This window comes from Amycolatopsis sp. NBC_01488, assembly GCF_036227105.1.
Taxonomy (GTDB): Bacteria; Actinomycetota; Actinomycetes; order Mycobacteriales; family Pseudonocardiaceae; genus Amycolatopsis.
Map to the genome: position 1 here is coordinate 6,934,626 of NZ_CP109434.1, position 57,671 is coordinate 6,992,296.

At 73.6% G+C, this 57,671-nt stretch carries 50 protein-coding genes (2 of these 50 cut by a window edge); 29 read left to right on the top strand and 21 right to left on the bottom strand.

Annotation, left to right across the window (positions count from 1 at the left end; all coding sequences use genetic code 11):
- From OG738_RS32975 to OG738_RS33025, 11 genes are all read left to right on the top strand, one after another.
- Positions 1-885, top strand: the 3' portion of a protein-coding gene (locus OG738_RS32975) for a Gfo/Idh/MocA family protein (protein WP_329046902.1). It extends 297 nt beyond the left edge of the window; 885 of the gene's 1,182 nt are visible here — the last part of the coding sequence; its start codon lies beyond the left edge, outside the window; its stop codon occupies positions 883-885.
- A gap of 208 nt (positions 886-1,093) precedes the next feature.
- Positions 1,094-2,374 carry an ABC transporter substrate-binding protein gene (locus OG738_RS32980; RefSeq protein WP_329046904.1) on the top strand — a complete coding sequence of 427 codons (1,281 nt, stop codon included), beginning with the start codon at positions 1,094-1,096 and terminating at the stop codon, positions 2,372-2,374.
- A gap of 3 nt (positions 2,375-2,377) precedes the next feature.
- Positions 2,378-3,352 carry a carbohydrate ABC transporter permease gene (locus OG738_RS32985; RefSeq protein WP_329046906.1) on the top strand — a complete coding sequence of 325 codons (975 nt, stop codon included), beginning with the start codon at positions 2,378-2,380 and terminating at the stop codon, positions 3,350-3,352.
- Positions 3,349-4,194, top strand: coding sequence for a carbohydrate ABC transporter permease (locus tag OG738_RS32990; protein WP_329046908.1), 846 nt, complete (start codon positions 3,349-3,351; stop codon positions 4,192-4,194). The genes OG738_RS32985 and OG738_RS32990 overlap by 4 nt, the downstream gene beginning before the upstream one ends.
- 41 nt (positions 4,195-4,235) lie before the next feature.
- The gene (locus OG738_RS32995) at positions 4,236-4,787 is read left to right on the top strand and encodes a DUF624 domain-containing protein (RefSeq protein WP_329046910.1); all 552 of its coding nucleotides are present in this window, start codon (positions 4,236-4,238) and stop codon (positions 4,785-4,787) included.
- Positions 4,784-5,902, top strand: a complete 1,119-nt coding sequence (locus tag OG738_RS33000; RefSeq protein WP_329046913.1) for a Gfo/Idh/MocA family protein — start codon at positions 4,784-4,786, stop codon at positions 5,900-5,902. Before OG738_RS32995 ends, OG738_RS33000 begins: the two co-directional genes overlap by 4 nt.
- A gap of 11 nt (positions 5,903-5,913) precedes the next feature.
- Entirely contained in the window at positions 5,914-7,137 is a 1,224-nt protein-coding gene (locus OG738_RS33005; protein WP_329046916.1) for a Gfo/Idh/MocA family protein, read from the top strand.
- The gene (locus OG738_RS33010) at positions 7,134-8,057 is read left to right on the top strand and encodes a PmoA family protein (protein WP_329046918.1); all 924 of its coding nucleotides are present in this window, start codon (positions 7,134-7,136) and stop codon (positions 8,055-8,057) included. Before OG738_RS33005 ends, OG738_RS33010 begins: the two co-directional genes overlap by 4 nt.
- A gap of 11 nt (positions 8,058-8,068) precedes the next feature.
- Positions 8,069-9,352, top strand: coding sequence for a pectate lyase family protein (locus OG738_RS33015; RefSeq protein WP_329046920.1), 1,284 nt, complete (start codon positions 8,069-8,071; stop codon positions 9,350-9,352).
- Positions 9,353-9,504: 152 nt separating this feature from the next.
- Entirely contained in the window at positions 9,505-10,296 is a 792-nt protein-coding gene (locus OG738_RS33020; protein ID WP_329046923.1) for a pectate lyase, read from the top strand.
- A gap of 54 nt (positions 10,297-10,350) precedes the next feature.
- Complete coding sequence (locus OG738_RS33025) at positions 10,351-11,358, top strand: pectinesterase family protein (protein ID WP_329046924.1); 1,008 nt, start codon at positions 10,351-10,353, stop codon at positions 11,356-11,358.
- A 40-nt stretch (positions 11,359-11,398) separates the two neighbouring features.
- Here the strand turns inward: OG738_RS33025 and OG738_RS33030 are convergent, their stop codons facing one another.
- Complete coding sequence (locus tag OG738_RS33030) at positions 11,399-12,265, bottom strand: manganese catalase family protein (protein ID WP_329056914.1); 867 nt, start codon at positions 12,263-12,265, stop codon at positions 11,399-11,401.
- Between the two features lie 119 nt (positions 12,266-12,384).
- Positions 12,385-14,499 carry an AfsR/SARP family transcriptional regulator gene (locus tag OG738_RS33035; RefSeq protein ID WP_329046926.1) on the bottom strand — a complete coding sequence of 705 codons (2,115 nt, stop codon included), beginning with the start codon at positions 14,497-14,499 and terminating at the stop codon, positions 12,385-12,387.
- A gap of 186 nt (positions 14,500-14,685) precedes the next feature.
- Here OG738_RS33035 and OG738_RS33040 point away from each other — a divergent pair, with 186 nt between their 5' ends.
- Positions 14,686-15,108 carry a DUF6294 family protein gene (locus tag OG738_RS33040; protein ID WP_329046929.1) on the top strand — a complete coding sequence of 141 codons (423 nt, stop codon included), beginning with the start codon at positions 14,686-14,688 and terminating at the stop codon, positions 15,106-15,108.
- Between the two features lie 41 nt (positions 15,109-15,149).
- Here the strand turns inward: OG738_RS33040 and OG738_RS33045 are convergent, their stop codons facing one another.
- Together OG738_RS33045 and OG738_RS33050 are read right to left on the bottom strand one after the other, a co-directional pair.
- Entirely contained in the window at positions 15,150-15,557 is a 408-nt protein-coding gene (locus tag OG738_RS33045; RefSeq protein ID WP_329046931.1) for a hypothetical protein, read from the bottom strand.
- A gap of 59 nt (positions 15,558-15,616) precedes the next feature.
- Positions 15,617-16,477: a universal stress protein gene (locus OG738_RS33050; RefSeq protein ID WP_329046933.1), complete on the bottom strand. Its 861-nt coding sequence runs from the start codon at positions 16,475-16,477 to the stop codon at positions 15,617-15,619.
- A 144-nt stretch (positions 16,478-16,621) separates the two neighbouring features.
- Between OG738_RS33050 and OG738_RS33055 the strand changes: the two genes are divergently transcribed.
- Positions 16,622-17,581 (top strand): TIGR01777 family oxidoreductase, encoded by a 960-nt coding sequence (locus OG738_RS33055; RefSeq protein WP_329046936.1) that lies wholly within the window; start codon positions 16,622-16,624, stop codon positions 17,579-17,581.
- On the opposite strand, the gene OG738_RS33060 is transcribed toward OG738_RS33055, so the two are convergent.
- Positions 17,574-18,596, bottom strand: a complete 1,023-nt coding sequence (locus tag OG738_RS33060) for a helix-turn-helix domain-containing protein (protein WP_329046939.1) — start codon at positions 18,594-18,596, stop codon at positions 17,574-17,576. The two genes, OG738_RS33055 and OG738_RS33060, sit on opposite strands and share 8 nt — an antisense overlap.
- 104 nt (positions 18,597-18,700) lie before the next feature.
- On the opposite strand from OG738_RS33060, the gene OG738_RS33065 reads away from it, so the two are divergent.
- Together OG738_RS33065 and OG738_RS33070 are read left to right on the top strand one after the other, a co-directional pair.
- A complete protein-coding gene (locus tag OG738_RS33065) occupies positions 18,701-19,660 on the top strand; it encodes an alpha/beta hydrolase (protein ID WP_329046941.1) in 960 nt (319 codons plus the stop codon).
- A gap of 103 nt (positions 19,661-19,763) precedes the next feature.
- Entirely contained in the window at positions 19,764-20,594 is an 831-nt protein-coding gene (locus tag OG738_RS33070; protein ID WP_329046943.1) for an NAD(P)-dependent oxidoreductase, read from the top strand.
- Here OG738_RS33070 and OG738_RS33075 read toward each other — a convergent pair.
- A complete protein-coding gene (locus tag OG738_RS33075; RefSeq protein WP_329046945.1) occupies positions 20,578-21,615 on the bottom strand; it encodes an NADPH:quinone reductase in 1,038 nt (345 codons plus the stop codon). The two genes, OG738_RS33070 and OG738_RS33075, sit on opposite strands and share 17 nt — an antisense overlap.
- 386 nt (positions 21,616-22,001) lie before the next feature.
- On the opposite strand from OG738_RS33075, the gene OG738_RS33080 reads away from it, so the two are divergent.
- Positions 22,002-22,172: a hypothetical protein gene (locus tag OG738_RS33080; protein WP_329046947.1), complete on the top strand. Its 171-nt coding sequence runs from the start codon at positions 22,002-22,004 to the stop codon at positions 22,170-22,172.
- Between the two features lie 79 nt (positions 22,173-22,251).
- Positions 22,252-22,383, top strand: coding sequence for a hypothetical protein (locus tag OG738_RS33085; protein ID WP_329046949.1), 132 nt, complete (start codon positions 22,252-22,254; stop codon positions 22,381-22,383).
- Positions 22,384-22,395: 12 nt separating this feature from the next.
- On the opposite strand, the gene glgC is transcribed toward OG738_RS33085, so the two are convergent.
- The 5 genes from glgC to OG738_RS33110 form a co-directional block, all read right to left on the bottom strand.
- Positions 22,396-23,613 (bottom strand): glucose-1-phosphate adenylyltransferase, encoded by a 1,218-nt coding sequence (gene glgC / locus OG738_RS33090; RefSeq protein WP_329046951.1) that lies wholly within the window; start codon positions 23,611-23,613, stop codon positions 22,396-22,398.
- A complete protein-coding gene (gene glgA / locus OG738_RS33095) occupies positions 23,610-24,764 on the bottom strand; it encodes a glycogen synthase (RefSeq protein WP_329046952.1) in 1,155 nt (384 codons plus the stop codon). Before glgA ends, glgC begins: the two co-directional genes overlap by 4 nt.
- A gap of 93 nt (positions 24,765-24,857) precedes the next feature.
- Positions 24,858-26,696 carry a glycosyltransferase gene (locus OG738_RS33100; RefSeq protein WP_329046955.1) on the bottom strand — a complete coding sequence of 613 codons (1,839 nt, stop codon included), beginning with the start codon at positions 26,694-26,696 and terminating at the stop codon, positions 24,858-24,860.
- Positions 26,697-26,699: 3 nt separating this feature from the next.
- Complete coding sequence (locus OG738_RS33105) at positions 26,700-28,208, bottom strand: hypothetical protein (protein WP_329046957.1); 1,509 nt, start codon at positions 28,206-28,208, stop codon at positions 26,700-26,702.
- Positions 28,205-29,725, bottom strand: a complete 1,521-nt coding sequence (locus OG738_RS33110) for a hypothetical protein (RefSeq protein WP_329046959.1) — start codon at positions 29,723-29,725, stop codon at positions 28,205-28,207. The genes OG738_RS33105 and OG738_RS33110 overlap by 4 nt, the downstream gene beginning before the upstream one ends.
- 335 nt (positions 29,726-30,060) lie before the next feature.
- Here OG738_RS33110 and OG738_RS33115 point away from each other — a divergent pair, with 335 nt between their 5' ends.
- On the top strand, positions 30,061-30,333 hold the full coding sequence (locus OG738_RS33115) for a hypothetical protein (RefSeq protein ID WP_329046961.1): 273 nt from the start codon (positions 30,061-30,063) through the stop codon (positions 30,331-30,333).
- A gap of 26 nt (positions 30,334-30,359) precedes the next feature.
- On the opposite strand, the gene OG738_RS33120 is transcribed toward OG738_RS33115, so the two are convergent.
- Complete coding sequence (locus OG738_RS33120) at positions 30,360-30,740, bottom strand: STAS domain-containing protein (RefSeq protein ID WP_329046964.1); 381 nt, start codon at positions 30,738-30,740, stop codon at positions 30,360-30,362.
- A 380-nt stretch (positions 30,741-31,120) separates the two neighbouring features.
- Between OG738_RS33120 and OG738_RS33125 the strand changes: the two genes are divergently transcribed.
- The gene (locus tag OG738_RS33125) at positions 31,121-31,990 is read left to right on the top strand and encodes a MerR family transcriptional regulator (RefSeq protein ID WP_329046966.1); all 870 of its coding nucleotides are present in this window, start codon (positions 31,121-31,123) and stop codon (positions 31,988-31,990) included.
- A gap of 106 nt (positions 31,991-32,096) precedes the next feature.
- Here OG738_RS33125 and OG738_RS33130 read toward each other — a convergent pair whose 3' ends face one another.
- A complete protein-coding gene (locus OG738_RS33130; protein ID WP_329046968.1) occupies positions 32,097-32,339 on the bottom strand; it encodes a hypothetical protein in 243 nt (80 codons plus the stop codon).
- Between the two features lie 194 nt (positions 32,340-32,533).
- Between OG738_RS33130 and OG738_RS33135 the strand changes: the two genes are divergently transcribed.
- Positions 32,534-36,142, top strand: coding sequence for a discoidin domain-containing protein (locus OG738_RS33135; protein ID WP_329046970.1), 3,609 nt, complete (start codon positions 32,534-32,536; stop codon positions 36,140-36,142).
- Between the two features lie 88 nt (positions 36,143-36,230).
- The gene (locus OG738_RS33140; protein ID WP_329046972.1) at positions 36,231-37,871 is read left to right on the top strand and encodes a PucR family transcriptional regulator; all 1,641 of its coding nucleotides are present in this window, start codon (positions 36,231-36,233) and stop codon (positions 37,869-37,871) included.
- 232 nt (positions 37,872-38,103) lie between these two features.
- On the opposite strand, the gene OG738_RS33145 is transcribed toward OG738_RS33140, so the two are convergent.
- Together OG738_RS33145 and OG738_RS33150 are read right to left on the bottom strand one after the other, a co-directional pair.
- Positions 38,104-39,303 (bottom strand): cysteine desulfurase-like protein, encoded by a 1,200-nt coding sequence (locus tag OG738_RS33145; RefSeq protein ID WP_329046974.1) that lies wholly within the window; start codon positions 39,301-39,303, stop codon positions 38,104-38,106.
- Between the two features lie 19 nt (positions 39,304-39,322).
- Positions 39,323-40,450, bottom strand: coding sequence for an acyltransferase family protein (locus tag OG738_RS33150; protein ID WP_329046976.1), 1,128 nt, complete (start codon positions 40,448-40,450; stop codon positions 39,323-39,325).
- A 139-nt stretch (positions 40,451-40,589) separates the two neighbouring features.
- On the opposite strand from OG738_RS33150, the gene OG738_RS33155 reads away from it, so the two are divergent.
- Positions 40,590-41,834 carry a glycosyltransferase 87 family protein gene (locus OG738_RS33155; RefSeq protein WP_329046978.1) on the top strand — a complete coding sequence of 415 codons (1,245 nt, stop codon included), beginning with the start codon at positions 40,590-40,592 and terminating at the stop codon, positions 41,832-41,834.
- Here the strand turns inward: OG738_RS33155 and OG738_RS33160 are convergent.
- Entirely contained in the window at positions 41,785-42,222 is a 438-nt protein-coding gene (locus tag OG738_RS33160; RefSeq protein WP_329046980.1) for a DUF4383 domain-containing protein, read from the bottom strand. The two genes, OG738_RS33155 and OG738_RS33160, sit on opposite strands and share 50 nt — an antisense overlap.
- A 107-nt stretch (positions 42,223-42,329) precedes the next feature.
- Here OG738_RS33160 and OG738_RS33165 point away from each other — a divergent pair, with 107 nt between their 5' ends.
- Positions 42,330-42,791, top strand: a complete 462-nt coding sequence (locus OG738_RS33165; RefSeq protein ID WP_329046982.1) for an SRPBCC family protein — start codon at positions 42,330-42,332, stop codon at positions 42,789-42,791.
- A 189-nt stretch (positions 42,792-42,980) separates the two neighbouring features.
- Complete coding sequence (locus OG738_RS33170; protein ID WP_329046984.1) at positions 42,981-44,120, top strand: DICT sensory domain-containing protein; 1,140 nt, start codon at positions 42,981-42,983, stop codon at positions 44,118-44,120.
- Positions 44,121-44,282: 162 nt separating this feature from the next.
- Here the strand turns inward: OG738_RS33170 and OG738_RS33175 are convergent, their stop codons facing one another.
- Genes OG738_RS33175 through OG738_RS33190 form a run of 4 tightly spaced genes read right to left on the bottom strand, consistent with a single transcriptional unit; the run spans position 44,283 to position 52,498 of the window.
- Positions 44,283-45,734 carry an MFS transporter gene (locus OG738_RS33175; protein ID WP_329046986.1) on the bottom strand — a complete coding sequence of 484 codons (1,452 nt, stop codon included), beginning with the start codon at positions 45,732-45,734 and terminating at the stop codon, positions 44,283-44,285.
- Positions 45,731-50,149, bottom strand: coding sequence for a type I polyketide synthase (locus tag OG738_RS33180; protein WP_329046988.1), 4,419 nt, complete (start codon positions 50,147-50,149; stop codon positions 45,731-45,733). The genes OG738_RS33175 and OG738_RS33180 overlap by 4 nt, the downstream gene beginning before the upstream one ends.
- Positions 50,146-51,849, bottom strand: coding sequence for a fatty acyl-AMP ligase (locus tag OG738_RS33185; RefSeq protein ID WP_329046990.1), 1,704 nt, complete (start codon positions 51,847-51,849; stop codon positions 50,146-50,148). The genes OG738_RS33180 and OG738_RS33185 overlap by 4 nt, the downstream gene beginning before the upstream one ends.
- A 34-nt stretch (positions 51,850-51,883) precedes the next feature.
- Positions 51,884-52,498 (bottom strand): hypothetical protein, encoded by a 615-nt coding sequence (locus OG738_RS33190; RefSeq protein ID WP_329046992.1) that lies wholly within the window; start codon positions 52,496-52,498, stop codon positions 51,884-51,886.
- 402 nt (positions 52,499-52,900) lie between these two features.
- Here OG738_RS33190 and OG738_RS33195 point away from each other — a divergent pair, with 402 nt between their 5' ends.
- Genes OG738_RS33195 through OG738_RS33210 form a run of 4 tightly spaced genes read left to right on the top strand, consistent with a single transcriptional unit; the run spans position 52,901 to position 56,402 of the window.
- The gene (locus OG738_RS33195) at positions 52,901-53,914 is read left to right on the top strand and encodes an alpha/beta hydrolase (RefSeq protein ID WP_329046994.1); all 1,014 of its coding nucleotides are present in this window, start codon (positions 52,901-52,903) and stop codon (positions 53,912-53,914) included.
- Positions 53,881-54,741 carry an SDR family NAD(P)-dependent oxidoreductase gene (locus OG738_RS33200; RefSeq protein ID WP_329046996.1) on the top strand — a complete coding sequence of 287 codons (861 nt, stop codon included), beginning with the start codon at positions 53,881-53,883 and terminating at the stop codon, positions 54,739-54,741. The genes OG738_RS33195 and OG738_RS33200 overlap by 34 nt, the downstream gene beginning before the upstream one ends.
- A gap of 55 nt (positions 54,742-54,796) precedes the next feature.
- Positions 54,797-55,978 carry a glycosyltransferase gene (locus tag OG738_RS33205; RefSeq protein ID WP_329046998.1) on the top strand — a complete coding sequence of 394 codons (1,182 nt, stop codon included), beginning with the start codon at positions 54,797-54,799 and terminating at the stop codon, positions 55,976-55,978.
- Between the two features lie 31 nt (positions 55,979-56,009).
- Complete coding sequence (locus OG738_RS33210) at positions 56,010-56,402, top strand: RidA family protein (protein WP_329047000.1); 393 nt, start codon at positions 56,010-56,012, stop codon at positions 56,400-56,402.
- Here OG738_RS33210 and OG738_RS33215 read toward each other — a convergent pair.
- Entirely contained in the window at positions 56,399-57,394 is a 996-nt protein-coding gene (locus OG738_RS33215; protein WP_329047002.1) for a YdcF family protein, read from the bottom strand. The two genes, OG738_RS33210 and OG738_RS33215, sit on opposite strands and share 4 nt — an antisense overlap.
- 196 nt (positions 57,395-57,590) lie before the next feature.
- Between OG738_RS33215 and OG738_RS33220 the strand changes: the two genes are divergently transcribed.
- Positions 57,591-57,671: the 5' end (the start) of a DNA polymerase ligase N-terminal domain-containing protein gene (locus tag OG738_RS33220; protein ID WP_329047004.1), read on the top strand. 264 nt of this gene lie beyond the right edge of the window; 81 of the gene's 345 nt are visible here — the first part of the coding sequence; it begins with the start codon at positions 57,591-57,593; the stop codon falls past the right edge of the window.

Sequence of the window (57,671 nt, forward strand, 5' to 3'; positions counted from 1 at the left end):
GCGGGCGGCGACCTCCTGCTGGAAACCCCGCCGGTGCTCGACCTGGCCGGGTTCCGGACGCTGTCCCGGCTGGCCGCGGAGAACGGTTCGGCGTGCCAGACCGGCTTCCAGAGCTTCGGCTCCCCGGCGCTGCCGGTGCTGCGGGCGGCGATCGCGGCCGGGAAGCTCGGCGAGGTGGTGGGGGTCGGCGCGGCCGGTGCGTGGATCCGCACCGACGCCTACTACCGCCGCAACCCGTGGGCGGGCCGCCGGTGGCTGGACGGCGAAGCCGTGGTCGACGGCGCGCTGACCAACCCGTTCTCCCACGCGGTGGCCACGGCCCTGCTGGTGGGCGGGGTCGGCGGGCGCGATCCGGCCGAGATCGCCCTGGAGCTGTACGGCACGCGCGACATCGAGGCCGACGACACGGCGTGCCTGCGCATCCGCTTCGACCGCGGCCCCGAGATCGTCGTCGCGGCGTCGCTGTGCGCCGAGCAGGACCACGAGCCGTACGTGGTGGTGCACGGCGCCAAGGGGCGCGCGAAGTTCTGGTACAAGAGCCACCGGCTGGAGCTCGACGACGAGCGCGTGCACCTCGGCGAACCGGTGGACCTGCTGCGGAACCTGGTCGCCCACCACCGCGACCCGGCGGGGGTGCCGCTGCTCGCGCCGCTGCCGGCCACCCGCGCGTTCGCCTCGGTGGTCGAGGCGGTGCGGGACGCGCCGTCGCCGGCCCGGATCCCGGCGGGCTGGATCCGCACGGCCGGCGAAGGGGGCAGCAGGCATCCCGTGGTCCGGGGGATCGGCGAGGAGGTCGCCGTCGCCGCCGACCGGCTGGCGCTGTTCTCCGAGATCGGCGTCCCGTGGGCGAGCGCGGTCCGCCCGGGCGCGGAACGCACCGGGTAGGGCCGCCCCGGTGCCCTTGCGCTGACAGCCCCGCGCCCACCCGGTTGCTGTAAGCGCTTTCTCGCGCTGCCCAAGTGGCGGAAAAGCCGTTGCTGCACAAGGGTTATTGCCCCGATTCGCCCGTTGACACGAGCCACGCGCACTGCCTACCGTGAGCGCGCTGACAGCGTTTTCAGAAAGTGCTGACCGGCTGAGAACGGAGAGCTCGATGCGTCGGACAACTGAACGGCGGACCTTCGTCGCGCTGGCCGCGGTGGTGCCGCTGCTGCTGACCGGGGTGGCCGCGTGCGGCTCGGACTCGGGCGGCGGCGGGGACGTGACGATCACGTTCGTGTGGTGGGGCAGCGACGGCCGGGCGAGCCTGACGAAGAAGGCCGTCGACCTGTTCCAGCAGAAGAACCCGAAGATCAAGGTGCAGACGTCGTTCTCGGCGTACGCGGCCTACTGGGAGAAGCTGGCGACGCAGACGGCGGGCGGCAAGCCGCCGGACGTGCTCAACGTCGACACGCGCTACCTCGCCGAGTACGGCGGCCGGGGCGTCCTGGCCGACCTGAACCAGGGCGCGGGCAAGGCGATCTCGCTGGCCGACGTCAACCCCGAGCTGGCGGCGACCGGCGTCTACCAGGGCAAGCGGTACGCCGTGCCGTGGGCGCAGAACACGCCGGCGATGCTCTACGACCCGGCCGCGTTCACCGCGGCGGGCGCGGACCCGGCGAAGGGCCTGACCTGGGACCAGTTCGCCGACGCGACCCAGAAGGTGAGCGCCGCCGGCGGTCCCCGCGGCACGACCGACTTCGGGATCCTCGACACGACCCTGGAGATCTGGCTGCGCCAGCAGGGCAAGCAGTTCTACTCGCCGGAGGGCAAGCTCGGCTTCACCGCCGACGACCTGCGCCGGTACTGGCAGCTCGCGGGCCGGTTCCGCGACGCCAAGGGCGCGTCCCCGGCCGACGTCACGGCGTCGTACAACACCTCGCCCGAGCAGTCGCCGCTGGGCAAGAAGCTGACCAGCTCCGAGTTCGCCTACGACAACCTCCTGCCCGCGTACCAGAAGGCGAACGGCAAGCCGCTGAACGTGGCGCCGTACCCGACCGGCGCGAGCGGGACCAACGGGCAGTACCGGCGCCCGTCGATGTTCCTGTCGGTGTCGGCCCGCAGCCGGCAGCAGGAGGCGTCCGCGAAGCTGGTCGACTTCCTGGTCAACGACCCCGAGGTGGGCAAGATCGTCGGCACCGACCGCGGGCTCGCGCCGAACCTCAAGGTCCGCGCCCAGCTCGCGACGTCGGCGAAGGGCGCCGACAAGACGCTCTACGACTACGAAGCCGCCCTCGAACCGAAGCTCGGCGCGGCCCCGCCGGTGCCGCCCAAGGGGGCGGGCGCGATCCAGAAGCTCCTCCAGCGCACCTACGAGGAAGTCGCGTTCGGCCGGATGAGCGTCGACGACGCGGTCGGCCGGTTCATGTCCGAAGCCGAGAAGGACCTGGCCTAGCCGATGACGACCGTACGCACCCCGGACCCGCCGGTCGCCCCGGAGGCGACCGCGCGCGTCCGGCGCCGGGACCGGCCGGCCGGTCGCCGCCGCAAGAGCCAGCCGGTGGCCTTCGCGTTCCTGACGCCGTGGCTGCTCGGCGCGGTGACGCTGACCGTCGGCCCGATGGTCGTCTCGCTCTACCTGTCCTTCACCGACTACGACCTGTTCACCGCGCCGAAGTGGGTCGGCTTCGGCAACTTCGCGCACATGTTCACCGACGACGACCGCTACCTGCAGTCGGTGAAGGTGACCCTGATCTACGTCCTGGTCTCGGTGCCGCTGAAGCTCACGGTGTCGCTGCTGGTCGCCATGCTGCTCAACACCCGCCGCGGCGCGGGTGGCTTCTACCGGGCCGCGTTCTACGCGCCGTCGCTGCTCGGTGCGAGCGTCGCGGCGGCGCTGGTCTGGCGGGCGCTGTTCATGGGCGGCGGTCCAGTCAACGACGTCCTGGCCTCCCTCGGCTGGCACACGCCCAGCTGGGTCGACGACCCGCGGTTCAGCCTCGCTTCGATCGTGCTGCTCGGGGTCTGGCAGTTCGGCGCGCCGATGGTGATCTTCCTGGCCGGGCTCAAGCAGATCCCGGCCGAGCTGCACGAGGCGGCCGCCATCGACGGGGCAGGCGCGGTCCGCCGGTTCCGGCACATCACGCTGCCGATGCTCTCGCCGGTGATCTTCTTCAACCTGGTGATGGAGGCCATCCACGCCTTCCAGGCGTTCACCCCGGCGTTCGTGATCGGCGGCGGCCACGGCGGGCCGGCCGACGCGGACCTGTTCTACACGCTCTACCTGTTCGAGGTCGGCTTCCAGGACTTCCACATGGGCTACGCGTCCGCGATGGCGTGGGTGCTGCTGGCGGTGATCGCGATCGTCACGGCGATCGTGTTCCGGACGGCGAAGCTGTGGGTGTTCTACGACGATGCCCAGGAGCGCTCATGACTGTGCTGCCCCGCACGGCCCGCTCGGTCGGCTGGCACGTCCTGTGCCTGGCGGGGGTCGCCGTGGTGCTCTACCCGCTGGTGTGGCTGGCCTTCGCGTCGGTCAAGCCGCCGGACGAGATTCTCTCGCGGCTCTCGCTGCTGCCCACCCGGTTCGTCTTCGACGGCTACACGAAGGGCTGGGAAGGCGCGGCGGACGTCGGGTTCGGCCGCTTCTTCCTCAACTCCGTCCTCGTCGCCGGATTGTCGGTGGTCGCGAACGTGCTCTCGTGTTCCTTGGCCGCGTTCGCCTTCGCGCGGCTGAAGTTCCGGTTCCGCGGCGCGCTGTTCGCGTTCATGATCACCACGCTGATGCTGCCCTACCACGTCACGCTCATCCCGCAGTACGTGATCTTCCAGCAGGCCGGCCTGGTCAACACGTTCGTTCCGCTGATCCTGCCGAAGCTGCTGGGCACCGAGGCGTTCTTCGTGTTCCTGATCGTCCAGTTCATGCGCGGCATCCCGCGCGAGCTGGACGAAGCCGCGACCATCGACGGCTGCTCGGTCTACCGGACGTTCTGGCACGTCGTGCTGCCGCTGTCGAAACCGGCACTGGTGACGACGTCGATCTTCACGTTCATCTGGACGTGGAACGACTTCTTCACGCAGATGGTCTACCTCAACGACACGGAGAAGTTCACCGTGCCGCTCGGCCTGCGGCTGTTCGTGGACACCAGCAGCGAGTCGAACTTCGGCGCGATGTTCGCCATGTCGGCCCTCGCGCTCGTCCCGATCGTGCTCTTCTTCCTCGCCTTCCAGCGCCTGCTGGTCGAAGGCGTCAGCACCAGCGGCCTGAAGGGGTGACGGGCGTGCGGACCCAGAGGCGTTCGACCCAGAGGCGTTCAGTGGAGTGGCGAACCGGGCTGGCGGACTTTTCCGACTGCCTGCTCGCGGGCCTGCTCGTCGCGCTCGCGTCGGTGCCGGTGGTGACCGCGGCGCCGGCGTTCGCGGCGGGCTGCCGGGTGCTCGACCGGGCGCGCCGCGGCGTCGCGCGTCCACTGTGGACGACGTTCTGGGCCGACTTCCGGCAGGCGGCCCGCGGCGGGCTGCCCTTCGCACTGGGGTGCCTCGCCGCGGCGGTGCTGTTCGCGGTCGATCTCCAGGTCGTCGGCTCGATGGCGGGCGCCGGGCTGCTCCGGCCCGCGGTGTGGGTGCCGGCGGTGACGGTCGCGGTCGTCGCGGTGCGGACGTGCGAGGTGGTCGCGACCGGGGAGCCGTCCTGGCGCCGGGCCACCGCGGCCGCCGCGCGGGAGACCGCGGCGGCGCCGAGGAACGCGCTGCTGCTGGCCGGGGCGATCGGGCTCGCGGTGGTGCTCGCGTGGATGCTGCCGATCCTGGCGCTCGTGGTCGCCGGGCCGCTGGCCCTGGCCGCGGTGGCGACCGGCGGCCGCCGATGATCCCGAGGATCGTCGTGTTCGGGACGGCCGGGCACGCGCTCACCCACCTCCGCCGCGCCCGCGCGCTGCACGACCGCGGCGAGATCGTGCTGGCCGGGGCGTGCGACGTCCGGGAGCCGCCGGACGAGGCCCGGGCACTGTTGCCGGACGACGCGCTCGTCGGCCGAGACCCGGCCGAAGTCGTGGCCGGGGCCGACATCGCCGTGGTGGCGACCCCGCCGCACACCCACCTGCCCCTGGCCAGGCTCGCGCTGGCCGCGGGCTGCCACCTGCTCGTCGAGAAGCCGCCGGTGCTCGACCTGACGGCGTTCGACGAGCTGGCGCGGCTGGCGCGGGACCGCGCGTGCCAGGTCGGCTTCCAGAGCTTCGGGTCCGCGGCGGTGCCCGTGGTCCGCGCGGCCCTCGCGCGGATCGGGACGGTCACCGGGATCGCCGCAGCGGGCGCGTGGATCCGCCGCGATCGCTACTTCCAGCGCGCCGAGTGGGCGGGCCGCCGCCGCGTCGGCGGCCAGCCGGTGGTCGACGGGGCCTTGACGAACCCCTTCGCGCACGCCGTCGCCACCGCGTTGCTGCTGAACGGGACGGCCGAGGCCGTGCCCGACCGGATCACCGTCGAGCTGTACCGCGCCCGGGACATCGAATCGGACGACACGGCGTGCGCCCGGCTGCGGTTCTCCGGCGCGCCCGACGTCGTCGTCGCGGCGACGCTCGACGCCGAAGCCGATCACGAGCCGTACGTCCTGGTCCACGGCACCGAAGGCCGGATCCGCTGGCACTACAAGACCGACGTCGTCGTGGCCGGCGGCGAGCCGGTGCCGGTCGGGCCGCCGCGGGACCTGCTGGAAAACCTCGTCGGGCACGTCCGCGACGGCGTGCCGCTGCTCGCGCCGCTGTCCGCGACCCGCGCGTTCACCGCGCTCGTCGAGGCGGTGCGCGACGCACCCGAGCCGCGGTCGCTGCCGCCCGGCTGGGTCCGGACCGTCGGGACCGGACCCGAGCGCCGGTTCGTCGTGCCGGGCATCGACCGGGCCGTCGACGCCGCGGCCGAGCGGCTCGCGCTGTACTCCGAACTCGCCCTGCCCTGGACCGGCGCCGGTTTCCGCGCCTGCGGCTGAGAAGAGAGGTGATGGCGGTGCGCCGCTACGCGATCGTCGGCCTGGGCTCCCGGGCCCAGCTGTTCGCCCGCGCCCTGGCCGGCTCGGCGCGGGCCGAGCTCGCGGCCTTCTGCGACCACAACGAAACCCGCATGCGCGTCCACAACGGCTGGCTGGGGGCTTCGGTGCCCGCCTACCGGCCGGAGGACTTCGCCGCGATGCTGGCCAAGGAACGCGTCGACGTCGTCGTGGTGTGCACGCCCGACCACACGCACGCGGACTACGTGGTCGCCGCGCTGCGTGCGGGCTGCGACGTCGTCACCGAGAAGCCCATGACCACCGACGTCGACGGCGCGCGGCGCATCCTCGCGGCCCGCCGCGAGACCGGGCGCTCGGTGCGCGTCGCCTTCAACTACCGGTACAACCCGGTGCACCGGCGCGTGCGGGAGCTGCTCGCCGCGGGCGCGATCGGGGAGGTCGGCTCGGTCGAGTTCAGCTGGCTGCTCGACACCGCGCACGGCGCCGACTACTTCCGCCGCTGGCACCGCGAGAAGGCCAACTCGGGCGGCCTGCTCGTGCACAAGTCCGGCCACCACTTCGACCTGGTCAACTGGTGGCTCGGCCGCGGTCCCGAGTCGGTGTTCGCGCTCGGGAAGCTGTTCTTCTACGGCGACGAGAACGGCCGCCGGCACACCGCGGCCGACGACCGGTTCGCGCTGGACCTCGAGGCCTCGCCCAAGCTGCGCGCGCTCTACCGGGACGCGGAGCGGGAAGACGGCTACGTCAGGAACCAGGACGTGTTCGCGCCGGGCGTCACGATCGAGGACGACGTGTCGGTGCTCGTCCGGCACCGCGGCGGGGTGGTCCTGAACTACCACCTGCACGCGTATTCGCCGCGCGAAGGCTACCGCGTCGCGTTTTCGGGCAGCTCGGGGCGTCTCGAGCTGGACGTCCGGGAAAACGAGTACGCCACGGACTCCGGTGAACCCGGCCGGGCGCGGATGACCTGGCAACGGCATTGGGAACCGCCGGAAGTCGTCTGGGACGAGCCTCTCGGCGAAGGGCACGGCGGCGGGGACGAGCGGATGCTCGCCGAGCTGCTGGGCGACGCCGAGCCGGACGCACTGGGCTGCGCGGCCGACCACGACGCCGGTCTGCAGGCGCTGCTCACCGGGCTCGCCGCCAACCGGTCTCTGGCCACCGGCCGGCCCGTCGCGGTGGCCGAGCTGCTCGCCGAAATCGGGGAGCCGGCGTGAGCCGCGCGGCGGTGGGCGACGGGACGCTGGCGCTGGCCGAGGACGACGACGACGGCGGAGTGCGCGTCCGGCTCGGCGACCTCGTGCTGGCGGAGTACGTCGTGGCGCCGCCGACGCCGTCCGGGGACTCGCCGAAGCCGTACCTGCACCCGCTGCGCACCACCGCGGGCGAGACGGTGACCGCGGTCCGGCCCCACGACCACACCTGGCACAACGGCCTGCAGTTCACCATGGCCCACCTGTCGGGGGAGAACTTCTGGGGCGGCCGGACGTACGTGCGCGGCCGCGGGTACACGCCGCTGGACAACAACGGCACCGTCGGGCACGTCCGCTGGGAAAGCCTCGTGTGCGCGGCCGGGCACTGCGAACTGCGGCACGAGCTGGCCTGGCGCACCGCCGCGGGCCGGCGGTGGCTGACCGAGCACCGCACGCTGCGCTTCGGCGACGTCTCCGCGGACAGCTGGACCCTGACGTGGTCGAGCCGGCTGCGCAACACGAGCGACCGCGAGCTGCGCTGGGGGAGCCCGGTGACCGAGGGCCGTGAGACGGCCGGGTACGGCGGCCTCTTCTGGCGAGGCCCGCGGTCGTTCGTCGGCGGCACCGTCCGGACGTCCGACGGCCGGTCGGCGGACGACGCGATGGGCCACCGCGCGCCGTGGCTGGCGTTCACCGGCCGGCACGACGTGAGCCTGCGGACCTCGACGCTGCTGTTCGCGGACAGTCCTGCGAACCCCGGTTTCCCCACGGCCTGGTACGTGCGCGCCGAGCCGTTCCCGGTGGTCAGCTTCGCCGCGACCTACCACCGGCGGTGGCTGCTCGCACCGGGAGAGGAGCTGACGCTGACCCAGCACGTCGTCGTCTTCGACGGCGATCCGGATCCCGCCCGGCTGGCCGAGTTCGCGGCCCGGGCGGCCGAATAGAAGGAGCCGACATGCGCTGGAAGGCCCTCGCGGGGTGCGTTGCCCTGCTCGGACTCACGCTCACCGCCGCGCCGGCGGAAGCCCACGGCCACGACCCGGGCCGCGTCGTGCTCGGCGCGCACGACGGCTGGGCCGCGGCGACCACCGGGACGACCGGGGGCGCGGCCGCCGCCCCCGGCGACGTCCACGTGGTGTCGAAGCGTTCGGAGCTGGCCGCCGCGCTGGCGGCGCACCCGGGCGCGCCGAAGATCGTCTACGTCCGCGGCACGATCGAGGGCAACGTGGACGCCCGCGACCGGCCGGTGAGCTGCGCGGACTTCGCCGATCCGGCCTACAGCCTGCCCGCGTACCTGGCGGCGTACGACCCGGCGACCTGGGGCCGGAACCCGGTTTCCGGCCCGCTGGAGGACGCCCGGGCCCGGTCGCAGGCCAACCAGGCCGCGCAGGTGGTGCTGGACGTCGGCCCGAACACGACGGTCTACGGCCTCGGCGGCGCCACGCTGCACGGGCTGACCCTGCGCGTCACCGGGGACAACGTGATCCTGCGGAACCTGACCTTTTCCGACGCGCACGACTGCTTCCCGCAGTGGGACCCCCTGGACACCGCGGACGGGAACTGGAACTCCGAGTACGACAACGTCGACCTCGTCGGGGCGACGCACGTCTGGGTGAGCCACAACGAGTTCAGCGACGGCGGGAACACCTCCCAACCGACCTACTTCGGGCGCAAGTACGAGGTCCACGACGGACTGCTGGACATCGTGAACGGCTCGGACCTCGTGACGGTGTCGGACAACCGGCTGCACGACCACGACAAGACGATGCTGATCGGCAACACCGACAAGCCGACCTACGACGTGGGCAAGCTGCGCGTCACCGTGCACCACAACGTCTTTTCGGAGATCGGCCAGCGCGCGCCGCGGGTGCGGTACGGGCAGGTGCACGTGTACGACAACCTCTACCTGGTGCGGGATCCGGCCACCTACACCTATTCGCTGGGAGTGGGGGTCGAGTCGCGGATCTACGCGGAGAACAACTTCTTCCGGATCCCGGCGTCGGTGCCGCTGGGCGTGCTGGTGAAGTACTGGAAGGGCACGGTCCTGCACGCGACGGGGACGCTGGTCGCGGTGGGCTCGCAGCGCCCGCGCCCGGTGGACCTGCTGGCCGAGTACAACGCGGCGAACGACCCGGATCTCGGGCCGGACGTCGGGTGGACGCCGACGCTGGTGGACCGCGTGGACCCGACGTGGGAAGTGCCCGCGCGCGTGCTCTCCGAGGCCGGTCCCGTTTTCTGAAAACGCCCTTCCGCGGCGGCCATCCGGGCGACCCGCGCACCCCGTCGCCCGGCGGCATTGACAGCGAAACCCGGCTCACCCGAGACTCGAGAAAGCGCTTTCAGCACTCGACCGGACCATTTCCCGAGAGGGAAGACCAGGGAGTGATGAGCATGTTCCCGACATCCCGGGTGAGCCGGGCCGCGGCCGTCGCCGCGCTCGCGGCGGCCACCCTGCTCGGCGCCGGCGCGCCGGCGACCGCGGCGACCGCGGCGGCCGCCTGGCCGAACCCGAGCACCAGCGTGCCCGTCGGCCAGACCATCAAGGTCACCAGTGGTACGTACGACGGTGGCCTCAAGCGGTTCTACGGCACCGGCGACCTCGGCACCAGCGGCCAGAGCGAAGACCAGGGCCCGCTCTTCGAGCTGGCCAACGGCACCACCCTGAAGAACGTCGTCCTCGGCAACCCGGCCGCCGACGGTGTGCACTGCCTCGGCACGTGCACGCTGCTCAACGTCTGGTGGGAGGACGTCGGCGAGGACGCCGCGACCTTCAAGGGCACCTCCGCCTCCCAGACCATGACCATCGACGGCGGCGGCGCGCGCAAGGCGTCGGACAAGGTGTTCCAGCACAACGGTCCCGGCACGATGTACATCCGGAACTTCCAGGTCGACGACTTCGGCAAGCTGTACCGCTCCTGCGGCAACTGCAAGACGCAGTACCAGCGGAACGTCGTCGTCGACAACGTCGTGGCCACCGCGCCCGGCAAGGCGCTCGTCGGCATCAACACCAACTACGGCGACACCGCGAAGCTGACCCGGATCACCATCGTCGGCGACTCGAGCCGCAAGATCGTGCCCTGCCAGAAGTACCGGGGCGTCACCAGCGGCGAGCCGACGACGACCGGCAGCGGGCCCGATTCGACGAACTGCCTGTACACCACGGCCACCATCACCTACCAGTAGCCGTCCGGGGGCGCCGGCCGCCGTCCGGCGCCCCCGGCACCGAGTGGAGGTGTCATGCTCAAGACCCTGCTGCTCGCCTCGGTTCTCACCGGGGCGACGCTGGCCTCGCCCGCAGCGGCGAACGTCGTCGTGGCGAAGGACGGCTCCGGCAACTACACCACGATCCAGGCCGGGATCGATGCCGTCTCCACGGGCGGCACGGTGTCGGTCAAGCCGGGGACGTACCACGAGGTGGTCACCGTGCCCGCGGGCAAGACCGGGATCACCCTGCGCGGCACCACCGGCAAGGCGGCCGACGTCGTCGTCGACTACGACAACGCGAGCGGCACCAGGAAACCCGACGGCTCGACGTACGGCACCACGGGCAGCGCGACCGTGACGCTCGCCGCGAACGACTTCACGGCGAGCGCCCTGACCTTCCGCAACTCCTTCGACCGCACGGCCCACCCGGAGATCACCGCCACCCAGGCGGTGGCGGTGAAGGCCACCGGCGACCGGATGGTCTTCGACCACGTCACGTTCCTCGGCCACCAGGACACGCTGTACGCCGACACCGCGACCACCGGCACGATTGGCCGTCAGTACTACCGGAACTGCGCGATCAGCGGGGACGTCGACTTCCTGTTCGGCCGCGCCACCGCCGTGTTCGACCGGGCGACGATCACCGCGCTCGACCGCGGCTCGGACCCCAACGGCTTCCTGACCGCGGCCAGCACCCGCCGGAGCACCGCGTACGGCTTCCTGATCGTCGGCAGCAAGGTGGTCAGCTCGGCGCCGAACGCCAGCTTCTCCCTGGGCCGGCCGTGGCACCCCGGCGGGGACGCCGACGCCGTCGCGCAGGTCGTGATCCGCGAAACCGTCCTGCCCGCGGCGATCAAGCCGACGCCGTGGACGGACATGTCCGACTTCTCGTGGAAGGACGCCCGGTTCTTCGAGTACCGCAACACCGGCCCGGGCGCGGGCACCGGCACCGACCGGCCGCAGCTGACCGCCGCCCAGGCCGCGACGTTCACCGCGCAGCGCTACCTCGGGGGCGGCGACGGGTGGAACCCGGTGCGCTGACGACGTCCGTCGTGAGCGCACCGGGCCGCGGGGCGCCGGGTCAGGTCAGCTTGTTCTTGACCTCTTTGGCTTTGCCCTTTGCGGTGCCTTTGGCGTCCTGGAGTGGGGCGTAGGTGCTGTAGAGGGCCGGGTCGGGTTTCGGTGCGGTGCCGGGGCCGCCGAGGGGTTCGGGGTCCATGAGGTAGTCGAGGCCGGCGTCGGTGGTCCAGCTGCTGCCCTTGGCGCCGTCGGGGCCGTCGGAGAGGTGCCAGATGGTGTGGTTGTGGGTCTGGTCTTCTTCGTCGAAGAGGGCGTTGGGGGCGATGTCGTCTTCGAGGCCGTCGGCCTTGAGTTCTTCGATGGCGGCGAGCCATTGCTTCTGGTGGACGGTGTCGCGGGCGAGGTTGAACTGGAGCATGGCTTTGACGCCGGGGTCGTCGGTCATGGTGTAGAGGCGTGCGGTTTGCAGGCGGCCTTGGGCTTCGGCGGCGGCGTTGGCGCGGAAGTCGGCGAGCAGGTTGCCGGAGGCGACGATGTACTTGCCGTTCCAGGGGGTGCCGTTGCTGTCGGCGGGGAGCGCGCCGCCGCCGGCGACGATGGCCTGCTGGACGTCCATGCCGCCGAGGGTGGCGGCCATGACCGGGTCTTTGACCGCCTGGGCGGTCATCGTGGCCGGGGCGCCTTCGAGCAGCCGGGCGACCATGGTGGCGAGCATTTCGACGTGTCCGATTTCTTCGGTGGCGGTGTCCATGAGGAGGTCTTTGTACTTGCCTTCGATGCGGCAGTTCCAGCCTTGGAACAGGTACTGCATCGTGACGCTCATTTCGCCGAAGGCGCCGCCGATGAGCTCTTGGAGCTTGTGGGCGTAGACGGGGTCGGGCTTTTCGGGCTTGGCTTCGAACTGCAGCAGCTTCGTGTGACGGAACACGCGGGCGTCCCTTTCGTCGGCGCCGGTGGTTCCCGGGGCGGAACCGGTGGCCGAAGCCGCCGCATTCCCGGGCGTCGCGCCGATAACCGCGAATTCCGCGCGAGTTCGCTGGGGCGGGATCACCGGACGAACGTCCGAGCCTCCTCCTCGGCCGCTCCCAGCTCCTGCTCCGCGGCCGCAGCGTCCCCGGGCCCGCCGCGCCGGACCAGGGCGTCGGCGTGGCGGCGGCGGGAGAACACCACCGCCGGCCAGTGGGCCAGCGCCAGGTTGTGCTGGACCGACGCCCGCAGGTGGGCCACCGCCCGGTCGAGGTCGCCGGTGGTCAGGGCCGCCGTGCCCAGCGGGTAGTGGACCGAGCCGAAGCACGCGATCGCCAGGCTCGCCATGGCCGGCAGGTGGCCGAACGGGCGGAGCAGCTCGGACACCTTCGCCGCCGTGCCGGCGTCGTCGAGCAGGAAAGCGGTTTCCGCCGCGCCGCACAGGGAAATCAGCCACGTGCTCGACCGCGGCAGCGCCCCCAGGTCGTCGCCGCACAGGCGGGCCAGGGCACCCGCGGCCGTCCGGCGGTCACCGGCCGCGGCGGCGGCCACCGCCAGCGCCGCGTAGTACGAGTTGTCGATCGGGCTGAGCGTGGGGGAGTGCATCAGCCCGTCCAGCACCGGCACCAGCTCGCCGAGCCGGCCCTGGAACCACCGGATCGCCACCAGCTGCGCGCCGTACCAGCCGAGTGCGTCGAGGTCGCCGGCCGCCTGACCGAGCTCCGCACAGGCCTGGGCGCCCTGTTCGGCCTCGCGGAACCGGCCCGCGCGGATGGCGAGCATGACCTTCACCGCGTCGGCGACGAACCCCGCGGCCAGGTGCTTGCGCGCCGCCAGCAGGTCTTCGAGCTCGCCGAGGCGCCGCTGCGCGTGCGGGTCGCCGGCCAGGAACAGGTCGACGGTGTCCCACAGCACGCCCATCACCAGGTCGGTGCGCCGCCCGGACCGGCCGCTGACGCCGACCAGCTCGGTGGCCAGCGCGTGCCGCCGGGCCGTGTGGTCCGGCCCGAGCAGGCAGTGGTGGGCCAGGCTCAGCGCTTCGGCGTGCGCGACCGGATCACCGGCCGCCCGGGTTTCTTCGACGACGGCCAGGATCCGGTCGTGCGTCACGTGCTGGTAGTCCTCCTCGCCCGCGAGCCGCGTCCGCAGCCGGCGGGCGAGCGCCGACGCCGGGTCGACCTGCTCGAGCGCGTGCCGCAGGCGGGTCAGCAGCAGCTCCGACGCGGCGGCCGTCCGGTGTTCGTGCACCCACACCCCGCCCAGGCCGAGCGCCGCGCGGGCGAGCGCGTCGGCGTCTTCGGCCTGCTCGGCGCGGCGGTAGGCGGTTTCGAAGTGCTCGCGGCTGGTCCGCAGGTCACCGTCTTCGAGCAGGGCGTGCTCGCCGGCGGCGAGCGTGTCGTCCGGGGCGATGACGACGGTCCCCGGCCGGACCGCGAGCAAGCCGGGATCGTGGGCGAGCACCTGGCGGTGCACCTGGGCCAGCACCGGCGACGGTTCCACCCCGGACGCGGTGATGAGCCCGTGCCGGGCCCGGCGGAACGCCGCCAGCGCGTCGCCCTGGCGCCCGGCCCGGTAGAGCGCCGTCATCAGCTGCGCCCACAGCCGTTCGTGACCGGGGAACGCGGCGGTCAGCGCCTCCAGCTCCGCGATCAGCCCGGTGTCCTCGCCGGTGGCCAGGTCGGCGTCGATCCGGTCCTGGACGGCGTTGTGGCGCACCCGTTCCAGCCGCATCCCTTCGGCCTTCAGGGTTTCGACGCCGTCGAACTCCTCGTACGCCTTTCCGCGCCACAGCGCCAAAGCGGCGGCCAGGTGCTCGCGCGCGGCGCGCGGCTCGCCGGCCGCGAGCGCCCGCCGTCCCTCTCCGGCGAGCTGCTCGAACCGTGCCGAGTCGAGGGCTTCCGGCGCCGCGCGCAGCACGTACCCGGGCGAGCGGGTCAGGATCAGGTGCGGGCCGACGGATCCGCGCAGCCGCGAAAGGTACGTCCGCACGGTCCGGTCCGCGTGCTGGGGCAGCCCCTCGCCCCACAGCGCGCGGCCCAGCGCGGGGACGCTCACGACGCGGCCGGCCTCCGCCGCCAGCACGGCGAGCAGCGTCCGCAGGCGCGGTCCGCCGACGTCGCGCGGCGCTCCGCCGATCCGGACCTCGAACGGTCCCAGCACTCCGAGGTCCACCCCGCCGGTGGTGTTCCCGACCATCCCCGCCCCTCCGCCGCGGACGCGTCCGCGCTCAGGCGTAAAGGAGTGGCACGGGCCGCGCGAGATACGTCGACAGGAAAGAAAAGTGCCGTCGACGAACTGTCGACGGATCGTCGACCGGCACTGCCAGGCTCGGCAGCCGTGGACCGAGGGGTCCGCAACCACCGGTTGTTCGGGAGGACATCCATGAAACGCACGATTCGAGGTCTGGCCGGGGTTTTCGCCGTGGCGGGGGCGAGTGCCGCCCTGGTCGCGGCCGCGCCGGCGGCCGACGCCGCAGTGTCGGTGAAAAGCGCTACTTACGGCCAGCTGCACAAGGGCGACTGTGAGCAGGACAACGGCACGATCGTCATCCGCTCGGACGGCACGGGCGACTGGAGCGCGACGACGCTCACGTTCCAGACCCACTCCGGCGACGTGTGGCACGCCGACTTCGACTTCAAGACGACGGCGGGCACGCAGCTGTTCCACCGGGGCACGTTCAACAGCCCGGTGATGAACGACGGCAACCCGCCGCCCCGGTACTTCTGGACCGCCCACTTCACCTACGACCCGTCGCTGTTCGGCGCGGTCGACATCTTCAAGACGACCCAGACCTACAACTGCTGACGGGGAAAGCCGCCCCGGGCCGCCGGTTCGCCGGGCCGCGGCTACGTGATCGGCACGGTGGCGACGCAGGACGCCGTGCCGTTGTCGAACTTCGCCGACGCCGTGGCCCGCGCGGTGGCCGGGATCGCGAGCCCGGCCGGCAGCGTCTGGGTGTGCTCGCCGTTCGTGGCCGGGCCGACGCTCGTGTAGACGGTGTGCGTGCCCAGCCCGTCGGAGTAGGAGATCCGCAGCGACTGGGTGCCGACGTCGCCGATGTACGGGCCCGCCGTGGTGACCACGCCGAGCGGGTGGTGATAACCGCCGGAGGTGTCGTAGCGCAGGGTGAACGTCCCGCCGAACTCGCCGGCGTGGCAGGTGCTCGTGACCTGCCGGACGGTCGCCGCCTGGGCGGGGACGGCCAGCGCCGTGACCAGTATCGCGACGAGCCCGGCTCGCACCACAGTCTTCATCTGTTTCCTCGCTCTCGTTCCCCGCCATCCTGCCGGGTCGCGCTTCCGTCCCGCTTCCGTCATCCGGCGGTACGCACGAGCAGGACCGGGCACGCCGCCTGGTGCAGCAGCGCCTGGCCGGTGGACCCGAGCAGCAGCCCGGGGAACCCGCCGCGGCCGCGGTCGCCGAGGACGACCAGCTGGGCGGTCCCGCTGCGCTCGATCAGCTCGCGTCGCGGGTGGGCGTGGACGACGACCTGCTCGACGGCGACGTCGCCGGTGTCGTGGTCGTGGAGCCGTTCGCCGAGCAGCCGGCGCCCGGCTTCGGTGACGCACCGCGGGTCCTGCCGCGGCGGCGGCGCGTCCGCCCAGGCGTGCAGCACGACGAGGGGGGCACGGCGGACGCGGGCCTCGGCGAGCGCGGTGGCGAGCACGCGGGTGCCGGCCTCGCTGCCGTCGATGCCGGTGACGACCGGGCGGTCACCCGCGCCGGGCTCGTCCCAGCTGTCCCCGCGCACGACGACGGTGTCGCAGCGGGCGTGCGTCCCGACGGCCGCGGCGACCGAGCCCGCGAGCAGGCCGGCGAGCCGCCCGTGCCCGGTGGATCCGACGACGAGCAGCGCGGCGGTCCGGCTCGCCTCGATCAGGGTCTGGGCGGCCCGGTCGGGGTCGAGCCGCGTCGCCGCGTCCGAAATCCCTTGCGCCATGGCCAGTTCCCGCGCGATCCGCAGCGCCCGCCGCCCCCGGGCACGCAGGGCGTCGACCATCTCCTCGGGCGGCGGCACGACTCCGCCCGCGAGCAGCGCGGGGACGTCGAGGGCGTGCACGATCTCGAGGGGCGCGTCCCGCAGGCAGGCGGTCCGAGCGGCCCACCGGACGGCGTCCAGCGACTCGCCCGACCCGTCCACCCCGGCGACGATCGGCGCGGCGGCAGCGGTCATCCGCCGACTCTATGCCCGCGCGGGGGCGTGGTGGGCCGCTTCCGGCGAGCCGGCCGCGGCTCGACCCGATGGCCGGCGTCCGCGATATTTGAACGCGTTCAAATTCTTCGGTACGGTGGTCGGCGGACCATGAAGGGGGATTCCATGAAGGTCGTCATACCCGGGGGCACCGGGCATCTCGGGCGGGTGCTGAGCCGCAGGCTGACCGGACGCGGGGACGAGGTCGTCGTGCTCACCCGGCGCGACGCCCTGCCGGAGCCGGGGGTGCGCCACGTCCGTTGGGACGGGCGTTCCGCGGGGCCGTGGACCGCCGAGATCGACGGCAGCGACGTCGTGCTGAACCTGGCCGGCCGCTCGGTGAGCTGCCGCTACACCCCGGCCAACCTGCGGGAGATGTGGAACTCGCGCGTCGATTCGGCGCGGGTCGTGGGCGGCGCGATCGCCCGCGCCACGCGGCCGCCGCGGGTCTGGCTGCAGATGAGCACGGCGACGATCTACGCGCACCGGTTCGACGCCCCGAACGACGAAGCCACCGGCGTCCTCGGCGGTGCCGAGCCGGGCGTGCCCGCGTACTGGGCCTACAGCGTTGATCTCGCCCGGGCGTGGGAGCGCGAGCAGCAGGTCGCGACGACCCCGCGCACCCGCAAGGTCGCGCTGCGGACGGCGATGGTGATGAGCCCGGAACCCGGCGGCGCGTTCGAGATGCTGCTGCGGCTCACCCGGCTGGGCCTGGGCGGTCCGGTCGCGGGCGGCGCGCAGTACCTGTCGTGGATCCACGAGGACGACCTGGTCCGGGCGATCGACTTCCTCGTCGAGCGCGACGACCTGAGCGGGCCGGTCAACCTGGCGGCCCCGGAACCGGTGCCGTACCGGGACTTCCTGCGTTCCCTGCGCGCGGCGGCGGGTGTCCCGTTCGGACTCCCGGCCACGAGGTGGATGGCGGAGGTCGGCGCCTTCGTGCTGCGCAGCGACACGGAGTTGCTGCTGAAGAGCCGCCGCGTGGTGCCGGGCCGGCTGCTGGACGCCGGATTCGCCTTCGACCATCCCGAGTGGCCGGCCGCGGCGAGGGACCTGCTGAACCGTCCATTGCGGACGGTCAGCTGAGTTCGCTGTTGTCCCGCAGCCTCCTCAGCATCAGCGCGAGGTGCAGCCGGAACCGGCCGGCGGGGGAGTCGATCTCGAAGCCGAGGACGGCTTCGGCGCGGGCCAGGCGGGCCGGCATCGTGCTGTGGTGGCGGTGCAGCACCGCCGCGGCCTTGCGGGCCGAGCCGGTCGCGCACAGCGCGTCGAGCGCCGCCAGGGTGTCCGCGCCGTGGGCTTCGGCGGCGAGCCGGTCGAGCGCGCGGACGTCCGGCAGCTCGGCGAGCTCCGGGCCGCCGAGCTTGCCCGCGAGCGCCGCGAGACTGCCGAGGCGGTCCCACCACACCACCGGTTCGGCTTCGGAGGTGAAGCGCAGCGCCGTCCGGGCGGCCGCCCACGAGCGCGCCGCGTCGATGGCGGGCAGCTCCGGGCCGATGCCCGCCCGGCCGCCGTCCGGAAGCGGCCCGGGCACCGCGGCCGCCAGGACCGCGCGCACCCCGCCCAGCTGCGCCGACCGGCCCGCGAGACCGTTGACGCCGGTGCCCGCCAGCACGCGCAACCGCGCCCCGGGCGCGATGCCCAGCAGGTGCAGCGCCCGCGAGCGCTCGGCCGTGCCGGCGTCCTCGGACAGCACCAGCTCGACCAGCGCCGGGTCGCCGAGCTCGGGCCGCGGCACCGCGCCCTGGTCCAGCAGGACCGCGGTGGCGATCGCGAACCGTTCCAGGAGCATGTCGTCGAGCGGGATCGGCGCGCCGTCGCGGGCCACCCACGCCTCGACACCGCCCTCCAGCCGGCGGACGGCCGCTCCCGCGGGCGCCGTCCCGGGCGTGACGGCGTCCTCGCCCGGATCCGCGCGCAGCGACAGCCCCCGGCCGGGCGCGTGCACGCCGACGCGGCAGCCGGCAAGTTCGGCCGTGCTGCGCACCAGCGCATCCAGGCCGGCGCGCCCGGTGATCAGGCGGTCGAAGAACCCGATCACCCGTACGGCGTTCTCGGCGTCGGCGTCGAGCCCGGACAGCCGCAGCAGCAGCCCCTTCATGCCGTCACGATAGGCGCGCCCGCCGCCGGATGGCGACCTCCGGCGCGGCAACGCCCGCCGCGTGGCGGTGGCCGGGGGAGTGCCGCGCGGCCGAAGATCGGGGGATGACCTACGCGATCGATCCCGAGCTGCTGCCCTGGCTGGACATGCTCCCGGCCGTGACCCTGACCGACTACGACGCACTGGTCGCCGCGCGCTCCTCGATGGGGCAGCTGGGCGAGGTCCTGCCGGCCTACGAGCCGGTGACCCCCGTCGACGTCCGGAACACGACCGTGCCCGGGCCGTCGGACGCGCCGGACGTCCCGGTGCGCGTCTACTCGCCGGCGAACCGCACCGGCGCGGTGCCCGGCCTGCTCTACCTCCACGGCGGCGGGTTCGTCCTCGGCGACCTCGACATGTTCCACGCGTCGCTGCTCCGGCTGGTCGACGAGCTGGGCATCGTGATCGTGTCGGTGGACTACCGGCTGGCGCCCGAGCACCCGTTCCCGGCGCCGGTCGAGGACTGCTACGCGGCTTTGCAGTGGGTCGAGGCGAAGGCGGCGGAGCTGGGCATCGACCCGGCCCGGCTCGGCGTGGGCGGCGAAAGCGCGGGCGGCGGCCTCGCGGCGGCGGTGGCGCTGCTGGCCCGTGACCGCGGCGGCCCGGCGCTGAGCTTCCAGTACCTGGGCATCCCCGAGCTCGACGACCGCCTCGGCACGCCGTCGATGCGCGCGTACACCGACACGCCGCTGTGGAACCGGCCGAACGCGATCTTCAGCTGGACCAGCTACCTCGGCGCGGAACCCGGCGGCGACGACGTCTCGCCGTACGCCGCGCCGGCGCGAGCCGCGGACCTGGCCGGCCTGCCGCCCGCGTTCGTGACGACCTGCCAGTTCGACCCGTTGCGCGACGAGGGGATCGAGTACGCGCGCCGGCTCGCGCACGCGGGCGTGGCGACCGAGCTGCGGCACTACCCGGGCACGTTCCACGGCTCCGGGATGGTGGAGACCGCGGAGATCTCGCGCCGCATGTTCGCCGACGAGGTCGAGGCGCTGCGCCGCGGGCTGCGGGTGAGCGCGGGCTGAGCCACGGCTCGGGGCGAGTGGCCGGCACAGCGGAGTTCAGCGGGCCGCTCGCCCACCCGGCGCCGTCGCGCGATCATGAGTGTCTCCCGCGAAAGGAGCCACCGTGACCACGACCGTCGGTCTCCTGCACCCCGGCGCGATGGGCGCCGCCGTCGGAGCGGTCCTCGCCGGCCGCGGCGTCCCGGTGTCCTGGCTTCCCGCCGGGCGCGGGCCCGCGACGCGCCGCCGTGCCGAAGCCGCGGGGCTCACCGAGGCCCGGGACCTCACCGGGTGCGACGTCGTTCTCAGCGTCTGCCCGCCCGCCGCCGCGCTGGACGTCGCCCGTGCCGTCGCCGACTCCGGCTTCGGCGGCCTCTACCTCGACGCCAACGCGATCAGTCCCCGCCACGCCGCCGAGATCGAGCGGATCCTGGAGAACGCGACCGTCGCGGACGGCGGGATCGTCGGCCCGCCGCCGCGGGCATCCGGCACGACGCGCCTCTACCTCTCCGGGCCCGGCAGCGGCGTGGCCCGGCTCGAGAGCCTGTTCGACGGCACGCACCTGCGCCCGGTCGCGCTGGCAGGTCCGGTGGGCAAGGCGTCCGCCCTGAAGCTCGCCTTCGCCGCCTACAACAAGCTCACCTTCGCACTCGCCGCGCAGTCCCACGCGCTCGCGCAGCGGCACGGCGTCGGCGGCGAGCTGCGCGAACTCGCCGCCGACGTGCTGCCCGGCACTCCCTTCGGCGCGCCCGACGGGATCACCGCCGCGGCGGCCAAGGCCTGGCGCTGGGAGGGGGAAATGGCCGAGATCGCGGAAACCTGCGCCGACACCGGGCTGTCCCCGGCCCTAGTGACCGCCGCCGGGGAGCTGTTCGGACGCTGGCGCGACCACCGCGACGACGACGGCGTCGCCCTCGGCGACCTCCTTCAGGCGCTGGTCACTCCGCCGGAGTGACGTCGATCAGCACCTTGCCGGTCACCCCCTCCTCGGATGCGATGTGGGCCTTCGCGGTGTCGTCCAGGGGGAAGCGGTGGACCGGCACGCCGCGGTCCGCGCCGAGCCGCAGCGCGCCGTCGGCCATGGCTGCCGTGACGTCTTCGGCGCCGGCGCGCAGCTTGTCCGCGCCGACGCTGTAGAGCACCAGGAACTGGTAGCGCGCGTTCAGCCACAGGTTCGCGCCGAAGTCGAGGCTGACGGTGCCGGTGCCGCGGTCGTCGCCGTAGATCGCGACCGTGCCGCGCGGGCGCAGGACCTCGGTGTGCAACGCGGCGTTGACTCCGGCCGCGACCTCCACGACCAGGTCGACGCCGTCCGGTGCGACCTCGCGGATCCGGGTGGCGAGCGCCGGGTCCGGGTAACGCAGCACGTGCTGGGCGCCGGCCGCGCGGGCCAGGGCCGCCTTCTCGTCGCTGCTGACCGTCGCGATCACCGTCGCGCCCGCCCAGCGGCCGAGCTGGATGGTGGCGTTGCCGACCGCGCCGGCGCCGCCGCTGACCAGTACCGTCCGGCCTTCGAGCGCGCCGGGGGACAGCCGCGCGGGCCCGTCCTCGGCGACCGTCAGCGCCCGGTGGGCGGTCAGCCCGGGAACGCCGAACCCGGCGCCCTCGTCGAACCCCACGGAGCCGGGCAGCCGGACCAGCTGCGCGGCCGGAAGCACGGTGTACGCCTGCGCGGTGCCGGCCGCGGGACCGTGGGTGCCGGCGAGGATCAGCCACACGCGGTCGCCGGGCGCGAACCCGGTGACGTCCGGGCCCACCGCGTCGACGACGCCCGCGCCGTCCTGGTTGGGGACGGTGTCCGGCGTTTCGGTCCCGGCCTCGGCGCCGCGGCCGAGCCGGGCCTTCCAGTCGGTCGGGTTGACCGCGGACACGACGATCCGGACGCGGACCTCGCCGGGTCCCGGGTCGGCGGCGGCCCGCTCCGACAGCGACAGCACCTCGGGTCCGCCGTGGCGGCGGTAGACGACTGCTTTCATGCCCGGTGCAATCCCGCGGCACCCCCGGGTTATTCCCGGCGGCCCCGGAAATGAGGTGGCGGGAAATCCGCAGCGTGTGCCGCCCGCTTATTCGCCGAGGAGCGAAAACGGCGGGAAAATCCGCGCCCGCGCGGGTGATCCCCCGGCCGGGCGATTTTCGGTGTTGCCCGCGCGAAATCGGCCGCCGTCGCAGAAACTGGGCGCGTGGGAGAGGAAAAGCGCGGTCCGGGGGACGAGCGGCCGAAGCGCGACGACGGGGAACCGACGCCGATCTTCGACGCGGTGTTCAGCGCCACGCGCGCGCGGGCCACTACGAACAATCCGCCGGGGGAGCCGGAGAAAACGGGGCGCTGAATCGCGATCGGCGTGGCAAGGGAGGGAAGCCGGTGCGCGAGGGGCGGGCGTGGCGCGGCCTGGCCGTGACCTACGCGGTGGTGTCGGCGGCGCAGGCCTACCTCGCGGCCGCGATGGACGTGGTGTGGGCGGCCGCCCTCGCGGCGCTGTTCCTGGCGGCGGCGATCGCGTGCGGGTGGGCGGCCCGCGACCGCCACCGCTGATCTGTGGCACTTTGTTCGACGTCCGCAGTGGACATGTAGCATGTCCGCTGCACGTGCATCTGCGGTTGAGGAGTGGAACGTGGCAGGCGTCGTGAACAGCATGATCGCCGCCGAGTACGCGGCGGGCGCCACCATCTCGGAGCTGGCCGAGCGCTGGGGCATCGACCCGCGCCAGGTGGTCGAGCGCCTCTCGGCGGCCGCCCGCTCCTGACGGCCGCCCGCCTCAGATCGCCCGTTCCCCCTTGCCGAGCACGACGATCCCGCCCTCGCTGACGTGGTAGTGCCCGCGGTCGCGGGCCAGGTCGACGCCGATGTGGGCCCCCGGCGGCACGACGACGTTCTTGTCGAGGATCGCCTTCCGCACCACCGCGCCGCGGCCCACGCGCGCCCCGTCCAGCAGCACCGAGCCCTGCACCACCGCGCCCTGCTCCACGATCACGTCCGGCGAGAGCACCGAGTCCACGACCTGCGCGCCCGAGATGATGCAGCCGTTGCTGACGATCGACTGGTTCGCCGAGCCGCCCTCGACGAACTTCGCCGCCGCGCGCTGGCCCGGGTGGGCCAGGATCGGCCACTTCCGGTTGTAGAGGTTGAAGATCGGGTGCGTCGAGATCAGATCCGTGTGCGCGTCGTAGTAGCTGTCGATGGTCCCGACGTCGCGCCAGTAGCCGTGGTCGCGCTCGGTTTCGCCGGGCACCACGTTGCCGTTGAAGTCGTACACCGCCGCTTCCCCCGACTTCACCAGCGCCGGGATGATGTCGCGGCCCATGTCGTGGTGCGACGCCGCGTTCTCGGCGTCCGCGTGCAGCGCTTCCAGCATCACCTTCGTCGTGAAGAGGTAGTTGCCCATCGACACGTACGACTCCTCGGGGGAGTCCGGCAGGCCCGGCGGGTCGTCGGGTTTCTCCATGAACGCGTCGATCATCAGCCCGTCGGTGGTCCGGATGACGCCGAACGAGCTCGCCTCCGCCCGCGGGACGCGGATCCCGGCGACGGTGACCCCGGCGCCCGAGGAGATGTGGGACTCCAGCATCTGCCGGGGGTCCATCCGGTAGATGTTGTCCGCGCCGAACACCGCGATGTACTCGGGATCCTCGTCGTAGACCAGGTTGAGGCTCTGGTGGATGGCGTCGGCGCTGCCCTGGTACCAGCGCGGGCCCAGCCGCTGCTGCGCCGGCACCGGCGTGACGTACTCGCCGGTCAGCGACGAGAGGCGCCACGTCGTCGAGATGTGCCGGTCGAGCGAGTGCGACTTGTACTGCGTCAGCACGCACAGCCGCCGGAACCCGCCGTGCACCAGGTTCGACAGCACGAAGTCGACCAGCCGGTGCACGCCCCCGAAGGGCACGGCCGGTTTCGCGCGGTCGGCGGTCAGCGGCATCAGCCGCTTGCCCTCGCCGCCCGCGAGCACGATGCCCAGCACGTCGGCTCCAGTGTTCACGACGACCTCCCGCACGCTTCGTAGAGGGCGACCGTCCGCTCGGCGATCGCCTTCCAGCCGAACTCGCCGACCGCGCGCTCGCGGCCGGCGGTACCCATCGCGGCCGCCCGGTCCGGGGCGCCCACCACCTCGTTCAGCGCGGCGGCCAAGCCCGCCTCGAACCCTTGCGCGTCCTGGTCGTCGTAGTGCACCAGCAGCCCGGTCCGGCCGTCGTCGACGACCTCGGGGATGCCGCCGACGTCGCTGGCCACCACGGGGGTGCCGCAGGCCATCGCCTCCAGGTTGACGATGCCGAGCGGCTCGTAGACCGACGGGCACGCGAACACCGCGGCGTGGGTCAGCAGCTGCACGACCTCGTTCCGGGGCAGCATCTCCGGGATCCACCGGACGCCGGTGCGCGTCTTCTCGAGGTCGGCGACCAGCCCGCGGAACTCGGCGTCGAGCTCGGGGGTGTCCGCGCCGCCCGCGCACAGCACCAGCTGGACGCCGGGGTCGAGCGACGCGCCCGCGCGCACCAGGTGCGGGACGCCCTTCTGGCGGGTGATCCGGCCGACGAACAGCACGTACGGCCGGTCGGGGTCGATGCCGTGCTTCGCCAGCGCTTCGGTGCCGGGGTCGGGGCGGTACAGCGCGGTGTCGATGCCGTTGTGGATCACGTGCACGCGCTCGGGCGGCACCGCCGGGTACGCGGCCAGGACGTCGCGGCGCATGCCACCGCTGACCGCGACGATCGCGTCCGCGGCCTCGTAGGCCTCGCGCTCGATCCACGACGAAACGCGGTAGCCGCCGCCGAGCTGTTCGGCCTTCCACGGCCGCAGCGGCTCCAGCGAGTGCGCGGTGACGACGTGCGGGATGCCGTGCGTCAGCTTCGCCAGGTGCCCGGCGAGGTTCGCGTACCAGGTGTGGCTGTGCGCGAGGTCGTGGCCTTCGAGGGCGTTCGCCATCGACACCGCGATGTCCATGGTCGTGAACGCGGGCTGGCGGTAGCCGTGGGGATCGGTGTGCCCGGTGGCGTCGGGGCGATCCGCGCCCCAGCAGTGCACGTCGAGGTCGACCAGCGGTCGCAACTCCCGGGCGAGGAACTCCACGTGCACTCCGGCGCCGCCGTAGACCTCCGGCGGGTATTCCCGGGTGAGCAGGCCGACCTTCATGCCGAAACCCTATGGCCTCCGCGGCCGGTGGCGCAGTCTGGCGTCCAGGGGAATCTTCGGAGTTTTGGGTCACCGCTCAGATGAGCGGCAAGATCAGAGCCCGTAGAGCCGGGTCCAGTTCTCGCGCGAGGTCAGCTCCGGCACGGCGCGCTGGTATCGCTCCTGCACCGCGGCGCCCTCCTTGCGCAGCCGCTGGATCACCCGGACGCCGCGTTTGGCCAGGTCCACGACCTTCGCGCGGTCGTAGGACCGGACGCGGACGCCTTCCTGGTTCGCGTCTGTCACGAGCACCGTCGAGAACAGCGACGTGTGCCACCAGTGGGCCTCGTCGGCCGGCACCGCGCCCAGGCCGAACCGGTGGCGCCCGGTGGTCTGGTCGAGCAGCCGCTTGAGGAGGACGACGAGGGTCCGGCTCGGCGGCGGCGCGCTGTTGATGATGCCGATGTCGTTGGACGCGATGCCGGGGACGTCGGTGGCCTTGTGGCGCTTGGTCTCGGGGTACTGGTCGCGGATGCGGCGGATCTCCTGCATCGCCTCGACACCGCCGTCACGCAGGATCTGCGGGCCTTCGAGGAAGTCCTCGACGGCTTTGATCAGCGTCGCCGACAGCCCGTACTGCATACCGAGCAGGTAGCGCACGAGCTGGGCGAGCAGGACCCGGGAGAGCAGGTTGAGGTTGAACGGCGAGTGCAGCGCGGCGGTGATGATCGAGTTGCGCAGGTTGAAGTAGCGGTGCCACTCGTCCCAGTCCTTCATGTGGAAGTCCGCGTGCCACACCCCCGCCCCCGGCAGCGTCACGGTCGGGAAGCCGTGCGCGCGGGCCCGGTAGGAGTACTCCGCGTCGTCCCACTGGAAGAAGAACGGCATCGGGTAGCCGGTGGCCTGCACGACCTCATAGGGGATCAGGCAGGACCACCAGCCGTTGTACCCGGCGTCCAGCCGCCGCTCCTGACGGTTCGGCTTCAGGGTCTCCTCGTCCACGCCGAGCAGGTCCGCGGTGGACAGCGAATGCTCGACCGGCTGGCCGGGCTCGAGGGTGTTGAGCCGGGCGTACTCGGCGCCGACGTGCAGCTGGTTGGGGTGGAACAGGTTCAGCATCTGCCCGCCGACGATGATCGGGTTGGCGGCGCGGTTGGAGAACGCCGTCATCCGGATCACCAGGTCCGGCTCGAGCAGCACGTCGTCGTCCATGAACAGCACGTTCGCGTGCTCGGTCGCGGTGTGCCCGGCCACCTCGAACAGGCCCCGGGTGAACCCGCCGGCGCCGCCGAGGTTGGGCTGCTTGATGTAGTGCAGCTTGTCCGCGAGGTCCTTGGCGACCTGCTCGAACCCGTCACGGGACTCGACCAGGTCGGTGCCCTGGTCGGCGACGTAGATCGCGTCCAGGGTCTCCAGCGACGAGACGTCCGCGGCGAGGGCTTGCAGGTTCTTCAGGCAGTCGTCGGCGCGGTTCATCGTGCAGATCGTCACCGCGGTCGGGCGGATCTTCTCCGGTGCTTCGACGGTCCAGCGGACCTGCTCCACCCGCAGCGTCTGGCCGCCCTCGGTCTCCAGGTCCAGCCAGAGCGCGCCGCCGTCGTAGAACTTGTCCAGCTTCGCCGTCAGCGTCACCTTGAGCTGTTTGGCGTCGGCGACCTGCTCGGCGGCCACCACCCGCGGCTCACCCTCGACGTCGGAGGCGCCCATCGACAGCAGACCGGTGCCGGTGACCACGGCCTCGACCGACACCTCGGTCACCGTCGTCCAGCGCTGCCAGTAGCTGGCCGGGAACCGGCCGAAGTACGTGTTGCCCGACACCTTCGTGCCGGGGTCCAGCCGGAGCGAGCCCCGGTCCCGGATCGCCGAACCGCGGTGGATTTCGGCGTAGAGGTCCTTGCTGACGATCGGCGCCGGACCCGCGTACAGGCCGCGCTGAGCGATGAGGTCGGTCATGCTTCAAGCTCCGCTTCCGTTGCCCCGGACGAGATACAGCTGCTGGGTGCCGGCCCACGGCGACGTCAGCGTCCACCTGCGCAGCGCGCCGGGTGGCGGGTCGCCGCGCACCAGCGCGAAGTCGGTGACGATCGGCCGGACGCCGAAGTCGAAGAACCGGAAGTTCAGGTCGACCGCGGCCCGGCCGAGCGCACCCAGCCGGGCCTTCCGCTCGGCGATGGCCGGCCCGACGGCGCCGCGGTCGTCGAAGAGGTCGACGATCGCGCAGCCGCAGCTGTAGGCCAGCACGCCGATCTCGCCGCCGCTGCGCACGGTGCCGCCGCCGACCAGCCGGCCCAGCTCCGGGCCGATCCGCTCGTAGTCCGCGGTCGCGTCGTGGTTGGACATCAGCGGCGCGAACCGCCGCGGCAGGCCGCCGGACGCGTAGCCGCCGACGCTGATCACCAGGACGCCCGCGACCGCGGCGGCGGCCGCCACCCGGCTCGGCACGCGTACCGCGGCGGCCGCGGCGGCCGCGAGGAAGAGCGTCGCGGCGACGAGGCTCGGCCCGTAGTACCAGTGGTACGGCGGCACATGCAGCCGCGTGTAGGCCAGGTAGTGCGCGATCCCCGCGGGGACCAGCGGGGCGAACGGCCGCACCCGGGCCCACACCGGACCTCCCCGGGCCGCGTCCACCAGACAGAGCGCGAAGGCGGCCAGGGCGAGCGCGACCGGGAGGAAGGACGCGACCGTCGCCCACGGGAAGACCTCCGCGTAGAGCCCGGGACCGTTGCCGAAGTCCCACTGTCCCCAGGACTTCTGCAGGGTCTTGATGATCACCGTGTCCGGCACCGCCGACCCGAGCACCACCCAGCTGAAGGCGAACCAGGGGAGCGCGACCGCCACCGCGGCGAGCACCGACTGCCACGCCTTCTCCCAGAACCGGCGCCGCAACACGAAGACCACCAGCGCGACCACGACCAGGTCCGGGCGGACGAGCGCGAGCAACCCGGTCAGGACACCGGCGGCGACCGGCCGCCGCTCGGCTGCGCACACCAAGAGCCAGGCGACGCCGGCCGCGCCGAGCTCGACCTCGAGCCCGATCGACGACAGCAGCAGGGGGTTCACCGTGAGCAGGGCGATGGCCGCCGGCGCGAACCACGCCGGCAGCCCGGCCCGGTCGCCGGCCCGGCGCAGCGCGAGGACCAGCGCGACCTGGCAGAGGACGAACAGCGCGCCGGCGGCCAGGACCGCGTCACGCAGGACCAGGGTCAGGGCAGCGAGGAGCAGGACGTTCAGCGGCGACGTCGCGGTGTTCGACGTCTCCGCCGCGATCAGCCCCCAGTGCCCGTGGAAGGCGAGGTTGCGCGCGTAGGCCAGCGTGATGAACGTGTCGTCGACGAGGTGCGGGCGCACCACCGCGAAGACCAGCGCGGACGCCGCGGCCACGACGCCGGGCAGCACCCAGCGCCGCGGCCGGGACTCCGGGGCCACGATCCCGGCGGCGGGCTCCCGCCGCTGCGCCACGGTCACGGTTCGCGCGTGAGGCTGAAGTGGCCGACGCCCTTGGCCGCGGAGTACACCTGCCAGCTGTCCGGCCCGGTCGCCGGGCCCGAGGCGTACAGCAGCCGGTAGTCCGGTTTGCGCGGGGTGATCGAGCGGTCCAGCCAGTGGTAGTTCACCCGCAGCGCGAGGCTCATCACCGGGTTGGCCGTCGCGATCCGCTGCTCGACCAGTTCCTTCGCGTGGCCGCGATCGGAGAACTCGTCGATGATGGCGCACTCGCAGTAGTAGGCGAGGGTGCCGATCTCGCCGGGACTGGCCACGCTGGCGCCGTCGAGCCGCGCGCCCAGCGCCGCGCCGACCCGCGCGTAATCCTGTGCGCTGGCCCAGTTCCCGAAGATGACCGGCGACTTCCACGGCAGGCCTTGCGCGGCGTCGACGGCCCCGGCGCTCAGCACCAGCACCCCGGTGAGCCCGAGTGCCAGCAGCGGGGGACCGGTGCGCAGTGCCGGCCGTTCCCGCGCCTGGCCGAACCAGGTGCCGAAGGCGGCGACGGCGAAGGTGCCCACCGTGGTCGTCGGAGCCACGTAGTACCAATGGAACGGGCCGACGCCGAGGAACGAGTACGCGACGAAGTAGAGGACCCCGCCGGCGCCCAGCGCCGCCACCGGGCCGAGCGCGGGGAAGTCCGGCCAGCGCACGGCGAACCGCGCCGCGGCCCACGCGGTGAGCGCGACCACGCCGAGCAGCGCCGGCACGAACGCCACCAGCACGGTGACCGGGTAGCCGAGGTAGTACATCACCGGCCCCGTGGTGTAGGTCCACGGCGCGAACAGCCCCACCTGCGTCTGCTTGATCGCCAGCGTGTCGGGCACGAACGAGCCGAACGCGACCCAGCTCACGACGAACCACGGCGCGGCCGTCAGCACCGCGCACCCCACGGCGGGCAGCAGCCGGTGGCGGATCGCGGGCGCGCTCACCGCGATCACCACCACGAAGACCACGAGGTCGAGCCGGGTGAGGACGGCGAGCCCGGCGGTCACGCCGAACCGGATCGGCCGGCCTTCGAGCGCGAAGACCGTGAGCACCAGCAAGACAGCGGGGATCAACAGGACTTCGAGACCGATGGCCGACAGCACGAACGGATTGAGCAGCACCAGCGCGACGCCGAGCACCCCGGCCGCGGGCGGCAGCGCCAGCTTCCGCCCGATGCGCTGCCAGGCCCAGCCGAGCGCGCCGCCGCACAGGACCGTCAGGATCCCGAGCGCCACGACCGGGTGCGGATCGCCCGCCACCCGCGTCACGAGGGTCAGCGCGGCGAGGAGCAGGACGTTCAGCGGCGACGTCGCGGAGTTCGCGGGCGACCCGGGGATGATGCCCCATTCGCCGTGCACGGCGAGGTTCTTCGCGTAGGCGAGGGTGATGTAGCCGTCGTCGGTGAGGCTGCCGCGCACCACCAGGAAGACCGCGGCGCCCAGCACCGCCCCGAAGACGGGCAGCCACCGGTCCCGCGCGTTCGCCCGCTCGGCGTTCGTTTCCGGAAGCACTCGCCCACCCCGCGGAGGCGCCATCGGCGCCGATTCCGCCATCTGTCCGACCGACATAGCCCGGGGACCGTAGTGACGGTTCATTACCGCCGTGCTACGGCACGGTTAGGTCCGTCGGCCCCTTGTGACATCACCCGATGGTGGCATGACCGGTGTGGGCCCGCAGTGTGCGCGGACCGCTCTCACCGTGCTGCGGTGGGACTTCGCGCCCGGTGCCGGCGTTCGGTGGTGAGCCCCCACAATGGACGGACCCTGCGCCGATGAAATCCGCGTGAACCGCAAACTCCTCCCGGTGCGGGATGCGCCCACCCCGCGCACTTCCCACGCTGTCGATCGTGAGCCCGATCCGGGCCTGCCTGGAGACGAGCCTTGGCCACGCCGGGGTCGCGTTGCCGTGGTGGGTTCCGGGCGGGGTGACCGCCTTCGGGGTGGTGCCGGCGGTGGCGGCGGTGGCGCAGCGAGGGGCGCTGGTGCCGCCGGAACCGATCGCCCTCGCCGGGCTGCTCGCCGTCGTGACGGCGCTCGGCTGGGCCGTCACCGGGGCGGAGCTGCGGCGCACCCACCGCGCCGTGCTGGAAGACGTACTCCACCCGGACTTTCCGGGCTAACCGTCCGGCTGCGGCGATCGCGGCCGTCAGGACACGCGGCCGGCGGGCTCCCCGGTGACAGCCGCGCGTGCTTCGGCGATCTCGAGGTGCACCGGCAGCACCCGGTCCAGGCCGAGGATCGCGAGCGGCCGCGCGACCGCGACCCTGGCCGCTGCGATGGCGTACGGGATGTCGTGCGCGAGGGCTTCGCGGTAGGACTCGACCAGGACGCTGAAGACGGTCGAGTCGCAGAAGGTCGTCGCGGTGAGGTCGGCGACGACGGCGGTCGCACCGCCGCGGAACGGGCTCAGCAGGGTGTCCCGGAGCCGGGCCGTGGTGGCCAGGTCGAGGTCGCCCGCGCAGTGGACGGTCACCACCCCGGCGTCGGTCGTCGTCGCGAAGCGCGGCTGGGTGCGGAATTCGGTCATCGGAGTCCCTTCTGCCCGCCCGAAGTACCCGGCGCGGCGCGAGATTACTCGCCCCGGTTGGGTGGATCGCTGCGGCATCCGAGGGGTAGCGATGCGCAAGCGTTGCGCGCGGGGATAGCTTGAATTCCTTCCCCGGCGTGGCCGGCCGTGCCGGGTTGCCACCCCCGACGGCCGTCCCGATCGGGCTGACGCGGCAGGCCGACGCCCCGCCGCCGCGTTCCCGGTGGCGCCCTTCGCTCGCATGGTCCGGCCGTCGGCTCGTCGTGGGGCGATGGCCGCGACCGGCCCGCCGATCTTCGCCCCGGGCCTGGTCACCGTGTCCCCGCCGGTCAGGTGGGCCGTCCGTCGCTAAGCTGCGGCCAGCGACGCGAAGGGGAACGGTGGAACCGACGAACGCCGAGACGGGTGCGTGGGCGCCGGGCAAGGTGGCCGGGCTGCTCGGCGTCTCGCCGGTGACCCTGCGCAGCTGGAGCGCGCGGTACGGGATCGGCCCGTCCGCGGCCGGCGCCGGGCGGCACCGCCGCTACTCCGACGCCGACGTCCGGCGGCTGCAGCACATGCAGCGGCTCGTCGGGCGGGGGATGCCGGTGCGGGAGGCCGCCGCCGCGGCCTTCGGGAGCTCGCGGGCCGGCCCGCCCGAAGTGTCCGCCTCTCGCCGGGTCCGCGAGCTCGAGGACGCCGCCGAGGAGCTGCGGTCGGCGTCGGTCGCCGGGCTGCTCGACGAGACCCTCGAAACCCTCGGCCCGGCCGCCGCGTGGACCGACGTGCTGGCCCCGGTCCTGCGCGGCCTGGGCGACCGCTGGCAACGCGGCGACGTCTGCTTCGCCTCGGAATGGGCGCTGACGACGGAGATCTCGCTGGCGTTCGAGCGGTTCAGCCGCCGCTTCCCGGCGGCCGTCCCCGGCCGGCCGGTGCTGCTGGCCTGCTGCCCGGCCGAGCGCCACTCCCTGCCGATGGAGGCCCTGCGCGCGACGCTGGCCGAGGCGGGGGTCCCGGTCGCGTACGCCGGCCAGCTGGTCCCGGCCGAGACGGTCGCCGACCTCGCGGCCCGCCTGGACCCGGTGCTGGTGCTGCTGTGGTCCCTGGCACCCCCGACGGCGGACGACCTCCTCGCCGCCCGCGTCCGCGACCTCGGCCGCCCGGTGGGCACGGCCGGCCCGGGCTGGCACCACCTCGGCGACCGCGGCTTCGCCCGGGTGAACGACCTGGCCTCGGCGGTCGAGCTGGCCGTGGAGCACGCCGGAGCTTAGGGAAGCGCGGCGCGCGATTTGGGCGGCGAGCGCACGGAGTTGTCGCCGATGGTGGAGGGCGCGCGTGTGCTGTGGGCCCGCGCACGGACAGTTTCGGGTCCGCCGTTCAGCGCGGCGGGCCGGGCCTGCGTTCGTCGGTGGTGGCGGACGCGCTGCGCGGTGGACCCGAGGCCTGGGGCCGGGCCGCACGCGGAGTTGTCACCCGTCGGGAATCGCGGGCCTGCGCGCGGAGGGTTTCGCGTCCGCCGAGAACCCGAAACCGGTCCTTCGTGTGCGCGAAGTCCGCGAGGTACTCCGCGACGCGCTCGACCGGCGTGCGCACCGTGAGGGTGCGTTCGACCTGGACCATGCGGACCTCCCCACTTGTTTCGTTGCGCAGTCGTTGCAACCGTAACCGGCACCGCTGAGCGGGGCACGGTGAGCCAGCCGCCGACATCGATGTCATTATTCCTAATTCTTGTCCTCCTTGTCTTCTTGACGCTTCCGGCGCGCGCGGCGGAAGCTTCCTGGCAACGTTGTCACCCGCTCCCGATCGGAGTTCGCATGGCGGACGAGTACGCCATCACCCCGGATGCCGAGCCCGCGGAGGCCGCCGTCTCGCGGCGGCACGTCCTGGCCGCCGGGACCGGGCTGCTGGCCGGTTTCGGCTTCGCGGCCATCCTGCCCGGCGTCGCGTCCGCGGCGCCCGCCGTCGCCGACTCCCCGGCGCCGAAGACCGACCTGGCCCTGTTCCGGCCGGTCCAGGTGTCCTCGACCGACTACGCCGCCACCCCGGCCGAGTTCGCCGTCGACGGCCTCGCGCAGGTCGGCGTCAAGGGCTCCGGCTGGCGTGCCACGCCCGGCGACGGCCAGTGGATCGTCGTCGACCTGCAGGGGACGTGCCGGATCGACTCGGTCGTGCTGACCTTCGAGGCGCAGCCTGGTGACCCGGCCTTCGACGCCGCCGCGTCCCGCAGCCACACCAGCGGCTTCGAGATCCAGTCCAGCTACGCGACGGCGTTCGACCTCGACGTCTCGGGCGACGGCAAGGCCTGGCGCACCGTCCACCACACCGACACCGGCACCGGCGGCGTCGTGACGATCCCGCTCACGGCCGTCACCGCGCGCTGGGTCCGGTTCACCGCGTCGAGCCGTTCGACGACGAACCCCTTGGGCCTCAACGGCTTCCAGGTGTTCGGCACCGGCCCGCGCGACCGCCCGGCGGTGCACGGCTGGACGAGCTTCCCGGTCCGCCCGCACGACGACCCGCCCGCGCTCGCCGTCGCGGCCGACGGGACCGTGCCGCTCGAATCCGGCTGGGTCCTCACGATGGACGACTGGGCGCCGACCGGCGACGGCGCCGCGCTCTCCGGATCGGCCGTGGACACCCGCGGCTGGCTCCCGGCGACCGTCCCGGGCACGGTGCTCGCGTCGCTGGTCGAGCAGGGCCGGCTGCCGGACCCGGTCTCCGGCCTGAACACCCTGCACGTCCCGGAAGCGCTTTCCCGGCACGCCTGGTGGTACCGCCGCCGCTTCGCGCTCCCGCGCGGGCTCGACACCTCGGCGGGCCGGCACGTCTGGCTCGAGTTCGACGGCGTCAACCACGAAGCGCGGATCTGGCTCAACGGAGCCGAAATCGGCACCCAGAGCCACCCGTTCGGTCGCGGCGCCTACGACGTCACCGCCGCCCTCCACCGGTCCGGCGACCAGGCCCTCGCCGTGCGGATCTCGCCGATGCCCAAGCCCGGCAGCCCGGGCGACAAGGGCGCCAACGGCAGCTCCTGGGTCGACGCGGGTGGCACGATGTTCGACAACTCGCCGACCTACCTCGCGGTGTCCGGCTGGGACTGGATGCCCGCGGTCCGCGACCGCGCGTCCGGCATCTGGGACCACGTCCGCCTCCGCTCGACCGGCGCCGCTGTGCTCGGCGACGTCCGCGTCGACACGAAGGTGCCGGACGCGGGCACCGCCGTCGTGACGTTCACCGTGCCGGTGCGCAACGCCGCCGCGACGGCCCAGCGCGTCAAGGTCACCGCCGCCTTCGGGCCGGTGAACATCTCCAGCACGGTCACCGTCCCGGCCGGGCAGACCGCCGACGTCGCGTTCCCGGCGCAGCAGGTGAAGAGCCCGAAGCTGTGGTGGCCCAACGGCTACGGCGACCCGAACCTCTACGACCTGACGCTCACCGCCGCGATCGGCGCCTCGATCAGCGACCGGAGGACGACGAAGATCGGCTTGCGCCAGATCGGCTACCAGTACGACCAGCCGATCGTGATCTCCGACGGCCGCGCCACCCAGACCGTCGATCTCGCCCCGCAGAACGCCCGGTACGTCCGGATGCAAGGGCTCAAGCGCGCGACCGGCTGGGGCTTTTCGCTCTGGACGATGTCCATCGTCGACAGCAAGGCGCCGGGGACGGACCTCGCGCAGGGCAAGCCGTCCAGTTCGCTTTCGGTCGCCGACGGCAACCCGCCCGAACGCGCCTTCGACGGCGACCCGAACACCCGCTGGACGTCGGCCTACGACGACAACCAGTGGCTGCAGGTCGACCTCGGCGCCGCGACGGCGTTCGACCGCGTCGTCCTGACCTGGGAGACCGCCTACGCGGCGACGTTCGAAATCCAGGTGTCGCAGGACGGTGACACCTGGACCGCCGCCGCGTCGGTGGACAACAGCCCGAAGCCGCTGACCTTCCTCGTCAACGGCGTCAAGGTGTTCGCCCGCGGTGGCAGCTGGGGCTGGGACGAGCTGCTGCGCCGGATGCCCGCCGAGCGGGCGGACGCCGTCGTCGCGATGCACCGCGACATGAACTTCACGCTGATCCGCAACTGGGTCGGCTCGTCCTACCGGCAGGAGCTGTTCGACGCCTGCGACAAGTACGGCATCCTGCTGTGGAACGAGTTCTGGGACGGCTGGTCGACCGACCCGGCCAACCACGACATCTTCCTCGCGCAGGCGAAGGACACCGTGCTGCGCTACCGCCACCACGCGTGCGCGACGGTCTGGTTCGGCTGCAACGAAGGCACGCCCCCGGCGGTCATCGACAACGCGCTGCGCGAGATCGTCCACGACCACACCGACCTGCTCTACCAGGGCAACTCGGCGGGCGGCGTGATCACCGGCGACGGGCCCTACTACTGGCAGGACCCGAAGCGGTACTTCACGGGGGAGGCGACCGGCGGCAAGTACGGGTTCTGGAGCGAGATCGGGCTGCCGACGGTGTCGGTCGTCGAGAGCATGCGCAACCTGGTGGGCGAGGACGACCCGGGCTGGCCGATCGGCGCGCCGTGGTTCCTGCACGACTGGTCGACGGTCGGCAACCAGTCGCCGCAGAGCTACCTCGCGGCGATCGACGCGCGGCTCGCGCCGTCGACGAGCCTGGCGGAGTTCTGCCGCAAGGCGCAGTTCGTCAACTACGAGAGCATGCGCGCGATCTTCGAGGCGTGGAACACGAAGCTGTGGACCGACGCCACCGGTGTGCTGCTGTGGATGTCGCACCCGGCGTGGCACAGCACGGTCTGGCAGACCTACGACTACGACCTCGACGTCAACGGCAGCTACTACGGCGCGCGCAAGGGCTGCGAGGCCCGGCACGTGCAGGCCGACCTGACGACGTGGCAGGTCCGGGTGGTCAACCACACGCCGGCCGCGTTGAGCGGGGTGACGGTCACCGCGGGACTGTTCTCCTTGGCCGGCGCGAGCCTCGCGCCCGCACGGCAGCAGAAGCTCGACGTTGCCGCGAACTCCGGCGCGACGGCGTTCACGGTGCCGTTCGACGCTGCCCACCCGGACCTGCACCTGCTGCGGCTCACGCTGACCGACGCGCGCGGTGCGGTGCTGTCGGAGAACACGTATTGGCGCTACCGCACCGACACCGCGATGCGCGCGCTCAACCAGCTCCCGGGCGCGCGGCTCACGTCCTCGGTGAAGGCCGACGGCGACGCCTACACCGCGACGGTCCGCAACGACGGCACGACGGTCGCGGCGATGATCCGGCTGTCGCTGCGCGAGCGCAACGGCACCGACCGCGTCCTGCCGACCCGCTACGGCGACAACTACTTCTGGCTGCTGCCGGGGGAGAGCCGCACGGTCCGCGTCGAGCCGCGGCGGCGCGTGCCGGGCGCCCGGCTGCAGGTCGAGGCCTACAACGTGGCGGCGAAACTGACGTCGTAGGCGGGATTGGTGCGTGCGGACGAATCCGGGTGCTGATTTCGTGCCTTCCGACGAACTAGGCTGACGGCGTCGCGCCTAGCTTCGGGAGGTGCTCGTTTCGGTGAACCTGCGCCCGCACGCCAGCCTCGGCCGCGTCCTCGACGACCTGGGCGGCACGCTCCTGGACCTCGTCCTCGGGGACGCCGACCGCCCCGGCGGCATCGGCGGCGTGGCCATCCACGACCCACTCGACGAGCCGGCGCTCCCGCAGCACGCGCTGGTGCTCGGCGTCGGCCTCGCCGAGCCGGACGAGGTGGTGCGCCAGCTGCGGGCCCTGGCCCGCCACGACGCGGCCGGGCTCGTGGTGCGCGCCCCGGTCACGGTGACCGCGGCGATCACGGCCGCCGTCGAGGAGACCGGCGTCGCGCTGCTGAGCCTCGCCCGTGGCGCGTCGTGGGCCCAGCTCGCCGCGATGCTGCGGTCGCTGCTGGCCGAGGGCGACGTCGGGGACGCCGGGCCCGAGATGCTGGCCGGGCTGCCCTCGGGCGACCTGTTCGCCGTGGCCAACGCGATCGGGGCACTGATCGACGCGCCGGTCACCATCGAGGACCGCCGCTCCCGCGTGCTGGCGTTTTCGGGGCGGCAGGACGAAGCCGACCCGTCGCGTGTCGAGACGATCCTCGGGCGGCAGGTGCCCGAGCGGTTCTCCCGGATGCTGGCCGACCGCGGGGTGTTCCGCGAGCTGTACCGCAGCGACCAGCCGGTCTACGTCAACCGGCCGCCGGAAAGCCCCGACGGGTTCATGATTCCCCGCGTCGCCGTCGCGGTCCGGGCCGGCGACGAGATCCTCGGCTCGATCTGGGCCGCGGTGCGCGAGCCGCTCACGCCCGACCGGACGCAGGCGCTGCGCGACGCGGCCCGGCTGGTGGCGCTGCACCTCCTGCGCGTCCGGGCCGGGGCCGACGTCGAACGGCGGCTGCGCGCGGACCTGCTGAGCACCGCGTTGGAGGGCGGGGCGGCCGCGCGCGAGGCGCTGAGCCGGCTGGGCCTGGCCGACCAGCCGGTCGTCGTGCTGGCACTGGCGGTGCTCGAGAACGGCGCCGAGGACGCCGAAATCGCCACCGAACGCCAGCGCCTCGCCGACGGCCTGGCGATGCACCTGAGCGCGGTGCACCCGCGTTGCGCGGCGGCGCTCGTCGGCGACACCGCGTACGGGCTGGTCCCGGTGACCCGCGACGCCGACGGCGAGCGGCGCGCCCTGCGGATCGCGAAGGACTTCCTGGACCGGGTCGGCGACCGCGTCCGGGCGGTGATCGGGATCGGGCCGGTGGCGCGCAGCGCGGCCGAGCTGCCGGAGGCCCGGGCCAGCGCGGACCGGGCGTTGCGGGTGCTGCGGTCGGGCAGCGGTGCGGGGCGCCGGGTGGCGCTGCTGGCCGACGTGCACGTCGAGGCGTTGCTGCTGGAGCTGCAGGACCTGGTCGCCGCGCGCGGCGACCGGCCGACCGGCCCGGTCGCGCGCCTGCTCGACTACGACGAGCAGCACCACGCCCACCTGGTCGAGACGCTGCGAGCCTGGCTCGACGCGTTCGGCGACGTCATCGCCGCCTCGGCCGCGGTCCACGTGCACCCCAACACGTTCCGGTACCGCCTGCGCCGCCTCGCCGAAGTCGGCGGCTTCGACATGACGGACCCGGAAGCCCGCTTCGCAGCCATGCTCCAGCTCCGCGTGGTGGCCCCACCTGCCCCCTGACCCGTGCGGAACCGGGCATCACCCGTGCGCCCAGGGGCATTACGGGTGATCAGCGGGGCATCACCCGTGATTCCGGAGGTATCAGCGCGATGCCCGCTGGATCACGCGTGATGCCCGCTGGATCACGCGTGATGCCCGCTGGATCACGCGTGATGCCCGCCCGATCACGGGTGATGCCGTTTCGCGCACAAGGGCGGCGTCCGAATGTCGGAATCCGGTCGGAGAACGCCGCTCACGCCCGGGGAACCGACGCCACCCCGGCCAGCAGCTGGTCCACATCGGACTCCGTCGTGTACGGCGCGATGCCCGCCCGCACCGCACCCGTGTCGCCGAGACCGAGGTGCCGCGAGCACTCGATCGCGTAGAAGCTGCCCGCCGGCGCGTTGACGCCCAGTGCTCCCAGGTGCTCGTACACCGCCTGCGACGCGACCCCGTCGACCGAGAACAGCACCGTCGGCGTCCGGTGCCGGTCCGGCGCGCCGTACCGCGTCACGCCCGGGAGCGCGGTCAAGCCGGCGTCGAGCCGGGCCAGGAGAGCGTCTTCGTGGGCCGAAAGCGCGGTCAGGGACGCGACCAGCCGCGAACGACGCGAGCCCGGACCCGGGACGAGGCCCGCGAGGAAGTCGATCGCCGCCGTCGTCCCGGCCAGCAGCTCGTACGGCAGCGTTCCCAGCTCGAACCGCTCCGGCACGTCGTCCGTCGAGGGCAGGAGCTTGTCCGGGCGCAGGGTTTCGAGCAACGACGGCGCCGCCGCGAGAACGCCGAGGTGCGGGCCGAGGAACTTGTACGGCGAGCACGCGTAGAAGTCGGCCCCCAGCGCCGTGACGTCGACCGGGGCGTGCGGGGTCAGGTGCACGCCGTCGACGTACAGCAGCGCGCCCGCGTCGTGCACCGCCGCCGCGATCGCCGGGATGTCCGGCCGGGTCCCCAGCAGGTTCGACGCCGCGGTCACCGCCACGAGCCGGGTGCGCGGGGACAGCAGCCCGGTCACCGCCGAGGGCGCCAGCAGCCCGGTCGCCGGGTCGAAGGCCGCCCAGCGCACCGTCGCGCCCGCGGCTTCCGCGGCATGGACCCACGGCCGGATGTTCGCGTCGTGGTCGAGCCGGGTGACGACGACCTCGTCGCCCGGCACCCAGGTCTTCGCGAGCGTGCGGGAGAAGTCGTAGGTCAGCTGCGTCATGCTGCGCCCGAACACGACCCCGGCGGGGTCGGCGGCGAGCAGGTCGGCGACGGCCTGCCGCGCCTCGGTGACCACCGCGCTCGCCCGCCGCTCGGCGGCCGTGACGACGCCGCGGTTGGCGATCCCGGAGCACAGCGTGCCGGCCACCGCCGCCCCGACGACGTCGGGGACCTGCGACCCGCCCGGTCCGTCGAAGTGCGCGGCGGCGAGGTGGGGGAAGTGCCGGCGGATCGTCCGCACGTCGTAGCTCATGGTGTCAGCGTGCCAGGGTTCAGGACCTGCGGACCGGCGCGGCGGCCGTGACGGGCAGCTGTGGCGGCGCGGCCACCGGACGGCGCACCGGCGCCGGGGGCCGCAGGTGACGGCGCAGCCGCTGCGTCGGCTTTTCGACGTAGTCCCAGGACAGCCGGCCGACGACGTAGGCGGCCGGCACGGCCAGCAGGATCAGCAGCCACACCTGCCGCACGCCGGCGAGGATCAGCAGCTGCTGGATCGGGAAGCCCCAGATGTAGGTGCCGTAGCTGCCGTAGACGTGCGGCCCGCCGGCCTCGAGCCGCCGGGGCCAGTGCGTCGCGAGCGTGATCGCGCCGTAGGCCGCGCTGACCGCCAGCAGGTACCGGCTCGCCGGCGTCTGGCTCAGCGCGAGGTAGGCCGCGAAGAGGACGACCGCCGCCCACGGCCGGAGCGGAATCCGGTCGCGGTAGGCGTGCAGCACCATGCCGAGCACGAACGGCACCAGGAACGACACGGTCGACCCGATCGGGACGACCAGCAGCGAGCCGCCCGCGCCGTGGTACTCGAACGTCGCGTGCAGCACGCTGTCGGTGTAGACCATGCCGCCGAGGACGAGGGCCAGGACCCAGCGCGGGGCTCCCGCCAGCACGACCAGGCCGACGACGAGGACCAGCCCGTAGCCGAGCAGCTCCATCGGCAGCGTCCAGATCGCGCCGTTCACCGACCACGGGTACGGGTTCCCGGTGAACACGCCGGGCAGCACGTGCTGCATGTAGAACAGCACCGTCGTGCCGACCAGGTAGCGCCACGTCTGCAGGTTCGTCCAGTAGTCCGGCGACGTCGTCACCAGCGGGCCGATCACGAACACGGTCACCAGCAGCACCACGACGAGCGGGGGCATGATCCGCAGCAGGCGCCGCGCGGAGAACCGCCACCACGACGGGTCGCGCGCCCAGCTGTCCTGGATCTGGTAGCCGCTCATCGCGAAGAACGCCATCAGCGCGATGTAGCCCGGCGACATGTGCCAGGACGCGGGGAAGATCGTCAGCCGCTGCGGGTGCAGCAGGGGCATGCTGTGGTCGACGATGACGGTGATCGCGCCGATCATCCTCAGCCACGCGAAGCCGATGTTGGGGTTGGCGTGAATCTTTGACGAGATCGGCACGGTGGGCGATGTTAGCCCATCCGGTCTTCGTGCCTGGGCCGAACGGTGGAAAGGATCCGCGAGTTCGGAGGCGGAGTTCGGGGTCGGGGTCGGGGGTTTCCCGGATGGCCCCCGCGCGGGGACCCGACAGAATGCCAGGGTGATCGGCGGGGGAGTGCGGGCCAGGCTGGGGAACGCGTACGTGCTGCTGGGCGCCCAGGCGCTCGTGCTGGCGGCACTGCTCGTGTCGTACAACGGCGGCCGGTGGCGGTTCCCCGCCTACCGCGTCGACCTGGACGTCTACCGGCTCGGGTCGGCGGCGCTGCTGCACGGCGACGCGCTGTACGGCGTCCTGCCGACCACCGGCGACGGCCAGTCGCTGCTGTTCACCTACCCGCCGTTCGCGGCGATCGTCCTGGCGCCGCTGGCGGTGCTGCCGTACTGGGCCGCCTGCCTGGTCGTCACCGCCGGGACGCTCGGTCTCCTGGCGGTGGTGCTGGCCACGGTGCTCCGCGCGCTGGGTACCCGCAGTGACTGGCGCCGGGTCGGCGTGCTGCTCCTGACCGCCGAAGTCCTCGAGCCGGTGCTGCGGACGGTGTACGCGGGGCAGATCGACCTGCTGCTGCTCGCGCTCGTCGTCCTCGACGTCCTGGTCGACACCCCGCGGTGGCCCCGCGGCCTGCTGATCGGCCTCGCCGCCGCGATCAAGCTGACACCCGCGGTCTTCCTGCTGTACTTCCTGCTCCGCCGCGACACCCGAGCGGCGGTGACCGGCGCCGTCACCTTCCTGGCCGCGACGACGCTGGGCTTCCTGCTCGCCGGCGCGGACTCGGTGCGGTACTGGACCGGCGCGCTGTGGGACACCGGCCGCGTCGGCGAACCGACCTACGCCGGCGACCAGTCGCTCCTGGGACTGCTCGCCAGGGCCGGGGTGCCCGCGGACGCGCGGACCGCGTGGTGGCTGCCGCTGGTGGCCGTCGTGCTCGTGCTGACCGTGCTGGGCGTGCGGCGCGCGCTGGCCGCGGGGGAGCAGGTCGTCGCGCTCGGGCTGAACGCCGTCGGCGGGTTGCTCGTCTCGCCGATTTCCTGGACGCACCACTGGGTCTGGGCCGTCGTCGTGCTGCTCGGCTGGGCCGAGCTGGCGCGCCGCTCGCGCAGACGCGCGTTCGCGGTCGTGGCCGGGGTGGGCGCGGTGCTGTTCGTGGCCGGCCCGCAGTGGTGGTGGCCGCGCGGCGGCGAAGTCGAGCTCGACTGGTCGTTCTTCCAGCAGCTGACCGGCAACGGCTATGTCCTCTTCGGACTCGCGGTGCTGGTCACGGCGGTGCTGGTGCGGTTCCCGCGGCCGGCGGACGACCTCAGCGGCGCCGTTCCTGCCGCCGCCACAGCCAGCCCGCTCCGAGGATGAGCATCGCCGTGCCGAACCCCAGTGCGAGGCAGATCCCGGCGGTGTTCAGCGGCAGCACGTCGGTGACCGCGCGCGGCAGCGGCAGCAGCCCGGCGAGGCCGGCCACGACGTAGCACGCGCCGGCGACGAGCAGGAACCGGGCGGCGGCGCGCGAGGAGCGCGTGCAGAACACCGCGGCGGCGCCGGTCAGCAGGTGCACCAGCGTCCACGTCCCCGACACCGCGAAGACCCCGAACAGGGCCCGCGAGGTCCCTTCGCCGACCGTGACCCCCGGCATCAGCTCGAACGCGCCCAGCATCAGGAACAGCAGGCCGATCAGCATGCCCATGCCCTGCACGGGCGCGGGGCCCCGCTTCGGCACCCGGGTCTCGGGTTCGGTGGCCGTCATGGTGTCCGGATTCCCCGCGCGGGCCCGTTTAATGCACTTCTTCAGGGGTTGTTCGGCAAGCGGCCGGGTAACCGGGACGCGATCCGCCCGCCGACGAGGAGCTGACGATGACCGTGTACCGCCACACCGCGACCGCCGACGTCCCCGCCGACGAGCTGTTCGCCTTCCTGAGCCACCCGGAGAACCTGCCGCGGTACTTCCCGGAGATGAAGGTCGCCGAGCCGACGGGCGGCGACAGCGTGCACGTCGAGGCGGAGGTCGACGGCAAGCGCGTCGCGGGCGAGGCGTGGCTGCACACCGACGCGGCGAACCGCTCGCTGTCGTGGGGCGCCGAAGGCCCCGACGACTACCACGGCGAACTGCGGATCGCCGAGGACGGCCCGGCGTCGTCGGAGATCACCGTGACGCTGCACAGCTTCCGCGATGCGGGCGGCGGCGAGGTCCAGCAGGGTCTCGAGCGCACGGTGGCGGCGATGACCCACGCGGCGACCGCCGACGCCGACGTCGAAGCGGCCGAAGGTCACGGCGGCTGGACGTCCTACGACGCCGAGAAGGACTCGTCGAGCTGAGGTGGGAACGGCCCGCAGGCGTTGCCGCGGGTCCGCAGGGCGCCCGGAAAGGCTTGCGGATCGTGACGAGGTCGTCGCCCGGGCGGCTGATCGTCGCCACTTCTGATTTCCCACCATTGTGTGGCTAGTCGAGCGGGGCTTGCTCTTTTACGGTGATTGCCTCCCTTTCCCCGGCGAAGGTGATCCTCCGTGCCCGACGCAGACCAGCGCGCTGGCGTGCTGTCCAAACGCGCCCTGGTGACCGCGTCCCACGCGGTCGAGCGCGCCGCGCTCGCCGACGGGACGGGCGCCGACACCGTGGTGTTCGCGCTGTTCCAGCGGCTGCCGTACTTCGAACGCGAACGCGAGATGTACGCGCGCATCGCGCGGAAGGCGGCGGTCACCGTCGTCGGCATGGTCGACTCCCGCCGGCCCGACCTCCCGCACGGCGTCACGCCGGTGCTGCTGCGCCCCGACGAGCCGATGGCGCGCGAGTGGTCGGTCGCCGTGCTGTCGCCGACGTTCGGGGCCTCGGTCGTCGCGCAGGACCTGGCCGAGGTCGACCCGCAGGCGTCGTCGGTCGAGCGGGCGCGGCTGTTCCGCGGCCGCTGGGGCCTGCGCCGCGACGAGGCGTACGCGGAGGTCGTCCGGCTCCGCGACGCGATGGGCGAGCGCCTGCCCCCGGCGGTCCGGCGCAAGGTCGGCGAGGTGCTGGCTTCGGTGCAGGCGCCGGCGGCCGTCGACGTCGAGAGCCGGGCGGAGGCGGCGCTGCGGCACGTGGCGTCCCGGCTGGACGAGGCCCGCGCGTCGGTCCCGGCCGTCCCGGGCCCGGCGATCGACCCGGACACCGGGCTCGACACCCTGGCCGGCCTCACGCGCTGGCTCGGCGACGCGACGGACACCGTGCCGCTCGGCTTGGTGCTGGTCGCGGTCGACGACCCGGCCGCGGTCGAGCGGCGGCACGGCACCCGCGTCCGGCTGCACACGGAGCAGAACATCGCCGACCTGCTGCGCGGCGGACTGCGTCCCCTCGATCGCGCGGTCCGGCTCGGGCCGGGAGAGTTCCTGGTGGTCCAGCCGGCGGTGCCGGGCGCGGAACTGACGTCCCGCAGCCGGCACCTGGAGCGCCGGCTGGCGGCCTTGCACGCGACCTATCCGTTCGTGGACCTGCATCCCCGCACGACGACGCTGCTGACCCGCCAGCGTCCGTTGCCGCTGCAGAAGCTCCGGGCCCAGCTGCGCGAAGTCCCGGCGGTGGCGTGGTGGCCGCCGAGCCAGGGCTCGCTCCCGATCCCGCCGGAGCCGCAGCGCCTGGTGCTGCGCTCGGGAGCGGGGGCGTGGTTCCGCTGACGCCCGGGGCATCACACGTGATTCCCGGGGCATCACGCGTGATCAGAGGGGCATCACGCCGATGCCCGGCCAATCACGCGAGATGCCCCTCTGATCACGCGTGATGCCGCTCCAGTCACGAGAGATGCCCGGTTCGTCACCCACCGCAGTGTGTATAACGACCTATACTGCGTGGGACGTTTCGCTTCCGGCTCGGCGGAGGGCCGCAACCGCAGCGGCGAGGATGAAGAGTCCACAAGCGACACCGGCTGAGACCTGCACCCCCGCGGTGCAAGCCGACCGTGCAGCGGCGAGGAGCGCGTCCGCGGCCGGCCCGCGCGCCACCGCTTGCGCCTGTGCGGGGCCTGCCTCCGCGAGCCGGGCCGCCGCGTCGGGAGTGCCGGCGGGGAGCACCAGATGCCGTGCGTACACCGCCGCCGCCAGGGAACCGAACGCCGTCGTTCCCAGGCCCGCACCCAGCTCGTACCCGGTCTTCTCCACCGCCGCCGCGCCGCCCGCGCGGTCCGGCGCGGCGGCCGTCAGGAGCGTGTCCGTGCTCGACGTCAGCGCCAGCGCCATCCCGAACCCCGACCCGATCAGCGCGGCGCCCAGCCACCACGACGTCAGGCCACCCGCCGCCGGCACGGCCAGCGACCCCCCGGCGACCGCGAAGCCCGAGGTGCGGACCACCGAGTTGCCGAACCGGCCGAGCAACGCCGGCGCCGTCACGCTGCCCACCGCCGACGCCCCGAGCACCAGCAGCAGCCGGGCCGCCGCGGCCGTCGGGGACAGGCCCAGCACCACCTGCAGGTACTGCGCCAGCAGCAATCCGAGCCCGACCAGCGTGCTCATCACCAGCAGCACCCCGCCCACCGCGCCCGGCACCCCCGGCCGGCGGAACAGCGCCAGGTCCAGCAGCGGCGACGGCGAAGAACGCTGCCGGCGCACGAACAGTCCCAAGAGGACACACCCGGCCACGCCCGCGCCGAGCCCGCCCCCCGACGGCCCGGCGGCGAACGCGATCCCGAGCACGCCGCCCGCCGCGAGCACGGCGCTGAGCGCGTCCCAGTGGCCGCGTCCGGGCGGCGAGCGCGGCAGCCGGCGCAGTGCCGCGACCACCGCCGCGAGGATCACCGGCGGGTTGACCAGGAACGTCGCCCGCCAGCCCCACGCCTCGACGAGCACGCCGCCCAGCACCGGTCCGAACACCGAGCCGGTGCCCGCGATGCCGCTGCACACCGCGATCGCCGTGCGCCGACGGCGGCGGTCCGGGAACAGCTCCCGCAGCAGCGACATCGTCACCGGCATGATCATCGCGCCGCCGCAGCCGAGCACCGCGCGGGCGGCGATCAGCGCCGCGACGTTCGGCGCGAACGCGCAGCCGAGCGACGCCGCCCCGAACACGGCGTAGCCGGTGACGAGCACGCGCCGCCGCCCGAAGCGGTCGCCGAGCGTGCCGGAGGGCAGGAGCAGCGGCGCCGCCGTGAGCGGGTAGACCGCCACGATCCACACCTGCGCCGCCGCGCCCGGCCGCAGGTCCCGGACGAGGTCGGGCAGGGCGACGTGCAGCACCGTCGCGTCCACGGCCACCAGGAACAGCCCCGCGCCGAGCACGGCCAGCAGCGGCCGGCTCACAGCAGCCTCGCGAGGTGCCGCGCGACGACGTCGACGTGCGGCGGGTCGATGACGGACAGGTGGTGCGCGCGGACCGGCACGATCTCCAGGCGCGGGCAGAGGTCCGCCCACCCGGCCGCGGAGTCGCTGCGGGAGTAACGCGGTTCCATCGCCAGCCCGGCGGCGTACGGCTCGGTCGCCCGGTACAGCACCACGCGGCCGCCGTAGGGCCGTGGGGTCCCGCGTTCGGCGGCCAGCGTGTCCAAAAAGGACTGACGCTGGTGCCGCAGCACGCCGGGGCTGAGCAACCCGGCTTCGGCGACCCGTCGCATGGTGAGCTCGATCTGCTCCTCCTCGGGCAGCGGCGTCAGCTCGTCGGGCCCGAGGCGGACCGCCCGGCCGTACGTGCCTTCGACGTAGCCGGTGAACCGCAGGAACCGCCGGGCCGACGACGCGCGCGGGTCGAGGCCGGGTTCCGGCAGCGGCAGCATGGTGTCGACGAGGGCGACCAGCTCGACGTCCTCGCCCTCGTCCGCGAGCCGGGACGCGACGCCGTAGGCGAGCGCGCCGCCGAACGACCACCCGGCCAGCCGGTAGGGCCCGTGCGGCAGGCGCGCGCGGACCAGCGGGAGCAGCCGTTCGACGCGGTCTTCGATGCTGGTGCCGGGGACGCGTTCGAACCCGACGCACGGCACGCCGGCGGGGAGCCGGTCGAGCAGCGGCCGGTAGACGGTGCAGGTGCTACCGCCGGGGTGGAACAGCAGCAGCGGCGCCGCTCCGGCGTCGCCGGGGTGGAGGACGTGCACCGGGCCGCGGGCTTCGCGCGTGTCGAGGACGGCGCGCGCGACGTCGGCGATGGCGGCCAGGGAGTCGTGCCGGAGCAGGTCGGCCGCGTCGATCGGGGTGTCGAGCGCACCGGTGAGCCCGGTGGCGAGCAGGTGGGCGAGCCGGTCGTCGCCGGCGAGGCGGACGTGGGTGCCGGGTGCCTCTTCGCCGGTGTGCTCGCGCCAGAGCCGGAGGACCAGGCGGTCGGCGGCGTCCCAGGCCCGCCCGCGGCCGGGGCGCGGGGTGTCGTCGTCGCGGGGCGCGAGGTCGCGGTTCAGGTCGGCGAGGGAGGCCCCGCGCAGCACGGCGGCGGTGTCGGGTTCGGCGCCGAGTTCCCGCCGGACAGCTTCGCGGATCCGGTTCGCCATGAGCGAGTCGAGGCCGAGGTCGACGAGCGGGACGTCGGTTTCGAGACGATCGGGCGAAAGCCCCATGATCGCGGCGACGATCTCGGTGAGCCGACCGGGCCGGGTCGCGAGCGAATCCGCCTCAGTGCGGAACGCTCGCTCGGCCGGCGACCCGGCTCCGGCGGTGCGAGCGGCTTTCTGGTCGGTCCGGGCGCCGAGCGGATCCGCCTCGGCCGCGGGGACCGGCTGGCTGCGAGCCGCGAGCGTTGCTGCGGGGGCAGGTGCTAGTTCGCTGCGAGCCGCGACCGACGCTGCGGGGGCAGGTGCTAGTTCGCTGCGAGCCGCGACCGACGCTGCCGGGGAAGGTGCTGGCTCGCTGCGAGCCGCGGCCGACACTGCGGAGGCAGGTGCTGACTGGCTAAGCCCCGCGACCGTCGCCGTCGCGGAAACGTCCGTGTACCAATGGCGTTCGTGCCGCCAGGGCATCGGCGGGACGTCCGCCAGCCGGGCGCCGTCGGCCGGGGCGGTCAGCTTGATGCGGGTGCCCGCGCAGTACAGCTCCGCCGCGGCCGCTCCGAACGATCGGACCTCGTCCTGGCCGCGGCGCACCGTGCCCGTCACCACCGCGTTCGCCACCCCGGCCGCCGCGAGCGTGCGGGCGATCGAGCCGCGCAGGATCGGGTGCGGGGACACCTCGACGAACACCCGGTGCCCGTCCGCGGCCGCCGCGGTCACCGCCTGGCGGAAGCGGACCGGACGACGCAGGTGCGCCGCCCAGTAGCCCCCGTCGAAGTCCGGCAGCGAACGCGGGTCCGTCAGGACCGTGTCGTACCACGGCACCAGCGGCCGCCGGCCGCCCAGCTCCAACAGCGCGTCCCGCAGCGAGCCCAGGATCGGGTCCACCGAACCCGAGTGCCCGGCGACCGACACGGGCAGCCGGCGGGCGGTCTTTCCCGAAGCCGTGAGCGAAGCGACCAACTCGTCCAGCACGGACGCCTCCCCGGCCACCGTCAGCTGTCCCGGCGCGGAGTCGACCGCCAGTTCGACACCCGCCGGGAGGTCCGACGGCGTCAGCTCGACGGCGGCCATCGCGCCGCCCGAGCCGATGGTCCCCAGCAGCCGGGCACGGGTCGAGACCAGGTGCACGGCCTCGTCGGCCGTCAGGACCCCGCTCACCACGGCGGCGGCCGCCGACCCGAGCGAATGCCCGACGACCGCGGCCGGCCGGACGCCGAACGCCTCCCAGCGCGCCGCCAGCGCCAGCTGAACCCCGAAGATCGCCAGCTGGGTCTCGGGCAACGACGATGGTCCGGAAGCGAGCAACGCACGCAACGACCGTCCACTGTGCTCGGTGAACGGGTCGCCGAGCTTGCCGACCTGCGCCGCGAACGCCGGCGAGGCGGCCAGGAGCCCGCGGCCCATCCCGGCCCACTGCGAACCGTGCCCGGAGAACACGAACACCGGTCCTTCGCCCGGCGACGCGGTCCCCGTCGCCGCGCCCGCCGGCAGCGGATCGGCCCCTTCGGCCACCGCCCGCAGCAGCGCGGCCAGCTCGGCGGTGTCGCCGGCGACAAGTGCCGCCCGGTGCCGCTCGGCGTTGTCGCGCCGGAACAACGTGTGCGTGACGTCGGCGAGCGACCGGCCGGGCGCCGCGTCCAGCCAGTCCGCCAGCTGCGCCGCGCGCTCGGCGAGCCGGTCGCGGGTGCGGGCGGACAGCAGCCCGATCCGGACGCCGGCGCCCGGAGCAGGCAAGCCGATCGGCGCGGCCTGCTCCAGGACGACGTGCGCGTTGGTCCCGCCGAACCCGAACGCCGACACCCCGGCGACGGGCCGCCCGGAGTAGGACGGCCACGGCGTCGGCTCGGTGACGACTTTCAAGCGCAGCTCGCCGAACGGGATGTGCGGGTTCGGCGCGGCGAAGTGCAGCTGCGGCGGCAGCTCGCCGTGGGCCAGCGCGAGCACGACCTTGATCAGCCCGGCGATCCCGGCGGCCGCCTCCGCGTGCGCGATGTTCGTCTTCACCGACCCGATCAGCAGGGGTGCGTCGGCCCGGCGACCCGCGCCCAGGACCGCGCCGAGCGCGCCGGCTTCGATCGGGTCGCCGAGCAGGGTTCCCGTGCCGTGCGCCTCGACGTAGTCCACAGTGGACGGATCGAGCCCGGCGCCGCGGTAGGCGTCGCGCAGCATCGCTTGCTGGGCCGCGGGGTTCGGTGCGGCGAGGCCGTTGGACCGGCCGTCGGAGTTGACCGCCGACGACCGGATGACGGCGAGCACGCGGTCACCGTCGACCTCGGCGTCGGCCAGCCGCTTGAGCACGACCACGCCGCAGCCCTCCGCGCGGGCGATGCCGTCGGCACCGGCGGAGAACGTCTTGCACCGGCCGTCGCCGGCGAGCAGCCCCGCGGCGGCGAACGCGGCCGTCGGGCCGGGCACGAGCATCAGGTTCACCCCCGCGGCGAGGGTCAGGTCGGCCTCGCCGTCGCGCAGCGCCCGCACGGCGTGGTGCACCGCGACCAGCGAAGACGAGCACGCGGTGTCCACCGCCACGCTGGGCCCGCGCAGGTCGTAGACGTAGGACAGCCGGTTGGCCGCGATGCTGCCGGCCGCTCCGGTGGCCGTCCACAGGTCCGGTTCGGCGCCGGCCAGCGTGAGGTGGCCGTAGTCGTGCGTGGCGATCCCGGCGAACACGCCGGTGCGGCTGCCGCGCAGCGACGCCGGGGCGATCCCGGCGTGCTCGAGCGCCGCCCAGGTGACTTCGAGCAGCATCCGCTGCTGCGGGTCCATGGTCGCCGCCTCGCGCGGGGTGATGCCGAAGTGCTCGGCGTCGAACCCGGCGACGTCGTCGAGGAACCCGCCGACGACCGGGGCGGCGCCGGCGTCCCACCGTCCCGGCGGCGCGGTCCGGACGGCGTCCCGGCCGCCGCGCAGGAGGCCCCAGTACTCGTCGAGGCCGTCGGCGCCGGGAAAGCGGCAGCCGAGGCCGACGACGGCGACCGGATCGGTCCGGCGCCGATCGGTCGCGGGAACCTCCGGCTGGTCGCCGGAGGTGAGGCTGCGGACGAGGTGGTCGACGGTCGGGCTTTCCCACAGCAGCGTCGCGGGCAGCCGGGTGCCGAGCAGGTCTTCGAGGTCCGCGGCGAGGCCGACGGCCTGGCGGGAGGACAGGCCGTAGTCGGCGAGCGGGCGGTCGGGCTCGACGTCGGCGCCGGTGTGGTCGGCGACCAGCTCCAGCAGGCGGCGGCGCAGCGTGTCGGGGTTTCTCATCGCGCCAGGGCCTTTCCGTAGTCGCCGGCGAGGTAGCGGTCGCGGCAGGCGCCGCGCGCGATCTTGCCGCTCGACGTGCGCGGCACCCGCCCGGCGGGGACGAGCAGCACGTCCCGCAGCGAGAGCCCGTGCGCGTCGGAGACCAGCCGCCGGACCGCGCTGACGAGCGCGCGTTCCGCCTCTTCGGTCAAGGTGTCGTGCGCACGGTGCTCGGCGACCACGACGACGGACTCGGTCTCGGTGCCTTCGACGGCGAAGGCGGCGACGCTGCCAGGGCGGATCTCGGGGTCGGCCGACGCGGCGGTGGCCTCGACGTCCTGCGGGTAGTGGTTGCGGCCGTCGACGATGACGAGGTCCTTGATCCGGCCCGCGATGTACAGTTCGCCGCCGTGCCGGACGCCGAGGTCGCCGGTGCGCAGCCACGGGCCGTCGGGCAGCCCGGCGTGGTCGCCGGCCAGGCGGGCGCCGAAGGTTTCCGTGCTCTCCAGGGGTTTCTCCCAGTACCCGGCGCCGACGTTCGGCCCGTGCACCCAGATCTCGCCGACCTCGCCGTCCGCGAGCACGACGGCGGTGTGCGGGTCGACGAGCGCGACCCGCTGGCCGGCCGGGACCCCGCAGGCGACGAGCCGGACGCCGGTGCCGGCCGGGCGCCCGGTGCCGGTGGCGAGGGCGTCCCGGTCGAACGTCGTGACGCTGGGGGCCGCGGCCGGGCCGGTGGTCACGAAGACGGTCGCTTCCGCCAGGCCGTAGGCGGGGCGCGTCTTCTCGGGCCGGTACCCGGCGGCGGCGAACGCGGTGTGGAAGCGGTCGAGGACGTCCGGGTTGATCGGCTCGGCGCCGTTGATGATCCCCGCGACGCGGTCCAGGCGCAGGCGATCGGGCTCGCGCACCCGGCTCGCGCAGTAGTGGAACGCGAAGTTCGGCGCGGCGCTCCACGCGCCCGCGTGGTCGCCGAGCAGTTCGAGCCAGCGGACCGGGCGCTCGATGAACGCGAGCGGGTCCATCAGCACCGACCGCAGGCCGAGCGCGAGGGGTGTGATCAGGCCGAGGACGAGCCCCATGTCGTGGAACAGCGGCAGCCAGGAGACCGTCGTGGCCGTCGCCGGGTCGAGGCCGAGGCCGTGCACCGCCTGCGTCACGTTGGCGAGCACGTTCGCGTGCGTGAGCACCACCCCGGCCGGGCTGCGAGTCGAGCCGGACGTGTACTGCAGGTAGGCGATGTCGTCCGGGGACGCTTCGGGCGCCGGCCACGAGCGGACCGGGCCCGGGCGGTCGGCCGCGACGACCGGGACACCGCTGTCGAGGAAGTCCTCGACCGCGGCCTGGGCGGCGGTGGTCGTCACGACGGCCGTGGGCGCGCAGTCGTCGAGCACCGCGGTCAGCCGGCCCGCGTGACCGGGCAGGCCCGGGTCGAACAGCGGCACCGCGATCGCGCCCGCGGCGATCGCGCCGAGGAACCCGGCGACGTAGTCCGCGCCCTGCGGGCAGAGCACGGCCACGCGGTCGCCCGGGCGGACCGGGAGCGCGGCCGCGACGGCGTCGGCGCGCTCGGCGAGCCGCCGCCAGGTCAGGCCGCGCCGCCGCCCGTCGCGGTCGACGGAGAAGTCGGCGAAGGTCACGGCGGGCTCGTCGGGGGTCGTCGCCGCCCAGTGGCGCAGGCAGGCGGTCAGGGTGGCGCCGCCGAGGTGCTGCAGGGACATCGTGTTCTCCTTGCGGTTGGACGGCTCAGCGGGTTCAGCGGCCGAGCAGCGGGCTCGCGTGCTGCCACGCGGCGACGGCCAGGGTGTCGAGGTCGAGACCGGTCGCTCCGGCGTCGCGGAGCACGAGCAGGACGTCGTCGGCGGCGATGGCGACGGTGCGCAGGCGCAGCCCGGTGGACTGGCCCGGCAGGCTCAGGAGTTGCCGGTAGGACAGGGTTTCCGCGCCGGGGACCGCGGGCGGGGTGGCGAGGGTGAGGGTCGAGACCGTCGGGAGGTCCCCGTCGTCGACGGTGACCTGGGCGCAGCGGCGGGCCTGCGCGGTCCAGGCGGTGAGGTCGGTGGGGGCCCGGGCGACGAGTTCGGACAGCTGGCCGCCGGGGACCGCCGTCTGGAAGCCCTGGCCGTCCACCGGACCGCCGTCGAGCAGCCTGCCGTGGACCACGGCGGTGCAGCCGCCGTCTCTGTCCTGAGTGGACGGTGCGGTGGTGACGGCGAACTCGTCACGGGCCGTTCCGGCCACCGCCGCGGCGGGCAGGAGCGCGGCAGGGGGCACCGGTTTTCCGGGGGAGCCGGAAATGTTCGTCACCGCGACCGCGGCGACCAGGAGAGCCGCGGCGCGGAGCGGGGGAAAGCGAATTCGGGCAGCCATGGACAACCCTTTCGGAAGTGTTCTCGAGAGGACGTGGTCGCCGCGTTGAGACCCTTCACCGAGGAGGCGTCGGAGGACCGCCGAGCCCGGCGGCAGGGGAAGGCTACGACAGGAAATCGGTTACCGTAAGGGCCTCAAGATCGCGTAAACGTTGGGTGTGCACACGGCGTGACCTGGGAAAGTGCAGGTTACTCGCCAGTCAACTCCGAGGTTGTGGCACGGCCGTCCGACTTTGGTCACCCTGGGTGTTCGCCGACTCACCCCCGCGGGGGAGTTTGTTTGCTCGCCATTCACATTGTCCGAGACTGGACAATTGCGTTTTCGGCGCCGGTTCTCTAACTTGGCCACACGCCCGAAGACATTTCCGGGTGATCGCCGTCACTTTTCCGGAAGGGAAGACGTATGCGCATATCCGCGAGGTGGCTGCGGGTCGCCGCGGTACTGGCCGCCGTGGCGGGCACGCTGCCCGGCGTGCCCGCCCGGGCCGCGACGGGCGTGCCGGACGCCCGCAGCGACGACGGCTCGCACGTCGTCGCGGAGTCCACTGTGGACGGTGACGCCCGCGTGCTCGACCTGACCGTGCGCTCGACCGGCGTCGGCGCCTACGCGATGGTCCGGCTGATCCTGCCGCGGGACTGGGCCGCCGAGCCGGACCGGAAGTGGCCGGCGGTGTACCTGCTCGCGGGGGAGACCCGGCTGCAGGACTACCGCGGCTGGAGCGCCAACACCGACGTCCGGCGCCTCGCCGACGACGCCGACGTCCTCGTCGTCATGCCGGGTTCCGGCCCGGCGGGGTTCTTCACGGACTGGTGGAACTACGGCAAGGACCTCGCGCTCAACCAGTGGGAGACGTTCACCGCCGCCGAGCTGCCGCAGCTGGTCGACCGCGGCTACCGCGGGGACGGCCGGCGCGCCGCCGCCGGGCTGTCGCTGGGCGGCTACGGCGCGATCGAGCTCGCCGCGCGCCGGCCGGGCGTCTTCCGCTACGCCGCGTCGTACAGCGGGAACCTCAACCCGGCCGGGCCGGCGGGCGAGCTGCTGACCGACGCGATCGTCGCGTCGGCCCACCTCGACCCCGAAGCACTCTGGGGTGACCGCCGCCGGGAGCCGGCGCGGTGGGAGGCGCACGACCCGGTGGTGAACGCGGACCGCCTGCGCGGCACCGAGCTGTACCTGTCGGCGGGCAACGGCCTGCCGGGGCCGCTCGACGCGAAGCTCCCGGTCGACGTGCTGCCCGGGGCGATGCTGCTGGAGTTCCTGTGCGGCGGCCAGACGACGGCGATGGCCGACCGGCTGCACGCGCTCGGTGTCCCGGTGACCGCCGAGCTCTACGGACCGGGCACCCACCAGTGGGCGTACTGGCAGGAGCAGCTGCACAAGACGTGGCCGCGGATGCTGCGGGTGGTGACGTCGTGACGCCGTCCTATGTGGTCACCGGCGCGTCGAGCGGGATCGGCCGGGCGTGCGTGGCGGAGCTGGTCCGCCGCGGCGCGCACGTGTGGGCGAGCGTCCGGACGGACGGCGACGAGAAGGAGCTGGACCGCGCCTACGGCGACGCGGTGAGCGTGCTGCGGATGGACCTGCGTGACGTCGACTCGATCGCCGAGTGCGGTGCGCGGGTCGCGGCCGCGGGACCCGTGCGCGGCCTGGTGAACAACGCCGGTCTCGCGCGGCCGGGCCCGCTCGAATACGTGCCGCTCACGGCGTTTCGCGAGCAGCTCGACGTGAACGTGACGGGTCAGCTGGCGGTGACCCGTGCGATGCTGCCGGCCCTGCGCGTCTCGCCGATCGCGCGGGTGGTGACGGTGGGCTCGATCGGCGGCCGCATCGCGGGGCCGATGGTCGGGCCTTACCACACGGCGAAGTTCGCCCTGGTGGGCTTGACCGACAGCCTGCGCGCGGAGCTGGCCCCGGAGGGCATCGACGTCATCCTGGTGGAGCCGGGCGCGGTGGCGACGGCGATCTGGTCCCGGGCCCGCGAAGCGGCGGAGGAGGTACGCGCGACGCTGCCGGCGGCGGGGCTCGAGCGGTACGGGGCGCAGCTGGCGGAGGCGGAGCGGAGTGCGTTGCGGTCATCGAGGACGGGAGTGCCTCCGCGCCGCGCGGCCCAGGTGGTGGTGCGCGCGCTGACGGCTCGGCGCCCCGCGCCGAGGTACCTGGTGGGTGGCGACGCCCGCGTGGCGGCGGTGCTGGCGAGCTTGCCGTTTCGCTTGCGGTACCGGCTGACGGCGGCGAAGCGATGACCGCGGGTTCTCGGCCGGGTGGGGTGGCGCTCGGTCTTCGGCACCTGGCTTCGCGATGAGCCGCCTGGTCGTCGTCATCGCGCCGGGATCGCGGGGTGATGTCCAGCCCTGCGTCGCCCTCGGACGCGGACTCGCGGCCGGTGGTGACCGGGTCCGCGTGCTCGCCGCATCGGCGTTCGAGGCGCTGGTGACCTCGAACGGACTCGGCTTCGCGCCCCTCTCCGCCGATCCGGGCGAGGTGCTCGATTCCGAAGCCGGGCGAGCGTGGACCGCCGGCCGCAACCCGATCACCTTCGTGACCGGCCTCCGCAAAGCCGTGACGCCGGTCCTCGAACGCCTGCTCGCCGACGTGCACACCGGTGCGCGGGGCGCCGACCTCGTGCTCGCCCCGACCCTCGGTTTCCTGGGCTCCCACCTCGACGTCCCCAACGTCGAACTGCACTACCAGCCCAGCATCCCGACGCGCGCCTTCCCGCATCCGCTGCTCCCGTGGGCGGGGAAGCTGGGACCGTGGGGCCGTCAGCTGAGCTTCAAAGCCGTCGACGAACTGGCCTGGCAGCTCCTGCGCCCGGAAATCGACCGCTGGCGGGCGGACACCCTCGGTCGCCCCGGGAAACGGCCGCGGCGCGATTCCCCGGTCCTGTGCGGGTTTTCCGACGCCGTCGTGCCCCGGCCGCCCGACTGGCCCGCCCGCGTCCACGTCACCGGCTACTGGTTCCTCGACGCCGGCCCCGGCTGGCGCCCGGACCCGCGGCTGCGCGACTTCCTCGCCGCGGGGCCGCCACCGGTGTACGTCGGCTTCGGCAGCATGCGGACGAGCGACGAGACTCTCGCCGTCGTGCGCGGCGCCCTGAAGAAGGCCGGGTTGCGCGGCCTGCTCGGCACCGGCACCGACCTCGCCGACGACGACGTGCTGGCCGTCGCGGACGTCCCGCACGACTGGCTGTTCCCGCGCACTGCGGCGGTCGTGCACCACGGCGGCGCGGGAACCACGGCGGCCGGGCTGCGCGCCGGGGTGCCGACGCTCGTCTGCCCGGTGTTCTCCGACCAGCCCTACTGGGGCGACCGCGTGTTCCGCCTCGGCGCGGGACCCCGGCCGCTCGGCGACCTGACCGGGCTGACGGCGAAACTGGAAGAGCTGACCGGCAACCCGCTGTACCGGCGCGGCGCGCAGTACGTCGGAGCCCGGCTGCGCCGGGAGAACGGCGTCGCCCACGCGTGTTCGGTGCTGGCCTGAGTGCGATCATGGGCAGCGTGAAGCCCCGCCGTTGGATCCCGAGACCGTCGCGCCGCCGCTGGGGCGGTACAGCCATCTGGCCGAGGTTCCTGCCGGACACCGGCTCGTCTTCCTCGCCGGACAGCTCGGGGTGGCACCCGACGGCACGCTCGCGACGGGTGCCGAAGCGCAGGGACGGCAGATCTTCGCCAACCTCGAGGCGCTCCTCACCGCCGAGGGCGCGGGTCCGGAGCACCTCGTCAAGCTGGTGACGCTACTGGCGAGCACCGAGCACCTCGCCGGGTACCGCGCCGCGCAGGCCGAAGCGTTCGCGAAGTGGTTCCCGGACGGCGACTTCCCGGCCCAGACGCTCGCGGTCGTGGCGGCGCTCGCGGGGCCGGACTACACGGTGGAAGTCGAAGCGATCGCCGCGGTGCCTGCCTAGGCGAAGAGCGCCAGTGCCAGGCCGCCGCCGACGATCAGCACGCACGCCGCGATCGTCGTGCGGCGGTAGTGCAGGATCAAGGCCGCGAATTCGCGCAGCAGCGCGCTCGGCAGGAAGTACCGCGCGGTCGGCGCGCCCGTCGCGTCGAACGGCAGGCCAAGGCGGCGGCACTCCACCGCCGTGCGGAAGACGTGGTAGTCGCTCGTCACCGCCAGCACCCGGTGCGGCCGCACGCCGCCCGGCAGCAGTTCCGCCGAGAACTCGAGGTTCTCCTCGGTCGTCGTCGCGCGGTCCTCGCGGCGGATCCGGTCGGCCGGGATGCCGTGTGCGCGCAGGTACTCGTGCATCGCCGCGGCTTCGGTCATCGTCTCGCCGGGGCCCTGGCCGCCCGACACCACCAGCAGCGGGGGAGCCGGTTCGCGTTCGTACAGCCGGATCGCGCGATCGAGGCGGGCGGCCAGCAGCGGCGTGACACGCTCACCGGCCAGGCCGCAGCCGAGCACGATGACGGCGTCGATGCCCGTGTGGCGCGCGAGCCTGCCGTAGAGGATCGAATAGCCGAGCAGGGACGCGAACAGGAACCCGAAGTAGCACGCGAGCACCGCGGCCGTCGCCACCAGCGCCGAGCCCCACCGGCCGAGCGGCGCGAAGAACAGCCCGTCGAGCGTCAGCATGCCGACGCCGAGCACGAAGGACAGCAAGTTCGCGAGACTCCGGCCTTCGCGCCGCACCATCCGGACGCCGTTGACGATCAGCGCGGCCGGCAGCACCACCGCGACGAGCAGCGCGACGACCGCCACCAGCACGCCCAGCACCGGGGCGAGCCACTCCAGGTGCAGAGCCGCGCGCAGCAGCCACAACCCGGTCAGCAGCAGCGCCACGCCGAGCCAGACGGCATTGCCGAGGCGACGCGGTTCGCGGGCCAGCCGCACCGCGAACACCAGCAGCGCCACCGCGGCGCAGCCGGGCAGCACGACGTCGGTGACGCTCACCCGGCCTCCCCACCTCCCGCGAAGAGGCCAACGTAGAGCACGCGGACCCGGCGCGCGCCCACCGGGGCGCGGTGACGCGCAGGCCGGCGGCCGGACCCCACCGTGCGGGCGTTTCCGGATCGGGTCAAGTCCTCGGATGGGCGGTTCGACCGGCCGGAAAACGGGTGGCCGCACGCGGTTCTGGCATGGTGGAAGGGTGAGACCGGCTTTCGTGCTGCACGAGCACTGGCGCCCGCGGCACCACTTCGACCTCCGGCTGGAGGAGAACGGCGTGCTG

Coding starts and splice junctions, on each gene's coding strand:
- OG738_RS32980 (WP_329046904.1), top strand. CDS start 1,094: ATGCGTCGGACAACTGAACGGCGGACCTTCGTCGCGCTGGCCGCGGTG.
- OG738_RS32985 (WP_329046906.1), top strand. CDS start 2,378: ATGACGACCGTACGCACCCCGGACCCGCCGGTCGCCCCGGAGGCGACC.
- OG738_RS32990 (WP_329046908.1), top strand. CDS start 3,349: ATGACTGTGCTGCCCCGCACGGCCCGCTCGGTCGGCTGGCACGTCCTG.
- OG738_RS33000 (WP_329046913.1), top strand. CDS start 4,784: ATGATCCCGAGGATCGTCGTGTTCGGGACGGCCGGGCACGCGCTCACC.
- OG738_RS33005 (WP_329046916.1), top strand. CDS start 5,914: ATGGCGGTGCGCCGCTACGCGATCGTCGGCCTGGGCTCCCGGGCCCAG.
- OG738_RS33015 (WP_329046920.1), top strand. CDS start 8,069: ATGCGCTGGAAGGCCCTCGCGGGGTGCGTTGCCCTGCTCGGACTCACG.
- OG738_RS33020 (WP_329046923.1), top strand. CDS start 9,505: ATGTTCCCGACATCCCGGGTGAGCCGGGCCGCGGCCGTCGCCGCGCTC.
- OG738_RS33025 (WP_329046924.1), top strand. CDS start 10,351: ATGCTCAAGACCCTGCTGCTCGCCTCGGTTCTCACCGGGGCGACGCTG.
- OG738_RS33035 (WP_329046926.1), bottom strand. CDS start 14,499: ATGGTCGGGAACACCACCGGCGGGGTGGACCTCGGAGTGCTGGGACCG.
- OG738_RS33040 (WP_329046929.1), top strand. CDS start 14,686: ATGAAACGCACGATTCGAGGTCTGGCCGGGGTTTTCGCCGTGGCGGGG.
- OG738_RS33045 (WP_329046931.1), bottom strand. CDS start 15,557: ATGAAGACTGTGGTGCGAGCCGGGCTCGTCGCGATACTGGTCACGGCG.
- OG738_RS33050 (WP_329046933.1), bottom strand. CDS start 16,477: ATGACCGCTGCCGCCGCGCCGATCGTCGCCGGGGTGGACGGGTCGGGC.
- OG738_RS33055 (WP_329046936.1), top strand. CDS start 16,622: ATGAAGGTCGTCATACCCGGGGGCACCGGGCATCTCGGGCGGGTGCTG.
- OG738_RS33060 (WP_329046939.1), bottom strand. CDS start 18,596: ATGAAGGGGCTGCTGCTGCGGCTGTCCGGGCTCGACGCCGACGCCGAG.
- OG738_RS33065 (WP_329046941.1), top strand. CDS start 18,701: ATGACCTACGCGATCGATCCCGAGCTGCTGCCCTGGCTGGACATGCTC.
- OG738_RS33075 (WP_329046945.1), bottom strand. CDS start 21,615: ATGAAAGCAGTCGTCTACCGCCGCCACGGCGGACCCGAGGTGCTGTCG.
- glgA (WP_329046952.1), bottom strand. CDS start 24,764: ATGAAGGTCGGCCTGCTCACCCGGGAATACCCGCCGGAGGTCTACGGC.
- OG738_RS33100 (WP_329046955.1), bottom strand. CDS start 26,696: ATGACCGACCTCATCGCTCAGCGCGGCCTGTACGCGGGTCCGGCGCCG.
- OG738_RS33120 (WP_329046964.1), bottom strand. CDS start 30,740: ATGACCGAATTCCGCACCCAGCCGCGCTTCGCGACGACGACCGACGCC.
- OG738_RS33130 (WP_329046968.1), bottom strand. CDS start 32,339: ATGGTCCAGGTCGAACGCACCCTCACGGTGCGCACGCCGGTCGAGCGC.
- OG738_RS33135 (WP_329046970.1), top strand. CDS start 32,534: ATGGCGGACGAGTACGCCATCACCCCGGATGCCGAGCCCGCGGAGGCC.
- OG738_RS33145 (WP_329046974.1), bottom strand. CDS start 39,303: ATGAGCTACGACGTGCGGACGATCCGCCGGCACTTCCCCCACCTCGCC.
- OG738_RS33160 (WP_329046980.1), bottom strand. CDS start 42,222: ATGACGGCCACCGAACCCGAGACCCGGGTGCCGAAGCGGGGCCCCGCG.
- OG738_RS33165 (WP_329046982.1), top strand. CDS start 42,330: ATGACCGTGTACCGCCACACCGCGACCGCCGACGTCCCCGCCGACGAG.
- OG738_RS33180 (WP_329046988.1), bottom strand. CDS start 50,149: ATGAGAAACCCCGACACGCTGCGCCGCCGCCTGCTGGAGCTGGTCGCC.
- OG738_RS33185 (WP_329046990.1), bottom strand. CDS start 51,849: ATGTCCCTGCAGCACCTCGGCGGCGCCACCCTGACCGCCTGCCTGCGC.
- OG738_RS33190 (WP_329046992.1), bottom strand. CDS start 52,498: ATGGCTGCCCGAATTCGCTTTCCCCCGCTCCGCGCCGCGGCTCTCCTG.
- OG738_RS33195 (WP_329046994.1), top strand. CDS start 52,901: ATGCGCATATCCGCGAGGTGGCTGCGGGTCGCCGCGGTACTGGCCGCC.
- OG738_RS33205 (WP_329046998.1), top strand. CDS start 54,797: ATGAGCCGCCTGGTCGTCGTCATCGCGCCGGGATCGCGGGGTGATGTC.